The sequence below is a fragment of the Mycobacterium sp. NPDC049093 genome (assembly GCF_040704635.1).
Lineage (GTDB): Bacteria > Actinomycetota > Actinomycetes > Mycobacteriales > Mycobacteriaceae > Mycobacterium.
Window position 1 is genome coordinate 686,844 of sequence record NZ_JBEZJS010000003.1, and the last position, 54,882, is coordinate 741,725.

The following is a 54,882-nucleotide window of genomic DNA, read 5'->3' on the forward strand; positions in this document are numbered from 1 at the left end:
CCCGCTCACTGGGCCTGAGTTTCGGTCAGAACCTGCGAATAATCCTGCTGCCACAGGCTTTTCGGTCGGTGATCATCCCGCTGGGTTCGGTACTGATCGCTCTGGCGAAGAACACCACCATCGCCTCCGCGATCGGCGTGGCCGAGGCCGCCTTGTTGATGAAGGAGATGATCGAGAACACCGCTGCACTGATGACGGTCGGCGTGATCTTCGCGACCGGCTTCGTGATACTGACCCTGCCACTCGGGTTGATGTTCGGATGGCTGGGCAAGAGACTGGCGGTGGCACGGTAATGAGCGCTTCTGTCCTCTTCGACGCGCCCGGCCCGCGGGCGCGGGCCCGTAACTGGGTTTTCACCGTGCTGACCGCGGTCGTCGCCGCGGTGCTGCTGGGTTTCGTGATCTGGCGGATGTGGACCAAGGATCAGCTCACCGGTGCGAAGTGGGAGCCGTTCCTGACGCCGGACCTGTGGCGAACATACGTCCTGCCCGGCGTGCAGGGCACGCTGACCGCCGCTGCGGTCAGCATCGTGTTCGCGTTGATCCTCGGCGTGCTGCTCGGGGTGGGCCGATTGGCACCGATTGCACCGATCCGGTGGATCTGCGGTGTGATCGTGGAGTTCTTCCGCGCCGTCCCGGTGCTGATCATGATGATCTTCGCGTACTTCCTCTATGCCGTATACGACACGTTCCCGTCCAAGCATCTGGCGCTGGCCGGCGTGATCACGGGGCTGACCCTTTACAACGGTGCCGTGATCGCCGAGATCGTGCGTGCCGGTATCAATACGCTGCCGCGCGGGCAGCGTGAGGCGGCGGCCTCACTCGGCCTGTCGTGGGGACAGACCATGCGATTGATCCTGCTGCCACAGGCGGTCACCGCGATGCTGCCGGTGCTGGTGTCCCAGCTGGTGGTGGTGCTCAAGGACACTGCGATCGGCTACCAGATCACCTTTGTGGAGATGGTGCGCCAGGGCACGGTCATCGGGTCGGCCTACGGCAACTATCTCCCAGCGCTGATCGTGATCGCCATCTTGATGATCACGGTGAACTTCGCGCTGTCCTCATTCGCCACCTGGCTGGAACGACGAATGCGCCGTTCCAGCCGTGGACCCGCGCCGCTGGAACCCGAGGCCGTCGAACAGGAGGGCGCACCGGGCGCGCAGGTGCTGCACACCCAACGGGATTGAGTTCGGGTAGAGCGACACAATGCGGCCGCTATACCCGGCGCCGCTCCCGTTCGCCGGCCAGTTCGACGCTGACGACGTCGAAGGCCATCGACTGGTTGTAACCGCGACGGGCCAGCATGCCGACGAGCCGACGCGTCACCTTCACGTCGCCGTCGTCGTCATCGAGCCGCTCGCGACGCAACTTGTCCCGAACCAGCTGCTCGGCCCGTTGCCGCTCGGCAGCCGGATCCAGGTCGGCCAGCGCGGCCTCGATGACTTCTTTGTCCACGCCCTTCTTGCGGAGCTCGACGGCCAAGGCGCGCTTACCTTTTCCTGAGTTGGCGTGCCGGGACCGCACCCACTGTTCGGCGAAGTCCTCGTCATCGATCAGCCCGACCTCGGTCAACCTGTTCAGCACCTTGGCGCTGAGGTCTTCCTCGTAACCCCGTTTGGTGAGCTGTTCGATCAACTCGGAGCGGGTGCGGGCCCGCACGGTGAGCAGGCGCAGGCAGACGTTCTTTGCCTGCTCCTCACGTTTGCGAGGATCCTGCGTCTGCTCTCCGTCGGGCGTACCCGACGGCTCAGAAGTCAACCGGGGCGGGAAGGACGTCATCAGCCTTTGCCTCGGCGGTCACGACAGCACCGATACCGAGCTTCTCCTTGATCTTCTTCTCGATCTCGTTGGCGACATCGACGTTCTCCAACATGAACTTGCGGGCATTCTCCTTGCCCTGCCCCAGCTGCTCACCCTCGTAGGTGAACCAGGAACCGGACTTGCGGATGAAGCCGTGCTCGACACCCATGTCGATGAGTGAGCCCTCGCGGCTGATGCCGTGGCCGTACAGGATGTCGAACTCGGCCTGCTTGAACGGCGGCGAGACCTTGTTCTTGACGACCTTGACGCGGGTCCGGTTGCCGACCGCGTCGGTGCCGTCCTTGAGCGTCTCGATGCGCCGGACGTCGAGACGGACCGAGGCGTAGAACTTCAGAGCCTTACCGCCCGTGGTGGTTTCGGGCGAGCCGAACATCACGCCGATCTTCTCGCGGAGCTGGTTGATGAAGATCGCGGTGGTGCCCGAGTTGTTCAGCGCACCGGTCATCTTGCGTAGCGCCTGGCTCATCAGACGGGCCTGCAGACCGACATGGCTGTCCCCCATCTCACCCTCGATCTCGGCGCGGGGCACCAGAGCGGCCACCGAGTCGATCACGAGGATGTCCAGAGCGCCCGAGCGCACCAGCATGTCGGCGATCTCCAGCGCCTGCTCACCGGTGTCGGGCTGGCTCACCAGCAGTGAATCGGTGTCGACACCGAGCTTCTTGGCGTACTCGGGATCCAGGGCGTGCTCGGCGTCGATGAACGCCGCGATGCCGCCGGCGGCCTGGGCATTGGCCACCGCGTGCAGCGCAACGGTGGTCTTACCCGAGGATTCCGGGCCGTAGATCTCGACCACGCGGCCGCGCGGCAGGCCGCCGATGCCGAGGGCCACGTCCAGGGAGATCGAACCGGTGGGGATCACCGAGATGGGCTGGCGCACCTCCTCGCCGAGGCGCATCACCGAGCCTTTACCGAAGTTCTTGTCGATCTGGGCCATCGCCAGTTCGAGCGCTTTTTCGCGATCAGGGGCTTGCTGCGCCATGATGATGCCTCTCCAAGTAGTCGTGTTGACCGGTGTTCCGATCGGTTGGCCGTGACGCTAGGCCAGGGCACCGACAAGTCCGGATCTCCGCTCGAACACCGCCACAGTAAAGCGAACATCTGTTCGACTCAAGGAGACACGCCGTGTGCGCGGCGAAACGGGCCTATCGTGGGAGCATCCAGCCCGGAGACGGGGTAGCGATGCACGAGATGGCGATCACCCAGAGCGTTGTCGACGCGGTGTGCGAGCACGCCGCAGGCCGGCGTGTGCACAGCGTGAAGCTCGAGGTCGGCGCCCTGTGCGCGGTCGTCCCAGACTCCATGCTCTTCTGCTTCGACCTGGTCACCCAGGGCACGGTGGCCGATGGCGCCCGCCTCGACCTCGACATCCAGCCGGGTGCGGCACAGTGCCGCAGCTGCGGCACGCAGTTCGACCTGCCCGATCTGATCCTGTTGTGCCCGTGCGGAAGCGCCGATGTCAAGGTCACCGCCGGCCGGGAACTGCGGATTCTCTCGATGGAAGTGAGCTGACATGTGCGCAACCTGCGGCTGCGGTCAGGACGGGGCCGTCATCACCCTCGCCGGTCATGACCACCCCCATGATCACGACCATCCCCACGACCACCCCCACCAGCATTCTCACGGCGACAACCAGCACACCGAGACTGTCTCGCTGGAACAGAAGGTGCTGGCCAAGAACGACCTCATCGCCGAGCAGAACCGGCAGTGGCTGGCCGAACGCGGCATCCTGGCGCTCAACATCACCAGTTCACCGGGAGCGGGCAAGACGACACTGCTCGAACGGACCATCCGTGAGCTCGACGCCGACCGCCCGGTCGCGGTGATCGAAGGCGACCAGGAGACGTTGCTCGACGCCGACCGGATCCGGGCCGCGGGGGCACGTGCGGTTCAGGTCAACACGGGCGCCGGATGCCACCTCGATGCGGCCATGGCCGGGCGCGCCCTGGAGACCCTCGATCCCGAGCCCGGGACTCTGCTGTTCATCGAGAACGTCGGCAACCTGGTCTGCCCGGCATTGTTCGATCTCGGCGAACACAGCAAGGTCGTAGTCGTATCGGTCACCGAAGGCACCGACAAACCATTGAAGTATCCGCACATGTTCGCCGCGGCGGGCCTGGTGATCCTCAACAAGATCGACTTGCTCCCCTACGTCGACTTCGACGTCGAAACCTGTTGCCGCCATGCACGATCCGTCAATCCCGACGTCACGATCCTGCCGACGTCGGCGACCCGCGGCGACGGGCTCGACGCTTGGTACGCCTGGGTTGACGCACACGTAAACACCACGCCGGCGCACTAGCCTGTTGACAAGACAACCACCCAGGAAACTATCCCGGAGTTTGAGGTCTCAAGCAGGCTGCGCGCGGCTAAGCTCGAGCCATTGGGGCCGTCAGCCCTGGCCCCGGAAAGCTGTGACCTATGCCAACCGAGGCAGCAGTCAAAGCAGAAGAGGCACTGATCCACGTGCTGTGGATCAACGCCGGTCTGAGTTGTGATGGCGATTCGGTGGCGTTGACTGCCGCCACCCAGCCGAGCATCGAGGAGATCGCCCTCGGGGCGCTTCCCGGTCTTCCCAAGATCGCCGTCCATTGGCCCCTGATCGACTTCGAGTGCGGACCGAGCGGGGGCGCCGACGATTTCCTGTCGTGGTTCTTCAAGGCCGAACGAGGCGAACTGGAGCCCTTCGTCCTGGTCGTCGAGGGATCGATCCCCAACGAGCAGGTCAAGGAAGAGGGTTATTGGTGCGGTTTCGGCAACAATCCCGCGACCAACCAGCCGATGACCACCAGCGAATGGCTGGACCGGCTCACGCCCAAGGCCACCGCCGTTGTCGCCGTCGGCACCTGCGCCACCTACGGCGGCATCCATGCGATGGCCGGTAACCCGACCGGCGCGATGGGTGTGCCCGACTATCTCGGCTGGGACTGGAAGAGCAAGGCCGGCATTCCGATCGTCTGTGTTCCCGGTTGCCCTGCGCATCCAGACAACATGGCCGAGACCTTGACGTATCTGCTGTACATGGCCACCGACCAGGCTCCGATGATCCCGCTGGACGAGGAGCTGCGCCCCACGTGGCTGTTCGGCAAGACCGTCCACGAAGGATGCGACCGGGCGGGCTATTACGAGCAGGGCGACTTCGCGACCGAGTACGGATCGCCGAAATGCATTGTGAAACTGGGCTGCTGGGGACCTGTGGTCAAGTGCAACGTCCCAAAGCGCGGCTGGATCAACGGCATCGGCGGTTGCCCGAATGTCGGCGGCATCTGCATCGGGTGCACGATGCCGGGATTCCCGGACAAGTTCATGCCGTTCATGGACGAGCCGCCGGGCGGCAAGGTGTCAACCGCGGCGTCAGGCCTCTACGGCTCGGTCATCCGCAGCCTGCGGCACGTCACGGGCCACACCGTCGACAAAGAGCCCAAGTGGCGGCATCGCGGTACGAAGCTCGACACCGGGGCCACCCGCACCTGGTAGACCGGGCGGACCACCGGTTCGTCAGCACCCGACCGCGACGCCATCGCGTACGTCGGAGCCCGTTGCCTTACAGACGTTTACACGAAAGTGAAGTTCGATGACCGGAACAATAATTCCCGAGCCGTCCCAAGTGAAGCGCGAGCCCGGTCAACTGGTGGAGATGGCCTGGGATCCCATCACGCGCATCGTCGGCAGCCTCGGAATCTACACCAAGATCGACTTCGAGAACCGCGAGGTGGTCGAGTGCCACAGCACTTCGTCGATCTTCCGCGGCTATTCGATCTTCATGAAGGGCAAGGACCCTCGCGACGCTCACTTCATCACCAGCCGCATCTGCGGTATCTGCGGGGACAATCACGCGACCTGCTCGTGCTACTGCCAGAACATGGCCTACGGGGTCAAACCCCCGCATCTGGGCGAATGGCTGGTCAACCTCGGCGAGGCCGCGGAATACATGTTCGACCACAACATCTTCCAGGAGAACCTGGTCGGTGTGGACTACTGCGAGAAGATGGTGTCCGAGACCAACCCGAGCGTGCTGGCCAAGGCGGAGAACACCGCGGCACCACACGCCGACGCGCACGGCCACCGCACGATCGCCGACATCATGCGCGCGCTCAACCCGTTCACCGGTGAGTTCTACCGAGAGGCGCTGCAGGTCAGTCGGTGGACCCGGGAGATGTTCTGCCTGATGGAGGGTCGCCATGTGCACCCGTCGACGCTGTATCCGGGCGGCATCGGGACGACCGCGACCATCCAGCTGATGACCGACTACATGACACGGCTGATGCGCTACGTCGAATTCATGAAGAAGGTCGTGCCGATGCACGACGATCTCTTCGACTTCTTCTACGAAGCCCTGCCCGGCTACGACAAGGTCGGCCTCCGCCGCACCCTGCTGGGATGCTGGGGATCCTTCCAGGATCCCGAGGTCTGCAACTTCGCCTACAAAGACATGGAGCGCTGGGGCGACGCCATGTTCGTCACCCCCGGCGTGGTGGTGGACGGCAAACTGCTGACGCATTCGTTGGTCGATATCAACCTCGGGATACGAATTCTGTTGGGCCACAGTTACTACGAAGACTGGACCGACCAGGAGATGTTCGTCAAGACCGATCCTCTCGGCAACCCGATCGACCGGCGTCACCCGTGGAACCAGCACACCAACCCCAAGCCGCAGAAGCGGGACTTCGACGAGAGCTACAGCTGGGTGATGTCGCCACGCTGGTACGACGGCAAGGACCACCTCGCCCTCGACACCGGCGGTGGCCCGCTCGCGCGGCTGTGGTCCACCGCGCTCGCGGGGATGGTCGACATCGGCTACGTCAAGGCCACCGGCAGCAGTGTCCAGATCAACCTCCCCAAGACCGCGCTCAAGGGCCCGGTCGAGTTGGAGTGGAAGATCCCGGCCAAGGGCAGCAACACCATCGAGCGCAATCGGGCCCGCACCTACTTCCAGGCGTACGCTGCCGCCTGCGCGCTGCACTTCTGTGAGAAGGCACTCGTCGAGATCCGGGCCGGCCGCACCAAGACCTGGGAGCCCTTCGAGGTTCCCGACGAGGCCATCGGGTGCGGTTTCACCGAAGCGGTGCGCGGGGTGCTGAGCCATCACATGGTCATCCGCGACGGCAAGATCGCGAACTACCACCCGTATCCGCCGACACCATGGAACGCCAATCCGCGTGACAGCTACGGCACCCCCGGCCCGTACGAGGACGCGGTGCAGGGCCAGCCGATTTTCGAGGAGAACGATCGGGAGCATTTCAAGGGCATCGACGTCATGCGGACGGTGCGCAGTTTCGATCCGTGTCTGCCCTGCGGGGTGCACATGTACCTGGGCAACGGAAAGTCGTTGGAGCTGATGCACTCCCCCACTCAATCCGCCACCGGGGAATGACATATGACGCCCGCCGCTGATGCAGTCCCGGACCTCCCCGAGCAAGACGCACGATGGCGCACGGCGGGCGATCGCATCGAGAACCTGCTGCAGGGCTGCGCCGCAGGCGGTTCGGTGGCCCTGGATCGCGCCGAACAACTCGTCCGGGAGGTGACCGATCTCTACGGCGCCGCCCTGGCCCGGATGCTGCAGATCGCCGCATCCACCGATCCCGCAGTGGCGGATGCCGTCGCCGCTGACGATCTGGTGGCCAGTCTGCTGCTGGTGCACGGTCTGCATCCCCATCCGGTCGAGCGGCGCATCGCCGATGCGCTCGACGGTGTACGCCCGTACCTCGGATCACACGGGGGCGATGTCCATCTCCTGGAAGTCGCACCGCCGGTGGTCCGGCTGCGGTTCGCCGGAAGCTGTAAGAGCTGCCCGTCCTCGGTGATCACCCTCGAATTGACCATCGAGGACGCGATCATGGCGGCCGCGCCCGAGATCTCGACGATCGACGTCGTCACCGAGGATTCGGCGGCGCAGGTGATACCCGCCGAATCGTTGTTGGCCCGGCTGCACGGCGACGGGCACCGCCACGCCACGTGGCAGCCCGTCCCGGCACTCGCCGAACTCGTTCCCGGCGAGGTCGGCGGGTTCTCGGTGGCCGACGTCGCGGTGCTGGCCTGCCGGATCGGCGATGAGTTCTTCGCGTACCGGGACGGCTGCCCCCACTGCGGCAGCAGATTTGCCGGGGCCGCCCTGAGTGGCTCCGAATTGCGCTGTCCGCAGTGCGGTACCGGTTTCGACGTCGTCCATGCGGGGACGGCGGTCCACGACGCCACCGGCCTGCATCTGGAGCCGATCCCGGTTCTGCTGCGCGACGAAGTGCTGTCGATGGCGCTGGCCACGGAGATCGCATCGTGACCGGCCCACTGGACGTACTGGCCCGTATCCGGGCCGGCCGACCTGCGCCGGCGCAGGTCGCTGAGCAGTGCGAGATGTGCAGCGAACCGATCGGCGACGAGCATCGGCACGTGGTCAATGTCGAAGGCCGCCAACTGATGTGCGTATGCAGTGGCTGTTATCTGCTGTTCACCGACACCAGCGCCGCATTGCGCTATCGGGCCATCCCCGATCGTTACCTGGCATTCGACGACTTCGGCGTCGGCAGGCGTGAATGGGAGTCACTGCAGATTCCCGTCGGACTGGCGTTCTTCTTCCGGAACTCGGCGCTGGGACGGGTGGTGGCGTTCTACCCGGGTCCGGCCGGGGCCACCGAATCCGAACTCGACCTGGACACCTGGAATTCCGTGCGCCGCGCCGATCCTCGGATCGACCTGCTGGCCGAGGACACCGAAGCGCTGCTGCTGCGGGTCCCGGCCAACGAGAGTCAAGCGTTGTCCTGCCATCTGGTGCCGATCGACGCCTGCTACGAGTTCGTCGGCCGGCTGCGGATGCTGTGGCGCGGCTTCGACGGCGGCCAGGACGTGCGCCGCTACGTCGACGAGTTCTTCGACACGCTCGCCGACCGCAGCAAGGTGGTGGCCCGATGACCGAGCCCTCGGTGCCGAGCACCTCGGTGACGTTCTCCGTGCTGGACATCACGCCGGAACCGTATGCGGTGACGCCGATCCTGTCTGCGCGGGTGGGCGTGGCCGCCGTGGGTGAGGATCCGGTGCACGCCATCGCCCTGCGCTGCCAGGTACGTATCGAACCGCTGCGGCGCAGCTACAACGATGCCGAAGCGGCGGGCATGCTGGACCTGTTCGGCCCGCGGGAGCGTTGGGGCAACACGCAACGCAGTTTCCTATGGCAGCACAGCGGCGCCATGATTCCCGGATTCACCGGAGCCACCCAGGTCGATATGCCGTTGGAGTGCACCTACGACTTGGAGGTGGTGGGATCGAAGTACCTGCACGCACTCGACGACGGCATGGTGCCACTGCAGTTCCTGTTCAGCGGAACGGTTTTCACCCGCGGAGCCCGCGGCTTCGCCGTGCAGCAGGTGCCTTGGGACCGTGAAGACCATTTCGATATGCCGGCTTCCGTGTGGCATCAGCTGATGGCACAGCATTTTCCGAACACGGGCTGGCTGCGGCTGCGGCACGACACCCTCGACGAGCTGGCCAACTACAAGTCTCGTTGGGGCATGCTGTCGTTCGAGGCTGCGATCGACAACCTGCTGACCAGACAGGACATCCAATGAGCGGCAATCTGGATCAGGCCCTCGCAGTCGCCGACGCGGTCCTCTACGAGGGTTACCTGCTCTACCCGTACCGCGCCGACTCGCGGAAGAACCAGTCCCGCTGGCAGTTCGGTGTGCTCGGTCCGACCGATGCCGAACACGCGGGTCTCGGCGAGGACAGCGTGCTGTCCACCCAACTCCTGGTCCGTCCCGGGGACCGCGCGGCACTCTCGATGGTCGTTCGCTTTCTGCAGTTGCAGCACCGGGGTGTCGAGCGCAGCCGCGACGACGGAGCCTACGAGCCCGTCGACGAGCTGACCGTGGAGTCTCAGTCGTGGCTGAGTTGGGACGAAGCGGTAGAGCGCGCGGTCGATTTCGGTCCGTTTGCGATGGCCGACCTGGACGTCCCGAAGACACATCCCTTCGTCGTGGCTGGGGGCACCGAAACCGAAGACGTCCGGGGCGGCCGGTTGGTGCGCTCCCGGCGTGAGCTGCGGGGCGAGTTGACCATCGGCGCCGAACCCGACGGTGATCTGCTGCGGGTGAACCTGACCGTCCACAACACGGCGCCGCCCGTCGCCGACAAGCACGACGCCATCGCGGTGTCGCTGATCGGCACGCATCTGATCGCCGAAGTCACCGACGGCGAATTCGTCTCCTTACTGGAACCGGACGCACCTGCCGTCGCGGCGGTGTCGCGGTGTCGTCACCATCGGTGCTTCCCGGTGCTCGCCGGGAAACCGGGCGCGCACGACCTGATGCTCGTGTCGCCGATCATCCTCTACGACCACCCGGAGATCGCCGAACAGAGCCAGGGCGATCTCTTCGACTCGTGCGAGATCGACGAGATCCTCACGTTGCGGGTCATGACGATGACTGACGAGGAGAAAGCCGGCGCCCGGGCCACCGATCCCCGGGCAGCCGCGATCATCGACCGCTGTGACTCGATGTCCCCGGAGGCGATGCTCGACCTGCACGGTGTCCTGCGTGATCCGCGTGCCTCCGATCCAGCACTGATTCCGGAGATTCCCGACGGCGTCGATTGGTGGGATCCCCTGGCCGACAACGCCGTGGATCCCACCCTCGACGCGGTCCTGATCAACGGGGTGCGCGTCTGCCGCGGCAGCCGCGTGCGGTTACACCCGTCCCGCCGTGCCGACGCGCAGGACATCTTCTTCGCCGGCCGCATCGCACAGGTGGCCTCGGTCCACGAGGACGTCGAGGGCGAGCGGCACATCGGCGTCGTGCTCGACGACGACCCGGCCGCGGATCTGCACGCGTGGTACGGCCGCTATCTGTACTTCGCCGCCGACGAAGTAGAGCCATTGGCGCAGTGAGAGGAGTTCGAGATGGAAGTTGTGGGTTGGATCGCTGTCATCGCCGTCGCGGCAGTCGCGTTGGCGGGCGTCGTGGTCGGGGTCCGGTCTATCCCCGATGCTCGGCGATACCTCAAGATGCGTCGCATGTAGGAGGTGCGATCACGTCTTCAGTTCTGGTAGCCGGCATCGGCAACATCTTTCTCGGCGACGACGGATTCGGTCCCGAGGTGATGCGGCATGTGCCGCCGAGCCTCGCAGGTCCGGGTATTCGGCTGTGCGACTACGGGATCCGAGGCGTGCACCTGGCCTATGACCTGCTCGACGGATGGGATTCCCTCGTCCTTGTCGACGCGCTGCCCGGCCGGGGCCACCCCGGTGCGTTGCACGTGTTCGAGGCTGATCATGAAAGCAGTTCGAGCGCTACGGGTCTCGATGCGCACGCGATGGATCCGGCGGCGGTGTTCGCCAGCCTGCGGGCGCTGGGTGGTAGCCCACCGTTCACCGTCGTCATCGGCTGCGAAGTGGAGACGGTGGCCGACCGTATCGGGCTTTCGGAACCGGTTGCCGCGGCGGTCCCGGATGCCGTGAGGGCGGTACACGCCGCCGTGGCGCGCCTGTCGAACACGGTTGGGAAGGGTTGAGTCATGTGCCTTGGAATCCCCGGCCGGGTGGTCCGGATGCTGCCCGGATACGGAGGCCAGCTCGCCCTCGTCGATGTCGCGGGCGAGCACCGAAAGGTCAATGTCGGCATGCTGTCCGACGAGACCTTTGCCCCCGGTGACTGGGTGATCATCCACATGGGCTTCGCGGTCGAGAAGACGGACCACGCCGGCGCCGAGGCCGCGATGCAGGGCCTGGAGCTGCTGGGGCGCGGTCGCAACACCGAGGTGCCACCGTGACGGCGCGGCGACGGCTGCTCGTCGCAGTACACGGAGTCGTTCAGGGCGTGGGCTTCCGGCCGTTCGTCTACACCACGGCGGCCGTGCTAGGACTGGCCGGCTGCGTCCGCAACGACAGTTCCGGAGCCGTCATCGAAATTGAGGGAGCGCCCGACGATCTGGATGCCTTCCTCCGCCGGCTGCGCGACGACCCGCCCCCGTTGGCGGTGATCGAATCCGTCGACACCCGCTCGATCCCGCCCACCGGCGGCACCGGATTCACGATCGCCGACACGACCAGGGCCGGCGGCGGCCGCACCCTGGCCTCCCCCGACGTGGCGATGTGTCCGGAATGCACTGCTGAACAACGCGATCCATCGAACCGCCGGTACCGTCACGCCTTCATCAACTGCACCAACTGCGGGCCCAGGTTCACCATCATCGCCGCACTGCCCTACGACCGTGCGGCCACCACGATGGCGACTTTCGCGATGTGCGGCGAATGCGCGCGTGAATACGGCGACCCGGCCGACCGGCGCTTCCACGCGCAGCCCGTGTGCTGCCCCGGCTGCGGCCCGACTCTGCGATGGCAGGACGACTACGGTCCGCTCGTCGGAGAGGCCGCGCTGCGGCGCGCCAGGCGCCTGCTGGCCGACGGGGCGATCCTGGCGGTCAAAGGCATCGGCGGCTACCACCTCGCGTGCGACGCCGGCAACACCGCAGCGGTCACCGAGCTTCGCCGGCGTAAACGTCGCGGCGACAAGCCGTTCGCGGTGATGGTTCCGGACCTGGCCACCGCGCGCGAGATCGCCGAGGTCGACGACACCGCGGCCCGGGTGCTGTGCGGACCGCAGCGGCCCATCGTTCTCCTGCCCCGCGCGGCCGGTGCACCGGTCGCCGAAGCGGTGGCGCCGCGCAACCCCGACCTGGGCGTCCTGCTCGCCTACACGCCGCTGCACACCCTGCTGTTCGGATTCCCCGGTGATCCGCCCAGCCCGAGGGTTCTGGTGATGACCTCGGCCAATCTCAGTGGCGAACCGATCTGTTTCTCCGATGACGAGGCGCTTCGGCGGCTGTCACACATCGCTGACGGATGGCTCATGCACGACCGCGAGATCCTGGTGCCCTGCGACGATTCGGTGGTCCGGGTCGCCGACGGCGACGAGCTGGCCATCCGCAGATCCCGGGGGTACGCGCCCCTGCCGGTCGCCCTGCCGGTAGCGGTGCCGCCGACCCTGGCGGTCGGCGCCGACCTCAAGAACACCATCGCGGTGGCCGACCACCGGTACGCCTGGCTGAGCGCCTACATCGGCGATATGGACAGCCTGGCCACGTTGTCGGCGTTCGAGCGCGCAGTCGACCACCTGGAGGCTCTGACCGGCGTCGAACCTGAAACCTTGGTCTGCGACGCGCATCCGGGATACCGGTCCAGCAACTGGGCGCATCGCAATGCCGGGTCCCACCCGGTGAGGACGGTCCAGCATCACCACGCCCATATCGCCTCGGTGATGGCCGAACACGGCCTGGACGGCACGCAGCAGGTGCTCGGGTTCGCATTCGACGGGACCGGATACGGTCCCGACGGCACGGTGTGGGGCGGTGAGGTACTGGTCGCCGACTACAAAGGCTTTCGGCGGGTTGCCCATCTCGCGCAGGTACCGATGGTCGGCGGTGACATCAGCGTGCTGCGCCCCTACCGGATGGCGCTCTCGCACCTGTGGGCTGCCGGGCTGCCGTGGGACGCCGATCTGCCGCCGGTCCGCGCGTGTCCCGACGACGAATACCGGACCCTGGCGCATCAATTGGCGACCGGGTCCGGCGGCGTCGCGACCTCGAGCATGGGCCGGTTGTTCGATGCGGTGTCGGCGTTGATCGGGGTGCGACAGACGGCCGTCTACGACGCCCAGGCCGCCATCGAGCTGGAAGGGATCTCACGGGGCACCGCGGTGGGCACACGCCGGTATGCGTTCGAGGTGAATTCCGGTGCGTCACCGGCCACCATCGACCCGGGGCCCGTGCTCGCGGCGATCATCAACGATCTGCGCGCGGGCGTGACACCCGCGGTGATCGGTGCCCGGTTCCACCACGCCGTCGCCGGGCTCATCGTAGAACTGGCACTCGACCTGGTGGATGCGAATGGTTGCTCGGAGCAGCCGGTGGCGTTGTCCGGCGGGGTTTTCCAGAACCTGCTGTTGCTGCGCCTGACCTTGACCGGATTGCGTCAACACGGTCTGCGGGTCATCACCCACCGCCGGGTACCGCCGAACGACGGCGGTATCGCCCTGGGCCAGCTCCTGGTCGGGAATGCGGGGTGACGCCATGACCGCACTGCCGACACAGCCACTGCCCGCCGGATACCGACTGTTCGCCCGGTATGCGTTCCCGCCGAACGAACTCGGATACTGCGGTCCCGCGGGCCCGGCAGTCACGCCCGGCGAAGATACGTCCGAGTTCGCCTCACACGCACGGGAATTCGACGGTGCATGGCCCTACCTGCAGGCCATCGCCGAGGCAGTCGGCGCCGGCCCGCTGGACGCGGAGGTGGTTCGAGGCTATTGGGTCGGCGGACCGCTCCTGGGCCGGGTAGATCCGAGCATCCTGCTGGACCAGCTACGGGCGGCATTCCAGGGGCAAGTGACCGGAGGGCTCGACACGGTGTCCGCTGCGGGGACATCCGCCGGCACGGTACTGGCCCACCACAGCTTCCACGTGTTCGTTGTATACCCGTGGGTCCGATTCCTGGACCGGGATCCGGACACCGCGTTGAGGGTTCTCCAGAACTGCCGGATCCGTTGGGGCACAGTCACCACGGTCGAGGACGAGCATGTCGTCGTCGAGTCCTGCCCGTTGGTGCTGGACGGCAGTCGCCTCACGCTCGGTGAGCCCGTCGCCGAGCGGACCCGGTGGAGCCGGGACGGGAAATCTCTGACGAACCCGCCCACTCCGGGTGACACCGTGTCCGCTCACTGGGACTGGGTATGCGACACACTGACCGCCGATGAGACCTCGGCGCTGGCCTACGCCACCCGCGCCACCCTCGACCTGGTGAATACAGGAGGTCGACCATGAGTACGACGACACCGACCGTCACCCCACCCACCGGCGCCGGGCCGCCGGGCACATCCTTCGTGGACACCGATCTGGCCGCCGATCTGGCCACAGCCGCGTTGGATGTAGCCCGGAAATTCCACGACGGTGCCACGCTCTGGGTGATTGCGCCCCAATGGGAACCGCACGCCCATCACGTGGCCGTCGAGTTCGTCCACCCGGTCATCGTCGGCAAACGCGCCCTGCCCTCGGTGGCGCTGGTCGAGCCCGATCCGGTGGCCCAGGCCAGGGTCGCCAGCCAGCCCGGAGATCTGCTTCTGGCGGTGGCGTCGGCCGACCAGCCGGCGGCCGTCGACACCATGCGGCGGGCCGCGGCGTGGGGTGTCACGACATTGTGGATCGGCTGCGGCCCGCGCCCTCCGGCCGGTGCCGCCCACCACATCCTGTGGATCGACTCCGACGACCCGATGGTCCCGGCCACCGGCCGGTTCGTCCTGATCTACCACCTGCTCTGGGAGCTCACCCACGTGTGCTTCGAACATCCCGGCCTGTTGACGCCCGCGCCCGCAGACACCGGGCCGGCCTGCGTCACGTGCGGCGACGAAGGTCGGGCGGCCGAAGTCGTGATCGCACCTGCCGAACCAGGTGGGCGGGCGCTGGTCCGCAGTGCCGCCGGAGAGGAATGGGTGGAAACCGCGATGGTCGGTCAGATGAGGGTCAACGACCTGATCCTGGTGCACGCGGGTACCGCGATCGCGCAGATGACGGAAGTCAGGTGACATCATGACCGACACTGAGAGCACCGGATTCCTCTACCCGTTCATCGAGTCCGAAGAGACCGATGTGCGGGCGCTGCTCGACGACCTGGCCGCATCGGCACGCGGAAAGGCCACCGAAAGCGCCCGGCTGCAACAGGAATCACTACAGGAGTACGACTCGGGCCTGACCGCGGCGGGGACCGCGATGGCCGATCGCTTCCTGCGCGGTGGGCGCCTGTACACCCTGGGCAACGGTGGCAGCTCCACCGATGCAGCCACCCTGGCCTCCCTGTTCAGCCGGCCCGCGAGGGGAAGGCCGGTGGCGGCCTGGTCGCTTGCTGCCGACGAGGCGGTGGTCACGGCGCTGGGCAACGACGTGGGTTTCGACCTGATCTTCAAACGCCAGATCATCGCGCACGCCCGCGATCGCGACATCGCCATCGCACTGTCCACGTCGGGTAACTCCGAAGACCTCATGACGGCCATCGCCGAGGCCAAGATGCGCGGCGTGCTCACCATCGGATTCTCCGGGCACGACGGCGGACGAATGGAGATCGTAGCCGGGGAGTCCGGGGATCTGGATTTCTGTTTCACGGTGCACAGCCAGAGCATTCATCGCATCCAGGAGAGCCACGCGATGCTCGGTTACCGGCTGTGGGCAGTGGTGCAGGACCAGATGTCGCAGGCGTACGCATCATGAGCACCGTCGCCACCTCGACCGCAGCCCAACGCGAGGACCGCGTGCTGGAGCGGATCGAGAAATTCCGGCAGCGGCGCCCACGACTGATCGACGAGGTCGTGACCCTGGCCCACGGCGCCGGCGGAAAGTCCTCGGCCGCACTGGTCGACGCGGTCTTCGTCGAGGCGTTCCGCAACCCCGAACTCGAACAGCTCGGGGACGCCGCGGTCCTGCGGACCCCGTCGGGTGACACGCTGGCGTTCTCTACCGATTCGTATGTGGTTGCCCCACACCGCTTCCCGGGCGGGTCGATCGGGCATGTCGCGGTGCACGGAACCATCAACGACCTGGCGGTCTCGGGCGCCCACCCCCAATGGCTGTCGGCGGGCTTCGTCATCGAAGAGGGATTCCCGATCGCCGAGCTGCGCGAGATCGTCGCCGACATGAGCGAGGCCGCCGCACGGGCCGGGGTCCAGATCGTCACGGGCGACACGAAAGTCGTCGGTAAGGGTGCCGCCGACGGTATGTACATCTGCACAGCCGGAGTCGGAGTCGTGCCGGCGGGCAGACATCTCTCGCGCGAGAGTGTGCGTGCCGGGGACCGGGTACTGCTGTCCGGCACGATCGGTGACCACGGAATGGCGGTCATGCTGGCGCGCGGTGACCTGGCCATCGACGCCGACATCGCCTCTGACACCGCACCTTTGCACGAACTCGTCGAGATCCTGCTGGCCGCCGCCCCGTCCACGCGGTGGATGCGCGACGCCACCCGCGGAGGCGTCGGCACGGTGTGCAACGAGCTGGCCAAGGACTCACCGTTCGCGGTGATCCTCGACGAGGACCGCATTCCCATCGAGCCACAGGTCGCGGGTGCCTGCGACCTGCTGGGCATCGACCCCCTCTACGTCGCGAACGAAGGGAAATTCCTCGCGATCGTCCCGGCCGACGAGGCCGACGCTGCGGTGACCGCGTTGCACGCACATGCGCAGGGCGCCCGGGCCACGGTGGTCGGCGAGATCGTCGCCGAGCCGCCCGGAATCGTCGCGCTACGTACCGCCTTCGGCGGCAGCCGGATCGTCGACATGCTCGTGGGCGATCCGCTCCCCCGGATCTGCTAGGTGAAAGGAGCAGTCCCATGTGTCTGGGCATTCCCGGCCAGGTCGTCGACATCGTCGACGCCGAGGCCCACCTCGCCAAGGTCGATGTCAACGGGGTACGCCGGGTCATCAGCGTGCGCCTGCTCGCCGACGACAACCTGCAGGTCGGCGACTGGGTACTGGTGCACGTCGGGTTCGCGATGGCCAAAATCGACGAGCACGAGGCGAAGCTGACGCTCGACCAGGTACAGAAAATGGGCGCCGACTACACGACCGAGATCGACGCGTTCAATTCTTCCGAAATCGCCTGACGCAAAGAGGTGTCGCATGAAGTTCGTCGACGAATTCCGGGACCCGGCGGCCGCCCGCGTCCTGGTGAAAGCGATCACCGAGCTCGCCGCCGGTGACGAGTTCAAGTTCATGGAAGTCTGCGGCGGCCACACCCACACCATCTACCGGCACGGGATCGAGCATCTGCTGCCGGAGTCGATCGAACTGGTCCACGGGCCCGGATGCCCGGTGTGCGTGATCCCCATGGGCCGGGTCGACGACGCGATGTGGTTGGCCGAACAGCCCGGCGTCATCTTCACCACCTTCGGCGACATGATGCGGGTGCCCGGGTCCAACGGCAACCTCATCGAGGCCAAGGCCCGCGGCGCCGACGTCCGCTTCGTCTACTCACCGCTCGATGCACTGAAGATCGCCCGCGACAATCCCGACCGCCATGTGGTGTTCTTCGCGGTCGGATTCGAGACCACGGCGCCGTCCACCGCCGTCACCCTGGTGCGCGCCCGCGCACTCGGCGTCGGCAACTTCAGCGTGTTCTGCAATCACGTCACCATCGTCCCGCCGATCAAAGCCATCCTGGAGTCACCCGACCTGCGACTATCGGGGTTCCTGGGGCCCGGCCACGTCTCGACTGTGGTCGGTCTGCGCCCCTACCGCTTCGTGCCTGCCGTCTACCACAAGCCGATCGTGGTGGCGGGCTTCGAACCGCTCGACATCCTGGCTTCGGTGCACATGCTGCTGCGCCAGATCCGTGACGGCCGCTGCGAGGTGGAGAACCAGTACACCCGGGTGGTGCGGCCGGAAGGCAACACCGCGGCGCTGAAACTGATGGCGGAGACGTTCGAACTACGGCCGCACTTCGAATGGCGCGGGCTCGGCTTCATCTCGCAGAGCGCGCTCAAGATTCACCCCGACTATGCCGCCTACGATGCCGAGCTGATCTTCGAGATGCCCGGGGTACGGGTTGCCGACCCCAAGGCCTGCCAGTGCGGTGAGGTGCTCAAGGGCGTCATCAAGCCATGGGAATGCAAGGTCTTCGGAACGGCCTGCACACCGGAAACCCCGATCGGCACCTGCATGGTGTCCCCGGAGGGCGCCTGCGCGGCCTACTACAACTTCGGCAGATTGCACAGAGAAACTGCACAGCTGTTGCTGCGGCATTAGCGATGGGGGTTCAGCGACGCCAGTTCGGAAAGTTGTCGAGATCCCGCAGCGTCATCACGAACCCGAATGCGCCGACTCCGATGGCCAGGAAGTACCCGATGGCCGCCTGCCATCCGGACAGAGTTGACGCGACCAGCCAACACAGCAGCACCGCTGCGATCACCAGTAGGACACCGTAAAGAGGCGTCCGCATCGGGTGGTCACCAAGACCCATGACTCCGGTATACGCCGAATCTGCGGCGGGGAAAAGACCCGTCAGCTCACCGGTGACTGTTCACCACTGCTCGCGCGGGACGTCGAAGTCCGCACACAACGCCCGCCACACGCTACGCGGCTCCACCCCGTCCTCGATGGCCTGCGCGGCAGTGCGGCCGTCGAGGGCCGCGAGCACATGGTCGACGAGCAGCGATCGACCCCGCATCGCGCCGAACTGGCCGTCCACGAGCTCATTGAATTCCGTCAACCGCACGGGCCCAACCTACCCAGTGCCTGCCAGCGCGTCATGGCACACCCGTACCGGTTCAGCCACGTCGGCGATCGAGGCGCCGGCGCGCACAGCGGCCGCACGGTAGGACGACGCCCCGAGCACGGTGCCGACCGCCGCGGTGAGCGCCTCCCCGGAAAGGGGCCGCACCAGCTGTGCACTGCCTTGTCGCACAACGCGATTGGCGATCTCCCATTGATCACCGCCACCCGGCACCACTACCATCGGCACACCTGCCAGCAGCGCCTTGGACACCAGCCCGTGCCCGCCACCGCAGATCACCAGATCGGCGTGCGACAGCAGCTCGTCCTGACGGCCGAGCCCCACTGCCGCCCACGGCGGCACCTCCACGTCGGCCCCGCCGAGCCGCGACACCACCACACGGGCCCCCTCGGGCAGTGTCTGACCCGGTCGGAGCGACTCCAACACCAGTTCGGTCATCCCCTGCGTCCCGGTGGTCGCGGTAGACGGCGCCACCATCACCACCGGGCCCGAGCCCGGCGGCACGGTCAGCACCGCCTCGGTCGGTTCGAAGTGCAGCGGACCCACCACCACGGCCTCGGCCGGCCAATCCGGGCGCGGCACCTCCAGTGCGGGCAGGGTGGCGATCAAGCGCCGCAACGGGCCGGGGTCGGCCGCGGGCAGGCCGATCGCGGCGCGCACTCCGGCCCGCTCGGCCAGACCCGCCCGCACAGACCGCGCGGTCAGTGCCCGCATGACGGTGTCGCGGAGTCGTCCCCGGATACCGACGCCCGGGGCCAGCCCGCTGCCGAGCGGCGGCAACCCCTTCGACGGCAGGTACAGCGGATGTGGGTTGAGCTCCACCCACGGCAACCCGAGCAGCTCGGCAGCCAGCCCGCCGCAGGCGGTGATCACGTCGGAAACCACGAGATCCGGTTGCAGCTCCTCCAGCACGGGCACGTTGAGCTGCGCCATCCGCCCGGCGCGCTGATGGATCTTGGCCCCAGCGTCGGCGTCGTCGTCCCCATCGGTCGCATCGAGACCGACGAGTTCTCGTGCGTCGACGCCGGCAGCCCGCGCGGTGTCGAGCCACTCCACCCCGGTCAGCAGCGTCGGGGTATCCCCCGCGGCGAGGAACTTCAGGCACAACGCAAGGGCCGGGAAGGCATGTCCGGGATCGGGCCCGGCGACCACCGCTACGCGCACCGGCCTACCTTGCCACAGGCATCCCCCACTAGGCTTCGGGCATGTCTGACCAATCCACCACCGCAGCGGCGACCCAGACCGGCACGGTCGAAACGTTCCTCAACGCGCTGCAGGAGCAGGACTTCGACACCGCCGAGAACGCACTGGCACAGAACCTCGTCTACCAGAACGTCGGGCTCCCGACCATCTACGGGCGCCAACGTGCGATGAAGCTGTTCCGCTCGATGCAGGGCAAGGCCGGCTTCGAGGTGAAGATCCACCGGATCGCCGCCGACGGCGCCGCGGTCCTGACCGAGCGCACCGACGCCCTGGTCTTCGGGCCGCTGCGCCTGCAGTTCTGGGTCTGCGGCGTGTTCGAGGTGCACGAAGGCCGAATCACGCTGTGGCGGGACTACTTCGACTTCCTTGACATGTTCAAGGCGACGCTGCGCGGCCTCGTCGGTGTGGTCGTGCCGTCGCTGCGCACGTCGCTGTAACAGCGCGTCAGGCGCGGCGCAGCTGACCGAGTTCGTCGAACGCCTGCGCCCACCCGACCAGACGATCGGTGGCGCCGGTCAACTCGTTGCGGTAGCGCTGCTGCGACAACGGCGACGCCGCACTCTGACCGCCGTTCACCGTCGATACGAGTTGCGCTGCGGCAGTGACCATCTCGTTGTACTGCCGCACGCCTTGGCCGAGCTGCGCGGTGAACGCGTTGATGGTGGGCACCAGATGCTGGCGCGACTGCGGGGCATTGCTGATGGCCCGCTCCATCGACACCACCTCGGTGGCGGTAGCTGCCATGGTCCGCGCAGTGTGGTTGGCCACCGCGGTCAGTTCCCGCAATTCGTCGGCCGGAAGTATCCGACCGCGTTCAAGTACACCGAGTAGCGAGAACATGCCGCGCTCGGAGGCCACCAGCGCCGCCATGGGTTGACGGGCCGCGGAACCCCACGGCGGCAACCGACGTCCGGAGACCGGCCGCTGCGCCGGCAGCGGTTCCGCGCGCAGCCAGCGGTAACGCAGCCAGAACAGCGTCGCGGGGAATGCCGCACCGGCCGCGATGGCGCCGGTGATGATCAGGCCCCAGACCGGTGTGCTCCACGATGCCAGCAGCGCCGTGGCGAGCACCCAGAACCCGGTGGCCAGGGTGAAGAACACCCCGAAGCGCAGCGCCCACCGCCGCTTGCGCAACAGCTTTGCGCGCGGATCGGCGGCGGCGCTGAGCTTCTCCGTCAGGGCCCCGGACAGGTCTGCCGCGGTGTCGATACCCCGTTGCACCAACGATTTCCAGGCGTCGGGTCGACCGGTCTTGGTAGCCATGATCTAGAACACTCGAATCTCTACTGGCCGAGCGGATTCTCGGGGGTGGCAGGAGTCTGGTTGGCTGCCGGAGTGGCCGGGGTGGACGGGGTGGCTCCGCCGCTGGGCAGTGCGTCGCCGCGCATCGACGCCCGGATCTGCTCGAGCCGGGAATGGCCGGCCATCTGGACGCTGGCCTGCTGCACCTCCATCATGCGGCCCTGCACCGAGTTCTGCGCCAGCTCGGCCTGGCCGATGGCGTTGGCGTAGCGGCGCTCGATCTTGTCGCGAACCTCGTCGAGGCTCGGGGTGTTGCCCGGTGCGGCGACCTCGCTCATGGAGCGGAGCGAGGCACTGACCTGCTCCTGCATCTTTGCCTGCTCGAGCTGGGACAGCAGCTTGGTGCGCTCGGCGATCTTCTGCTGCAGCATCATCGCGTTCTGCTCGACGGCCTTCTTGGCCTGCGCGGCGGCCTGCAAGGCCTGATCGTGCAGACCCTTGAGGTCCTCGACGCTCTGCTCTCCGGTGACGAGCTGGGCGGCGAACGCCTCGGCGGCGTTGTTGTACTCGGTGGCCTTGGCCGCGTCACCGGCCGCGGTGGCCTGATCGGCCAGCGTCAGCGCCTGGCGGACGTTGACCTGCAGCTTCTCGATGTCGGCGAGCTGCCGGCTGAGCCGCATCTCGAGCTGGCGCTGGTTGCCGATGACCTGGGCGGCCTGCTGGGTCAGGGCCTGGTGTTGCCGCTGCGCGTCCTCGATGGCCTGCTGGATCTGCACCTTCGGGTCGGCATATTCGTCGACCTTGGAGCTGAACAGCGCCATCAGGTACTTCCATGCCTTGACGAACGGATTGGCCATGGGTTCGTTCCGCCTTATCTGTCGGGCTTGTCTGTCAGGCTTGCCCAGCAAGCCGATGCTCGGGTCCTACTGCTCTTCAGGTTGCCGCAATTCCTCTGATGCCAACTTATCGGTTCTGGACAGGCAGCCACAGTCCCGTCGACTGTTCGCATGGGTGTTTTGCGAAAATTCGTACCCGCACACGAACAGCGCGATCAATCCGGCATCGGCGGTGGCGTCAGGCCCTGGTCACGCGACGGCCATCGACACGACCTGCGGGATGACCACCTTGGTCGACGCATCGATGTGGGCGACGTTGGCAGCGACATCGGGACGGGCGGCTGTGGAGGCGTGTTCACGCTCGGCCATGCTCTCGCCGGCATCGGTGAGCACCCGCGACAGCGGGACGTCCAGCGCGTCGCAGATGGCGCTGAGCAGTTCGCTGGAGGCCTCCTTGCGGCCCCGCTCGACTTCGGAGAGGTACCCGAGGCTGACCCGGGCCGTGTCGGACACTTGACGCAACGTCCGACCCTGTTCGGTGCGGGCGTTACGCAGCACGTCGCCAATCACCTCACGCAGCAATGCCGTCATCGTGCCCTCCTTCGCCTGGCGGTCGCAGGTCCGCTGACTGACCAACGCCGCGGACCACCGCATGGTTCCCGCAGTCCGGTGCAGATCTGGGTTACTGGTTCTCGACCAGGAAACGCAGCCGGGCGATCGCCTCGTCGACGGCGGCGCGGCGGATGTCCCAGCGCGAGCCGGACAGGGCCAACTCGACGACGTCGGTGTCGACCGGGCCGGCGAGGCCGATGAACACGGTGCCCACCGGGTGTCCGCCGTGCGGTTCCGGCCCGGCCACGCCGGTGAGGCCGACACCCCAGGTGGCCGCGCACCGCTGCCGGGCGCCGACCGCCAGTGCCCGCGCGGTGGGTGCAGCGACGGGGCCGACCGCGTCGAGCACCTGGGGGGCCACGCCGGCCAACCAGATCTTGGTGTCCTCGTTGTAGGTGATCAGTCCGCCCTGTAGCACCGCACTAGCCCCTGTCACGCCTGCGAGCGTCGCGGCCAGCAGGCCGCCGGTCAGCGACTCGGCGGTGGCCACGCTCTGTGAGCGCACCGTCAGGTCGGCGACCAGTGCCCTGGCGTCGTCAGTGAGCAGCGGATCGTCCACGTGAATCCCTGATCGCAGAGAGGACGTAATCGGCGCCGGTGAGCACGGTCAGCACCACGGCGGCCCACATGATCACCCAGGCCACATCGAGCCAGATGTCGGGCCACGAATGCAGCGGAAGCACGAACAACCCGATGGCCACGGCCTGCACCAGTGTCTTGAGCTTGCCGCCACGGCTGGCCGGGATGACTCCGTGACGCAGCACGGCGAACCGCAGCACCGTGATTCCGATCTCACGGGTCAGTACCACCACGGTGATCCACCAGGGCAGGTCGTGCAGCATCGAGAGTCCGATCAGCGCCGCGCCGATCAGCGCCTTGTCGGCGATCGGATCGGCCAGGGTGCCGAACTCGGTGATCATGCCGTAGCTGCGGGCCAACGCACCATCGAGATGGTCGGTGATCACCGCGACCGCGAACACCGCGAAAGCGGCGATCCGCCAGCCGGATTCATGACCGTCGCCGACGAACAGAAATACGAGGAAGACCGGAACCAGCACCATTCGTACACCGGTGAGCACGTTGGCGAGGTTGGCCACGCGCGCACGCGGGACCACCGGATCGGTAGAAGGTTGGCCCGGCACCGCAACAGAATATCGGTTGCCGTAACGGATACTCTTGCGCCTGTGAACCCAGGCAGTGTCGAGCCGCGCAAACACCCTGTGGTGCGCCGCGCCCGCACGTCCGATGTCCCGGCGATCAAGGGCCTCGTCGACGTCTATGCGGGCAAGATCCTGCTGGAGAAGAACCTGGTCACGCTGTACGAGGCGGTCCAGGAATTCTGGGTCGCCGAACTCGACGATGAGGTGGTGGGATGCGGCGCGCTCCACGTGTTGTGGGCCGATCTCGGTGAGGTGCGCACCGTGGCGGTGCATCCGAAAGTCCGCGGCACCGGCGTGGGACATGTTCTCGTCGAGCAGTTGCTCGACGTCGCCCGCGAGTTGCGCCTGAGCCGTATCTTCGTGCTGACCTTCGAAGTCGACTTCTTCGGCAAGCACGGTTTCGAGGAAATCGACGGCACCCCGGTGACCGCCGAGGTGTACGAGGAGATGTGCCGCTCGTACGACACCGGTGTGGCGGAGTTCCTCGACCTGTCCTACGTCAAGCCCAATACCCTGGGCAATACCCGTATGTTGTTGACGTTGTAAACCTGCATCAGTTCAGGGGGGATTGTGCGGAAATCGACAACGGCGGCCCTGGCCGTCGCCGGTCTGGCCGTCGCGACCAGTACCGCCGGTTGCGGCCTGATCAACGACCTCACCGGCGGGCACAAATCCGGCGCAGAGGCGATCGTGCGCCAACTGCAGTCCATGCCAGGCATATCCACCGTCGACCTCGACTACACCCACAACATCACCGTCGGCGAACTCATTTACTTCAAAGCCGAAGTGGGTTCCTCCGCAACACCGGAGCAAGCCGGTGCGGCAGCCAAGACATTCATGGAGCAGGGCCTGGTTGAGGACCTGGACCGGGCCAACTCCGCCGAGTTGACGCTGACCTACCCGCTGGGCGGATCCCGTCCCAACTACTCCCTGCGAAATGACTCCTCCGCGTGGCTCCGCGTGGAGCCCGGGTGGGACCTGACGTTGGTCGCCGACACCGTGGCCACCTGGCTGAGCGCCGCGCGCTCACCCATCGTCGAATCCGTGCTGACTGCCGCCACCTCGGGCGACACCAATTCCTTCGACACCACGGTCACGGTGCGCCCGGAGGCGACCTCCGCGCAGGTCCAGGCGCTGAAAGAGCAGGTGCCGGGCCTACGTGACGCGGCCTGGAAGCAGGCCTAGTTCGACCACCCCGTCAACGTGGTCGACACCCGAATGTTGTTGACGCTCTCAGCGGTTCAGAACTCGTCGGGATCGTCGTCCGCGTCGGCACCGTTGGCGTCGGACCCGCCGCGGATCAGCATCAGCGTGCCGGCCAGCTCGTCGGGCTTCACGAGCACCTCGCGGGCCTTGGAGCCCTCGGACGGCCCGACTATCTGTCGGGTCTCCATCAGGTCCATGAGCCGGCCCGCCTTGGCGAAACCGACACGCAGCTTGCGCTGCAGCATCGAGGTGGAGCCGAACTGAGAAGACACCACGAGCTCAACGGCCTGCAGGAAGACATCCATGTCGTCGCCGATGTCCGGGTCGACGTCCTTGCGCTCGCCGGCCTTGACCGCGGTGACACCCTCGACGAACTCCGGCTCGGCCTGGGTCTTGGTGGCCTCGACGACGGCGTGGATCTCCTCGTCGGTGATGAACGCGCCCTGCATGCGCAGCGGCTTGTTGGCGCCCATCGGCAGGAACAGGCCGTCGCCCATGCCGATCAGCTTCTCGGCGCCTGGCTGGTCCAGGATGACGCGGCTGTCGGTGAGTGACGAGGTCGCGAACGCGAGCCGGGACGGCACGTTGGTCTTGATCAGACCGGTGACGACGTCCACCGACGGCCGCTGGGTGGCGAGCACCAGGTGGATACCGGCGGCACGGGCTTTCTGCGTGATGCGGACGATGGCGTCCTCGACGTCACGCGGTGCGGTCATCATCAGGTCTGCGAGCTCGTCGACGATGGCCAGGATGTAGGGGTAGGGCTTGTAGACCCGCTCGCTACCCAGCGGGGTGCTGATCTCGCCCGAACGCACCTTCTCGTTGAACACGTCGATGTGGCGGACCCGGGACGCCTTCATGTCCTGGTAGCGCTGTTCCATCTCCTCGACCAGCCAGGCCAGTGCCGCGGCGGCCTTCTTCGGTTCCGTGATGATCGGCGTGATGAGGTGCGGAATGCCTTCGTACGGCGTGAGTTCCACCATCTTCGGGTCGATCAGGATCATCCTGACCTCTTCCGGGGTGGCTCGCGCCAGCAGTGAGACCAGCATCGAGTTGACGAAGCTGGACTTACCGGAGCCGGTCGAGCCGGCCACCAGAAGGTGGGGCATCTTGGCCAGGTTGGCCGAGACGAAGTCGCCTTCGATGTCCTTGCCGAGGCCGATCACCAGCGGGTGGTGGTCGCGACGGGTCGACGGCGCAGTGAGAACGTCGGAGAGCCGGACCATTTCACGGTCGGAGTTGGGCACCTCGATGCCCACGGCGGACTTGCCGGGGATCGGGGCCAGCATGCGCACGCTCTCGGTGGCGACGGCGTAGGCGATGTTGCGGTGCAGCGCGGTGATCTTCTCGACCTTGACGCCGGGTCCGAGTTCGACCTCGTAGCGGGTGACGGTCGGCCCGCGGGTGCAACCGGTCACGGCGGCGTCGACCTTGAACTGTTCCAGCACCGAGGTGATGGCGTCGGTCATCTGGTCGTTGGCCGCGGTGCGCAGCTTCGGCGGGTCGCCCGCGATCAGCAGATCCAGCGCAGGCAGGGTGTACGGACCCTCGACGACCCGGTCCATGACCAGGGTGTCGTCGGTCTTGGGCTTGCTCTCGGCCTTCTTCCTGGGGCGCGGCTTGACCGCGGGCTCGGGGACCGTCGGCGCATCGGTGTCCTCGGGCAGCGGGTAGTTGTCCATCGGCGTGCCGGCCGGCGCCTTGGGGGCTTCGATGGCGACTGTCGGCCAGGTCTGGGCGTCGCCGCGCGACGCGCCGTCGTCGTAGTAGCCGTCGGACAGATCGTCGTAGCCGTCGTCCTCGTACTCATCGACGTAGTCGTCGTCGTACTCGTCATCGTCGTACTCGTCGTGGAACGCCCGGGTGCTGAACATGGTCCGCAGGGTCGAGGGCACCTCGCGGATCGTCGTCCCGGTGACCAACAACAGACCGAACAGCACACCCATGAACAACAGCGGCGCGGCGATCCACTCGGTCAGGCCGTCCGACAGGGGCCCACCGATGGCGAAGCCGACGAATCCGGCGGCGTGCTGGCGTGCGACGGGATCCTGCGGCGATCCCGACCACAGGTGCCACAGGCCGAGCAACGGCAGCGCGATCATGGCCGATCCCAGGATCAGCCGGGGGCGCGACTCCGGGTCCGGCTCGGTGCGCATCAGGACGACGGCGATGGCGCCGAGAATGACGGGCACCAGCACCACCGGTCCACCGATCAGGGTGCGTACGGCGGTGTCGATCCACTGACCCACCGGGCCGGCCGCATGGAACCACGAACTGGCGGCCACCACGACGGCGATACCCAGCAGCGCGAGCGCCAGCCCGTCGCGGCGGTGTCCGGGTTCGATATCGCGGGCCCGGCCCACCGAGCGGGCGGTCGATCCGGCTCCCTTGGCCAGCATCAGCCACCCGGCGCGGGCACCTTGGCCGAGCTTCTGGCCCGCGGCAGCGACAGGTGAGGCCTGGGGCCGGCGTGCGGGCTTACGCCGCGGCGCAGCCGGGCGTCCCTTGCGGGCCGGCGCCGGACGCCGCGAACCGCCCCGCGAGCTGGCATTCGACCTGCTCGAACGCGCTCCGGATCGGCCGGCGGTCTTGTTAGCCATGTCCGCAAGCCTAGTCGCACATGCCCCACAATCACCATGTGCCACACGGGTCACAAGACGGTCTCAAATGACACTTAGCCATACGAACCATTTTCGTCGGGTTATCGCCTAGGGTGGACAGTCGTCCAGTTTCGGTTCTCATGAGGAGTTCTGCACCTATGCCAGTTGTTGTCGTCGCCACCATGAAGGCCAAGCCCGAGTCCGTCGACGCCGTGCGCGAGGCCTGCACCAACGCCGTCGCGGCCGTGCACGACGAGCCGGGCTGCCAGCTGTATTCACTGCATGAGTCCGACGGCACGTTCGTCTTCGTCGAGCAGTGGGCCGACGCCGACGCACTCAAGACCCACAGCACCGCTCCGGCCATCGGCACCCTGTTCGGCTCGATCGGCGAGCTGCTCGACGGCGCTCCCGATATCAAAATGTTGCAGCCCGTGGTGGCGGGTGACCCCGCCAAGGGACAGCTGCGGGCCGGCTGATGAGCGCTTGCGCGAAGAAGAAACAACACTGATGAGCGCTTGCGCGAAGAAGAGAATGCACTGATGTCCACCGCCGCTCCCCTGGCCGGGAAGGTCGCGTTCATCACCGGCGCCGCGCGCGGCCAGGGGCGGGCGGAAGCCCTCCGACTGGCCGCCGACGGGGCCGACATCATCGCGATCGATCTGTGCGATCAGATCGAATCGGTTCCCTATCCCCTGGCCACGCCCGACGATCTGGCCGCGACAGTCAAGCTCGTGGAAGACGCGGGTGGCCGGATCGTGGCCGTACAGGCCGATGTCCGTGACGAGCAGGCGCTGCGGGCGGCACTGCAGACCGGAGTGGACCGGTTCGGCCGGCTCGACATCGTCGTCGCCAACGCCGGGATCGCCCCGATGCAATCGGGCCCCGACGGCTGGCGCGATGTCGTCGACGTGAACCTGACCGGCGCGCACCACACTGTCGAGGCGGCGATTCCGATCATGGTCGCCCAGGGTGACGGCGGGTCGATCGTGCTGATCAGCTCGGCGGCGGGACTGATCGGGGTGGGCGGCGGCGACCGCGGCTCGCTGGGCTACACCGCGGCCAAGCACGGTGTGGTCGGACTGATGCGGGCCTACGCCAACTTCCTCGCCCCGCACAGCATTCGGGTCAACACGATTCACCCCACCGGGGTGGACACCCCGATGATCAACAACGAGTTCACCCGCGGATGGCTGAAACACATCGCCGAGGAGTTGAACGCACCGACCGATTTCAGCAATGCGCTACCGGTGCAGGTGATCCAGTCGGAAGACGTCGCGAACGCGGTCGCGTGGCTGGTGTCCGATCAGGCGCGCTACATCACCGGGGTGACACTTCCGGTCGATGCGGGCATCGTCAACAAACGATGAGCACTCCCGTCGCTGCTACGGCCGTCGGCCCGATGGTCCTGGCCGCCGTCGAACAGTACGAGCCGGTGCAGCGACGGTTGGTCGACGACGACATGGCGCTGTCATTCCTGCCGGCCGGCGTGCGCGCCTTCACCCGGACCGCGCGCTGGTCGGTTGCTCGCAGACTTCTGATCCAGGCCACCGAACGGTCGGGCCCGGGACTGTGGGCGAATCTGACCTGCCGCAAGCGTTACCTCGGCGACAAGCTCACCGAGGCGTTGCCTGATATCGACGCCGTGGTGATTCTCGGCGCAGGCCTCGACACCAAGGCCTACCGCCTCGCACGACACAGTGCGGTGCCGGTGTTCGAAGTGGATCTGCCGGTCAACATCGAGCGCAAACGCTCGGTGGTGCGCAGCGCGCTGGGGGCCGCTCCCCCGTCGGTTCACCTGGTGCCGGTGGATTTCGAAAACGACGACCTGGCCGCTGAACTCGCCCGACATGGCCACCGCGGCGACCACCGCACCTTCTTCATCTGGGAAGGCGTGACTCAGTATCTGAGCGCCGACGGTGTCGCGTCGACCTTCGAGTTCCTCCGTTCGGCAGCGCCGGCGAGCAGAATCGGATTCACCTATGTCCGTGGCGATTTCATCGACGGCACCAATCGCTACGGTGCCGAATCGCTGTATCGCCGGTTCCGGGTTCGCAGTCAACTGTGGCAGTTCGGGCTCGAACCAGACCGGGTGGCGGCCTTCATCGAGCCCTACGGCTGGCAGCTGACCGAGCAGGCCGGGCCCGATTACCTCACCGAGCATTACATTTCGCCGGCTGGGCGGAAGCTGACCGCCTCTCAGGTGGAATGGACCGCGTACGCCGAAAAGCGTTAGCAGGCAACCAGAGCGTCGAGTTCGGCGGCGTCCGCCCCGGCCAGTCTGCGGTGCATGGCTTTGGCGATGCGCCCGGCCTGGAGCTTGGCTCGCTCGGCATGCGGGCCCTCGAAGAGCTCGTCGACAGTGTCGGTCCACAGGGTCAGCCAGCGCACGAAATGCCGCGCCGCCAACGGATGACGGGCGTGCAGTTCACGGTGCACGGTCAGCGCACTGCCCCGGTAGCGCCCGGCACGGAACAGCACGGTCTCCCAGAAGTCGCCCATGACCGGGATGTGGGACCGCAGTCCCTTGACGCGCAGCTCGGTGAACGGCTCGGCAAGCACGGGATCGGACAGCGCCTTGCTGTAGAACCGCCACAGGAGCAGCTCCACATCGTCACGCCCCGCCAGGTCTTCAGCCATCGGACAGATCCCTTTCCAGGCCGGTCGCACGCCCACCCCTAGTTTCTACAACATGTTCTTGTATAAACTCTAGCCATGATCACCTCGCCGATCCACCTCAGGTTGGTGTGGGGGGCTTTGGCAAGCTGGCAGGCGCCTGTTGGCCGGAAGATCGGCGGCAAGATTGGCCGAGCAGTCGGCCCGTTGGGAGGTATGTGATGAATGCCGGTCCGGCTGTCGCGGTAGCGGTCGCCTTCTGCTGGCTGGGGATGGTGCTGGCGATCTCGTTCATCGAGGCACCGCTGAAGTTCCAGGCCCCGGGGGTGACGCTGCAGATCGGACTCGGCATCGGGCGCAGGGTTTTCCGCGCACTCAACGCCGTGGAAACCGCATTCGCCGTCGTCATCATCGTGGTCTTCGCCATGCAGCGCCCGTCGCCCGGCGTGATCGTGGCCTTCGCGATTGCCATCGCGGCATTGGCGGTGCAGTTGATCGCCGTGCGGCCCAAGCTCATTCAGCGTTCCAACGCTGTCCTTGCCGTCGCCCCGGGCGAAGAAGCGCAGTCACGCTCGCAGGCGCATTACTACTACGTCGGGTTCGAGCTCATCAAGGTGATCGCGTTGTTGGCCGGCGGGGCCCTGCTACTGGCCGGCTGACTCCGGACTGGGCGTATTAACCTTCACCACAAGGCCTTTCGTATACGGACGCTGCGGGTCGCGCGGGTTTTCCTCCGGGAGGATGAGTCGCCACCCGTGGCCCAGATTCTTGTCACTGGCCACCAGAAACCCGCCCCGGGCGGCAGGGCCGGCGAGTTCGTCGGCGACGCGAATCGGGCCGTCGGCGAACAGATCGCCGGCCTGAGCCTGCACCGTCGGGTCTGAAGCCAATCGTCCGAGCCAGGTGGTCATCACGTCATGGACGTACGCCGCCTGTGCATCGGACAATCTGGCGTCGATCAGGATCGCCAAATTGGCATCGGGACAACCGGCCGGGAACACGTCGCACAGCACGCCTCCGCGCGTGGCCCGGTCGTAGAACCGACGCATCAGCAACGGAATCCCGAATTTGGTGGCACCAAAGTAGAACGCGCAGAACACCACCACAAATCCCGCAACGACAACCATGTTCTGGTGCCCTTGGGTGGCGAAGGCATATGCCGTCACGCTGAAGAAGATGACAGCCGCGATGACCATCAATCCCACCATCACACGGATCGTGTGCGGATACTCCACTACTCGCTTGATGTCGTCCGCCGAATCGAACGGTGGAAGCGGGCGGCGTCGTTCCAATGGCACCTGTGGTGCGGGGTGGCTCACTGACCCAATCTAACCGGCCCGGCCAGGCGGTCCGGGCACCAAATTCGGCTAGATCTCGATGACGGTCGGGACGATCATCGGCTGGCGACGGTAGGTCTCGCCCACCCACTTGCCCACGGTCCGCCGGACCGCCTGGGCGATGCGGGTCGGGTCGGTGACGTTATCGGCGGCAAGGCTTTCCAGCTCGCGCTCGACGTTGCGGGCGACCGCCTCCAGCGCCTTCGGATCCTCCGAGAACCCGCGGGAATGCAGATGCGCGGGTGCGGCGGGCTTTCCGGTCTCGCGGTGGATCACCACGGTCACCGCCACGAAGCCCGAGGACAGGATGAGGCGTTCACCGAGTGTGGCGTCACCGACGTCCCCGGTGATCAGCCCGTCGACGAACATCTTGCCGACGGTCACCGCGCCGGAGATCGAGGCCTTACCGGCGACGAGGTCCACACTCACGCCGTTCTCGGCCAGCACGATGTTCTCCTGCGGCACCCCGGTGCTCGCGGCCAGCGCCGCATTGGCGCGCATGTGCCGCCAGGTGCCGTGCACGGGCATGACATTGCGGGGCCGCACCCCGTTGTAGAGGAACAGTAGCTCACCCGCATAGGCGTGGCCGGAAACATGTACGCGCGCTTGGGCGTTGGTGACTACGCGGGCCCCGATCTTGGCCAGTGCGTCGATGACGCCGTAGACCGCTTCCTCGTTGCCCGGGATCAGCGATGAGGACAGGATGATCAGATCGCCCGCGGTCAGCGTGATGCTGCGATGCTCACCACGCGACATCCGCGACAGCGCGGCCATCGGCTCGCCCTGCGTGCCGGTGGTGATCAGCACGACCTTGTCGGCCGGCATCATCTCGGCCGCTCCGATGTCGAGGATGTCGGAATCGGCCACCCGCAGATAGCCGAGTTCGCGAGCGATGCCCATGTTTCGCACCATCGAGCGCCCGACGAACGAGACCCGCCGGCCCAGTGCCACGGCGGCGTCGACGATCTGTTGCACGCGATCGACGTTCGACGCGAAGCAGGCCACGATCACCCGGCCCTCGGCGCCGCGGATCAGCCGGTGCAGCGTCGGGCCGACCTCGCTCTCCGACGGGCTGACACCCGGGTGTTCGGAGTTGGTCGAGTCACACAGGAACAGGTCGACGCCGGCATCGCCGAGCCGCGACATGCCCGGCAGGTCGGTCGGACGGCCGTCGAGCGGTTGCTGGTCGAGCTTGATGTCGCCGGTGTGCAGCACGGTGCCGGCGCCGGTGTGGATCGCGACGGCCAGACATCCCGGGATCGAGTGGTTGACCGCGAAGTATTCGCATTCGAAGACGCCGTGCTGGCTGCTCTGCCGCTCGCCGACCTCGACGAACACCGGCTTGATCCGGTGTTCACGGCACTTCTCGCGAATCAGTGCGATGGTGAACTTCGAGCCGACCACCGGGATGTCCGGACGCAGCTTGAGCAGGTAGGGAATCGCGCCGATGTGGTCCTCGTGCGCATGGGTGACGACGAGGGCTTCGACGTCTTCGAGGCGGTCCTCGACGTGGCGCAGGTCCGGCAGGATGAGGTCGACGCCGGGTTCGTCGTGCCCGGGGAACAGCACCCCGCAGTCCACGATGAGCAGCCTGCCCAGGTGCTCGAAGACCGTCATGTTGCGGCCGATCTCGCTGATTCCGCCCAGCGCGGTAACTCGCAGACCGCCGGGGGCCAGGGGCTTGGGGGGCGCGAGTTCGGTGCTCACTATCGCAACACCGCTGCCGCGCGCATGTCGGCGGCCAGCGCCTCGATCTCAGCGGGGGTGGCGGGGATCTGTGGCAGCCGTGGCAGGCCCGCATCGAATCCCTGCAACCGCAAACCTTCCTTGGACATGGTCACGCCGCCGAGGTGGGCCTGGGCGCGGGCCAGCGGGGCCAACGACAGGTTGATCTTGCGCGCCGTCGCGATATCGCCAGAGTTGAACGCGGTCAGCATGTCTCGCAACTGTCCGGCGGCCAGGTGGCCCCAGACGCTGACGAAGCCGACCGCCCCCATCGCCAACCAGGGCAGGTTCAAGGTGTCGTCGCCCGAGTAGTACGCCAACCCGGTCTCGGCGAGCATCTCGCCGCCGCCGTGCAGATCGCCCTTGGCATCCTTGACACCCACGATGTTCGGGTGAACAGCCAGGGCACGGATGGTCTCCCAAGCGATCGGGATCGACGAACGCGGAGGGATGTCGTAGAGCAGGTTCGGCAGGTCGGTGGCATCGGCCACGGCCGTGAAGTGCGCAAGCAGGCCCGCCTGCGGGGGCCGCGAGTAGTACGGCGTCACCACGAGCAGGCCGTGTGCCCCCTCGGTGGCGCAGGCCTTGGCCATGTGCACGCTGTGCGCGGTGTCGTAGCTGCCCGCCCCGGCGATGATGCGGGCCCGGTCCCCCACGGCCTCCAGCACCGTGCGCAGGAGCGCGAGCTTCTCGTCATCGGTGGTGGTCGGGGACTCACCGGTGGTGCCCGAGAGCACCAGGCCGTCGCAGCCGGCGTCGATCAGGTGATTGGCCAGGCGGGCGGCAGCATCGAGATCGAGCGAGCCGTCGGGCTTGAACGGCGTCACCATTGCGGTCAACACCGTGCCCAACTGCGCCGTTACATCGATTCCGCTCGTACTCACGCGCCAAGATTACCCTGGGTCGATCGGACCTCCGTCGCCGTACCAACCGCGACTCCGTCAAGCCTCCGTCGCCGTACCTACCGGCGACTCCGTCAAGCCTCCGTCGCCAAAGGCGAGGTAGCTACCTCACTACCATCTGCCAGCGTCGAAATCTCGAAATCGGAGAACACCGCCGGCGCCGCCTCCACGAGCTCACGCAGACAGGCGATCGCCAGCCTGCGGATCTCCACGTCGGCGTGTTCACTGGCCCGCATCGCGATGAAATGGCGCCAGGCGCGGTAGTTGCCGGTGACCACGATGCGGGTCTCGGTGGCATTGGGCAGCACCGCCCGGGCGGCCTGTCTGGCCTGCTTGCGACGCAGAACCGCGTTGGGTTGGTCGGCGAACTTCGCCTCCAGCCGCTCCAGCAGCTCGGTGTAGGTGGCGCGGCTGGCGTCAGCCGCCGCGGTGAAGATCTCCACCAACTCCGGGTCGTCCTCGAAGCCAGGCGGAACCACCACCTCGGCGTCGTTCTCGGGGACGTAGCGCTGCGAGAGCTGCGAGTAGGAGAAGTGCCGGTGCCGGATCAGCTCGTGGGTGGCCGATCGGGAGATGCCGCTGATGTAGAAGGACACCGACGCGTGTTCGAGCACCGAGAAGTGGCCGACGTCGATGATGTGGCGGATGTAGCTCGCGTTGGTCGCCGTGCGGGGATTGGGCTTCGACCAACTCTGGTAACAGGCCCGGCCGGCGAACTCGGTGAGCGCAGGCCCGCCCACGGCATCGGTGCTCCACGGCACGTCAGGCGGTGCCTGGAATTCTGTCTTGGCGATCAGCTGCACGCGCAGCGGCGCGATCTCGGCCACTCGCCCACCCTACTGTCGAGCTGTCGGCTGGCCGCACCAATGTGCTCATCGGTAGATGGTGGCGACCCACGGTTGGGCACAGACGTGCTGCGCACGATTTTCTCCGCCAAGATGAATGGCGAGCTTCTAGCTTCATCCAGCGTGGGGGGACGCAATGTCGCAGTCGGTGCGGATCGGGTTGTTCTCGGCAGTGGTGATGCTGGTTGCAAGTTGCTCGACGACAACCTCGACGCCGGAGACTCCCTCGTCGCCGCCTCCGACTTCCGGGCCGACACCGCGGCCGCTGTCACGGGCGGAGACCATCACGTGGGCGCGCGGGATCGATCCGTGCGCCTTGATCGAGCCCAGCCATCTCGAGGCGCTCGGCACCGTCAAGGCGTTCGGCACGTCGGCGAACTCGACCTCGTGTGAAGCCGTCGTGGATGACGGCACCTCTCGCGGGATCGACGTCAGTTGGTCAATCGCCTTCGTGCCGTTCGATTTCCTGACCTCGTCGCTGGGCGCCCTCGAGGAGATCGACGGTGTCAAGGCGCGCCGTATCGATGCCGCCTCAACTCTCACACCCGAGGTGCGCGATCAGCTCGTCGAAAGCGCATGCAGCTACGACGTGGCTTTCGAGAACGACATCGCAGTGCGGATGCGGGTGTCGATGGAGCGCGATCGGGATGCCTGCGGGACCACCAAACCGTTGGCCCGCGCGGTGATCTCGACATGGCCGGAGCACCCGACGCAGGGCAGTTCCCCGCGTACGTCGGTGACGGCCCTCACCGCCGCGGCCCCGTGCGCGGTCGTGCCGACGTTGCAAGAGTCGCGAAAGGTCTCGTTCGACTGGAAGGACCAGTCCCTCACGTCGTGTTTCTTCGCCGTCGATGGGACGGAGTTGCTGGTGACATTCGACTACCGACCGCCCGAACAACTAGCTTTCGAGGCCGAGCCGACGAAGTTCGGCGCTCACGAGGGCTACCGAAAGATCCACGAGGGCACAACCTTCGCGGCCGCCGTCGTCGGTGACGACTTCGACGGCGTCGACGCCGGCCACCCAAGCCGACTTGTCCCCGTCGTCGCGGTCGACGGGGACGACGCCACCGTGGTAGCCGATGTCACGACGGCCGTGGTGAATCAGCTCCCGCGCTGACGTGCAGGCCCCCAATTCGCCCGAAGCGGAGGGCAAGCGCTCCTAGACTCTGCTGATGATCCGCGTTGCCCCGATGGCACCTGCGCCCTCCGACGGTCCGCAATGCTGATCGGCGTGGCCGCGGCGCTACTGGCGTGTGTCGGTTACGGCACGGCCTCGGTGCTGCAGTCGTATGCCGCGGGACGTTCGGTGACGTCGGGCGCCGACAACGGCCCCACCCTGCGGTCGACGATCGGCGCGATGCTGGCACCGATCTTCATCGTAGGCATGGCGCTCGACCTTCTCGGCTTCGTGGGCAGCCTGGTCTCGGCGCGGTTGATTCCACTGTTCCTGTCGCAAACGATCATCAGCGCCAACCTCGTGGTGACCGCGGTGCTGAGCATCTTCGTTCTCCACGTGCGACTGCACCGACGCGACTGGACCGCCATCGCCATAGTTCTTGTGGCGCTGTGCATCCTGGGCGCCACCGCCGGACGTCTGGGTGACAGCGATCCCGGCGCAGTGATGCATTGGGGTGTCCTCGTGGTGTCGGCGGTCATCCTGGGCCTGGGCGCCGCACTGGTCCGACTGCTCGGGAAGAGCGCGGCCGTGCCCGCGGGTCTGATCGCCGGCGTGCTCTACGGGGCGATGGCGGTGGCGATTCGGCTAGTGGACGGTCTCGATCCACTGAACCTCCGTGTACTGATCGCTGACCCGGCGACGTGGGCCGTGGTACTCGCCGGTCTCGGTGGCTTCTACCTGTTCACCGTCGCTCTGCAGGTCGGATCGGTGAACGGGGTGGCTGCGGCATTGGTGGTGGGCGAAACGGTGGTACCCGGCATCGTCGGTGTAATCCTGCTGGGCGATGTTTCGCGACCGGGGTACGGCGCTCTCGTGGTCATCGCCTTCATCGCGGCCGTCGGCGGCGCCGTCGCACTCGCCGTATCCAGCGCCGCCGAGTACGAGCGGGCGCAGAGTTCCCCACAACCCGGGCCGGCGAGACCGGAAGAAGCCATCTAGGCCGGTGTTCTCACCCTCGAACCTGGCGGTCGCCTGACCGAACTTGTCAGACCCTTCCTCTTTACTGTCCTGTTCCCCGGACACCGGGCGGCGGATTCACAGCTTGGACCCTGTCCCGCCACCCGGCCCACCCACCTGAATTGGAAGGTCTCTCGATGCTACGCACGATCATTCGCGCAACCCTGGCCGCGACGCTCCTCGCCGCGGCGCTCGCGGGCTGTGTTTCACCGGACCGGGTCTCGGCGAATCCCAGCGGCGCACCGAAGTGGGACGCCGGGGAGTCGTCGACACCGGCCCCGGTCGCGTCGCCACCCACCGCAGCTGATTTTGTCATCGGGGTGGTCGTCACCGAGCAGAAGTGCTTCGGATCGGCGGGCTGTATCTACCGGTACACGATCAATCCGCAGCACGTGAGCTCAAAGCCATTGCCGGACAAGACCACCGTGGTCTTCCGGGTCACGGGTGGTGATCAGACGCAGATCGGCAACTTCACCATCGACGGTGACGGTATCGCCACGTTCGACCGCGAAACCACACTCGACGGCCCAGAAGGCGCTGACCTGCAAGCCACCGTCACCCAGGTCCTGCCCGGGCGCTGAGGCGTCTCGGAGACCGACGAATTGGTCGCTGATCGAGGGGCAGCGACCAATTCGTCCGTCCGTGTCCCCCGATCGGCGGACGCAGCGCCGTCCCGGCCGTGGTCCGATCAGCCGACAGACACCAGGCACGACGTGCAGGACGCTCGACACAACCGTCGGCGCCCCTGCCGCGCAACGTATCTCCCCTAGACCAAGCAAGGAAAAGTGATCATGAGAGGAACAGCCGTGCACTACGAGATGCTGGACCTGGTCCGCGAACGCGCCAACGAGAAAGACTGGGACCTGATCTTCGACAGCGGCCCCAATGCGGAGTACCGCACGATGGTGTGGGAACACCCTCTGCTCAGCGCCACCGGCGTGGTCACGGAGCTGGAAATCGGGTTCAGCCCCGACGGCCGCATCATCTTCTCCGAGAGGCGGTACGGCGGCGTCGCCCACAAACGCGTCAAGCCGAACAACGCCTTCGGGTCCACCGATGTCTGCCTCGCCGCACTGCAGATGATCTGATCGGGAACCGGCCCCCAAAACCGATCGATCCGCCTTCGCGACGGGAAGTTTGCTGGCATCCTTCTCATCTATGGGCGACTTCGGGTTGTTCGGAACCTGGCTCCTGCTTGCGGTGGTTGTCGTCGGCGCCGTGGCGCTGGCGGTCGGCAGCGTGTTGCTGGCCAGCCGCGTCATCGCGCGCGACACCCGCCCGGAGCACAACTCGGTGTTGTCACCGTTCCTCACCGTCGTCGGCCTCGTCTACGGTGCATTGCTGGGGTTCACCGTTGTCGTCGGATGGCAGCAATATCTCTCCGCGCAGACGAACGTGTCCAACGAAGCCTCGACGTTGGTCACCATGTACCGCCAGACGGTGGCCATGCCGCAGCCGGAACAGACCCAGGTGCGTGAACAGCTGCGCGCCTACACCGCAGCGGTACAGGGTCCCGGATGGGGCAAGGAAGAGTTCGGCGCCATCAGCAACAACGGCCGACACGCACTCACTGAGATGTATCGCATCGTCGGCACTGCCAAGTCGGACTCGACCGCCAGCCCGATCAACAGTCAGTTCCTCAGCCAACTGGCTGTCCTGACCTCGGACCGCAGTGCGCGCATCCTCAACTCCAGTCCACGCATACCCGTCTTGTTGTGGTGCGCCCTGATCTTCGGCAGCCTGGTACTGATCACGCTGGCCAGCTTCATGCGCCTCGAGAGCAGCCGCGCCCACATGATCCTGGTCAGCACCGTCACTGTGCTGCTGGCCCTGCTGCTCTTCCTCGTCTTCATGCTCGACCATCCTTATGGCCCGGTGGGCGTTACCCCACAACGGTTTTCACATGCCGTGATGGTGTTCGACCTGATTGACCGCGGGACCTGACCGCTCTCCTGGCGGATCTCCGCGTCAGTTTCGACGGCAGGGCTGCTGTTCGACGACAACCACGACCCCGGTGTCGATAGCGGCGCGCATCCAGACCAATTTGCCTCTTGACCTAATTACGTGACGCATCGTAACTTAATTGTGTGTCCTCGCTCACAGGCCCGGGACGGCCACGTGATCCACAAACTCAGCGCGACATCATGCGCGCCACCCGCGACCTGCTCGCACGTGACGGCTACGACCAACTGTCGATCGAGGCCATCGCCCGCGAGGCCGGCGTCAGCCGGCCCACCATCTATCGGCGGTGGCCGTCGAAGGCCCACCTCGTCTTCGATGCCGCCTTCGGCCAGCCACCTGGTGGTGAACTGCTGTCGCTCTCAGGAGATTTCGACGCCGACCTGCGCGGCTTCACCTCGGCGGTACTCACCTTCTGGCGCGATCCCGTGGTGGAGGCCGCCGCACTCGGCATCCTGACCGAACGTCGCCGCGACCCGGAACTACACATCAAGACCCAGCAACTGCTCGATGAGCAGACCAAGGGCGCCTTCCGCTCCCTGGTCGCCTCAGGCGTGGAGCAGAGCCGGGTCCGTCCCGATGTCGACGTCGACATGGTCTACCAAGCGTTGATCGGCACCGCGTTCTACGCCGCGCACATGGAACCGGACATCGATGTCGACGACACCGCAGATCGATTGTGCTCCTTGCTGACCGAAGGAGCAGGACGTAAACAACCACGAAAGAAGGACCGACCATGACCGACAAGGCCGAATTGTCAGAGGCGTTCAACGCGCTGCTCGACGAGCTGCGCGGCATCGAGCAGAAATTGCTGACCGCCGAGCCCGCGCTGAGCGAACCCGATCTGCTCGACGGGTACCGCCTCACGTTCAGCCTGCTGCGGGTCAGCGTCGACGCCTACGTGTGGGGTGACCGGGACAAGCCCATCCTCGTCGACGTCATCAGCCCGTACCTCAAGTGGGGCGGCGACAATTCGGATGCGTTCTATCAGCTCGCACCGCTGAACCCGGCGCGCACCTATCGAGTCACCGGCAACCGCGGTGATGCGGTGTACCTGTCCATGACCGTCTACGGCGGGCCTGGTGAAGGCCGCTACAGCGACCGCATCGTCGGCACGATCAACAACCGCGACCTGGAGTTCGACGAGGACGGCAACTTCGAGTTCATCATGAGCCCCGATTCCCACCCGGGCGCCTGGCTCAAGCTGGACGCCGACACCGAATTCGCCTTGACCCGTGATTATCTGAACGATCCCACCACCGACCGCCGCCCGACGTGGCGAATCGAGGCGCTCGACCCGCCCACCCGGCGGTCCGACAGCGCCGCAGATCTGGCCCGCCGCTTCCGGTACGCCAAGGCCTGGCTGCACGAGCAGGTTTCCTTCCTGCCCACCAGGGTTGAGCCCGCCAACCAGCTGCACCCACCGTTCCCGGTCCCCCAGAACGCCTACGGGTGGTCAGCCGCCGACGCGGCGTACGCCATGGGCGCTTACGACCTTGAACCGGATCAGGCCCTGATCATCGAGGGCACCTCGCCCGAGTGTGTGTTCTGGAACCTCTGCCTGTGGAATCCGTTCCTGCACACCTTCGACTACACGCACGAACGCGTCACGATCAACGGCGCCCATGTCACCTACGAACCGGACGGGTCGTGGCGGATCGTCATCAGCGACAAGGACCCGGGCCACCCGAACTGGGTCTCGACAGCCGGCCGGCCCAAGGGCCTGATCTGGCTGCGCTGGTTCCTGCCCGACGAGACCCCTGCACACCCGCAGTGTCGGGTGGTCGACGTGGCCGAAGTCGCGGCCCTGTGACCGCCGACCTCCAGCGTCCCGCCCCCATCCGGTTCGACGACCTGGCCAACCCTGTCTATCCTGCGGCGGCCCAACCGATCCGCGACGGACTGGCCGCCTACGGTGCGAATCTGGAGCTGGACCCCGAGGCGCTGCTGGCGGCCGCCACCGAGCGGTCCGGGCTGGATGATTTCGGTGATCCGGCGTTCCGGGAACGTCTCGACGTGCTGTGTACCGCGCTGCGTGAGGAAGCCGGCCTGTGCGAATCCGGCACGGCAATGGCCTTCGAGCAGCTGGTGGGCAGCCTGGTCAATCGGCTGCGGCTGGAGGCACTGATCGCCGACCATCCCGAGATCGAGGACATCGCGATCGCACGGCCGATCATCATCTGCGGCCTCCCCCGCACCGGCACCACCCACCTGCACAACCTGCTCGCCGCCGACCCCGCCCTTCGCTACCTGCCGTACTGGGAGAGCCTCGAACCGCTGCCCGGCCCCGGTGAGGACTCGCCGGGACCCCGTCAGGATCGCTGCACCGCGGGCCTGGAAATGGTGAACACCTCGATGCCGGAGTTCAAGCGGATGCACGACATGACCGTCGAGCACGCCCATGAGGAGATCCAGCTACTGGCAAACGACATCTCGGGCATGCTGTTCGAAACCACCTATTACGTACCGAGTTTCGCCGCGCACTACAAGGCACATGACCAGGCGCCGTCCTATGCGTACGTCAAGCGCAGCCTGCAGGCGATGCAATGGCTGCGCGGCGGAACGCGCTGGGTGCTCAAGTCGCCCCAGCACCTCGAACAATTCCCGACGCTGGCTGCCACCTTTCCCGATGCGACTTTCGTTGTCACCCATCGCGATCCGGTCGAGGTAACCCTGTCGATGATGACCATGATCTGCTATGCGACGCGGATGGCCGTGACGCAGCCCGACGTGGCGAAACTGACCGGACACTGGCTAAGCCGCATCGACGATCTGCTCGCCGGCTGCATCCGCGATCGCGACGTGCTGCCCGCCGGGCAGTCCATCGACGTCCGGTTCGACGACTTCATGGCCGATGAGCGGGCCACGCTCGCCGACATCTACCGACTCGCCGACCAGCCTTTCGGCGACGACGTCCGCGCGGCCATGAGCGACTTCCTCACCGAGCACCCCCGCGGACGCTATGGGGGCGTGATCTACGACCCTGCCGATCTACAGCTCGATCCGGCCGCCCTGGCCGAGCGATTCCGCGCCTACCGCGAGCGCTTTCTCACCCCTACGGAGGACAAATGAACCAGCCCGCACCACAGCCCATCACAGCGGAGGCCTGGGTGGCCACCGCGCTCGGCGAGCCCACCGAGGTACTGGAACGCCAAACCGTCGAGGTGCGTGCACCCGGCCCCAACGAAGTCCGCGTCGCGGTCCGCGCGTTCTGCCTGAACTTCAACGACATCGACATCATCAAGGGGCGGTACACCACGCTGCCGCTGCAGCCGCCGTTCGTGCCGGGCATGGAAGCGGTCGGAGTGGTCGAGAGTGCGGGCCTGGGTGCCGAACACCTGGTCGGCCGCCGCGTGGTCGGGATCCCGGTGATGGCCTTCGGCGGGTATGCGTCGTACGCCATCGTCGACGCGGCGACAGTGCTCGATCTGCCGGAGTGGGTCAGCGACGTCGACGGTGCCGCCCTGCACTACCCGTTCCATCTGGGCTGGTTCGCCTTACGCGAACGTGGCCGGTTGCAACCCGGTGAGACGCTGCTGGTGCACGCGGCCGCCGGCGGTACGGGGTCGGGCGCGCTGGTCCTCGGAAAGGCGCTGGGCGCCAAGGTGATCGCCACCGCCGGCAGCGAGGAGAAGCTGGAGCTCTGCCGGAAGCTGGGCGCAGACCATGCCGTCAACTACCGCGACGACGACTGGGTCGAGCAGGTCATGGACCTCACCTACGGCCGCGGCGTCGACGTCGCGTTCGACGCGGTGGGCGGAAGCGTGACGACGAATACGTTCCGCTGCATGGGATTCAACGGACGTCACCTGATGGCGGGGTTCGCCGAGGACATCGCCCTCGAAGACGGTGACTACATCTCGCCGCGTCCGATCGCCTACGGCAACTTCGATGTGTGCGGGGTCTGTCTGGTCTACGTGACCGATCCCCTGGCCGTGCGCCGCACGCTCGGGTTCAACTGGCCGGCCCGCTCCGAGGGTCTCGATGCCCACGTGCAGATTCTCGAACTGATGCGTACCGGCCGGCTGCAGACCGTGGTGGGCGACAACGTGGAGTGGGATCAACTGCCGCAGGCGTTGGCGCGGATGGCCGCCCGCGAGACCACCGGACGACTGGTGGTGAGCACGGGGGCGCACGACTGAAATAGGCCTCCACCAAACGGTACAACTGGGATGACACCCGGGCGGATCCCTCGACTCCTGGACGAACGTCCAAGTCGGCCGGGTCCGCCCGGTCAACCATGCCGGCTGTCCAGTCGGGCGGCAGCGAGATTAGTATGCTTGTCTAGGTAATCTTGTCTGATGGTGGCCGGGGGGTCCCGTTGAGTTTTGGATGGTATGTCTTCATGCACCGCCCTGACGGCGGCGTGATGCCGATCGCTGGGTTCTGGCGCAAACGCACCGCTGTGCGGTGGGCCCAGCAGCATGAAGAGCCAGACTGCCACCTTGAGGTTCAACGCTACGACTGGTGGTTGACAGGCGCGTGGCAGCGACGCAGCGACAGCTTTCGCGGCGACGCCGGCACCCCCGCACTCGCTTTCAATCAGCGATGATCGCCCTGCACTACAGATGAGTAGCGGACCGGGGCGCCGCTCTGGCCGCCGGTCGCCTTGGTGCCGGCTGGTCCGTCGGTGACCCAGTTACGTTGCGTAGCCGACAATGTCGACGTCGCACTCACCGCAATGCCGTCCGCAGCGCGTCGGCGAGATCACCGCGCGGCCCGACGGTCACGTCGTCGACGCCGAGCCATGACGCCATCGAGCACAACTCCGCCGCCAACGCGTCCGCGACCCGTGAACGGTCGCGACCGTCTTCGGTGAAAGCACCCAGCACCTGCAGCGCCGCATCGGTACGTTTGAGGTCGACTCGTGCCACCAGCTCACCGTCGAGCAGAAACGGCCATACGTAGTAACCGAATTGGCGTTTGGGTGCGGGGACGTAGATTTCGATGCGGTAGTGAAAATCGAACCACCGCTCCACCCGGGGCCGGAAGAAGATCAACGGGTCGAACGGGCACAGCAGTGCCGTCCCGCGGTCGCGCCGCGGCACCGTCTGGCCTGCACGCAGGTAGGCCGGGGTGCCGTCGACGTCGACGGCCTCGAGCTCTCCGTCGGCCACCAGCTTGGCGATCGCCGGCTTGACCTGCCGCGCGCCCATCCGGAAGTAGTCGCGGATATCGGCCTCGGTGCCGACCCCCAGCGCGGTCGCGGCGCGCAGGGTCAGTTCCCGCACCGCCTCGTCGTCGTCGACTTGCCGAGCCAGCACGTCCGCCGGCAGCACCCGCTCGGTGAGGTCGTAGTGGCGGGCGAACCCGACGCGCGTCGCCGTTGTCAGGACACCCGAGGACCACAGCGCCTCGGCGACCCACTTGGTCTCGCTGCGGTCCCACCACGGACCTTTGCGGCCGCGCGGTTCGGACTCGAGATGGGCCTCGATCTGGCCCGCGGTCGACGGCCCGAGCTCGGCGACCGCCGCCACGATGTCGTCGGCCAGTTTGGGATTCTTCCGGACGATTTCGGTGCCCCATCGGCCGTGCGTGTACTCCCGCATCCGCCACCGCAGCAGCGGCCAGTCCTCCACCGCCATCAACGCGGCCTCGTGCGCCCAGTACTCGGTCAGAAGCCGTGGTGAACGTGTGCTGTGTGACCAGGCGGCCCGGTCCAGCGCATCGCGGTCGTATGGCCCCAGCCGGCTGAACACCGGCGCGTAATGGGCCCGTACCGCCACCGACACCGAATCCAGCTGCAGCACCTGAATACGGGAGATCAACCTGCGCAGATGCGCACGGGTGACCGGTCCGCGGGGTTTGGATTCGTGAAATCCCTGGGCCGCGACGGCGATGCGGCGGGCCTGTGCGCTGGTGAGGGTGGCCACGTTGCCATCGTCCCCTACGGCACCGACAAGTAGCGGAGCGGATTGGAGCGAGAGCACCCGCAAGTAGCGGAGCGGATTGGAGCGATACTGGTCCGCGTGGCGTTGGACTGGGATGCGTTCGAGACCGAGTTGACTCTGGCTGCCGTGGATGCGGTCCGCGCGCTGGTCGCGACAGCCGCCTCGGAGACGCCGTATGCCGTGGCATTCGGCGAGTTCTATGCCGAGACCACCGGGGTGATCTACCTTCCCAATCTGGCGCTGGCCACCGAGGAGTCGGTCGAGGAGCCGGATTGCCGGTTCAGCCCGCCGGATTGGGAGCATCAGGACTACGAGTGGGGTGAAACCGATTCGCAGTGGAGTGATCGGCTCAGCGCAGCGGTCACAGGCCTTCCCCGCGCACAGTGGGAGCAGGCGTGGGATCGGTTCGCCGAGGCGATGCTGACCATCGCGGCCGGGGTGCGAACCGCCCTCGTCGCCGACGGCACCCTGCCCGACGATGTGGTCGTCTACCTCGACGACGAAGACGCCGATCTCCTGGTCCGCTCGTTGACCGCCGAGGAGCTGCGGCGTCACTTCCCCGAGTACGTGGCTTCTGCCGAGGCGGAACGTGAACTGCTGGCCCTGCCCGTCGAGCAGCGGGTGGCGGCGCTCGCCGCGGCGGCCGGTCTCGTCCGCGGACCCGGCTGCGAACTCGGCCGGGAACGTGCAACCGAACTCCTGCTCGACACGGGTGCTGCCGCCGTACCGGTCGCAGTTGCGGCGCTCGGCCATCCCGAGACCGCCTGGACGGGGGCCAAATTCCTGGCCGACCTCAACATCGCCACGCCGGAGGTGATGGACGCGCTGTGGGCGGCCCTGCCGCTGCGCGGTAATGCGCACGACTGGGTGGCCGTGGCTCTCGGCCGCCTGGGTGCCGGGCTGGAGGTGTTGGCGCGCAACGGTCTTCCGGCCGGTAGCCGGTCGGCCGCGGTCGCTGCGCCGTACCGTTCGTTTCGTGATCAGGGGCGCTCCCACCTGCCGCTGGATTACACGCTGCTGGCCGCCGGGCTTGCCGATCCGGCGGTCGCGGGGGCGGTCGCAGAGGCTCTGAAACCGGGAACCGGGTATTGCACTTTGGACGGGGCCGACCTACCGGGCGCCCGGGTCGGACTCGACCATTCCGAGCCGGTGATCCGCCGCCACGCCGTCATCGTTCTCAGCGATCTGATCGGACCGATGGGTCCGGGAAACCTCGACAGCGAGGTGGTGAAGAACCTGGAGCGACGGATCGACCAGTTGGCCGCCGGCGACCCCGACAGTGAGGTCCGCAGACTGGCCGGTTACCGCGTGCGCACGTAACTGCAGAACCGGTAACGCAAACCTGAGCTGCTGGTCAGCCACTCCCCGGTGGTCTTCGTCCACGTGTCGTCGAGCCCTGGCGCCATCGCGTCGCCCGCTGCTGGTGGCAGGTCGATGTCGATCTCGGTCACCTCGCAGCGGACCGCGAACGGAAGGGCCTGGGCGTAGATCTGCGATCCGCCGATCACCCAGCCGCGGAAGACGTCGTCGAGGCCGGTCAGTACCTCGGCACCGTCGGCCACGTATCCGGGATCGCGGGTGATCACGACGTTGCGCCGGCCCGGCAGCGGGCGGACCTTGGCCGGCAGCGACTCCCAGGTGAGCCGGCCCATCACCACCGTCTGCCCGAGCGTGAGCTGCTTGAACCGGGCCTGGTCCTCCCGCAGATGCCACGGAATGCCGTTGTCACGGCCGATGACACCCGAGGTGGACTGCGCCCAGATCATCGCCAGCTGTCGAAGATCGTCGGTCATACAGCGACGGGCGCCTTGATTGCCGGATGCGGGTCGTAGTTCAGAATCGCAATATCCTCAAAGGTGTAGTCGAAAATCGAGTCACGTTGCGCCAGAACGAGTTCTGGGTACGGCCTGGGGTCCCTACTGAGCTGCAGGGCCACCTGGTCGACGTGGTTGTCGTAGATGTGGCAGTCGCCGCCGGTCCAGACGAACTCACCGACGCCGAGCCCGGCCTGCGCGGCCATCATGTGGGTCAGCAGGGCGTAGCTGGCAATGTTGAACGGCACGCCGAGGAAGAGGTCGGCGCTGCGCTGGTACAACTGGCAGGACAATTTGCCGTCGGCGACATAGAACTGGAAGAAGGCGTGGCACGGCGGCAGCGCCATCTGGGGGATCTCGCCGACGTTCCATGCCGAGACGATGTTGCGCCGCGAGTCGGGGTCACGCTTGAGCAGATCCAGCGCGTTCGAGATCTGGTCGATGTGCTCGCCCGACGGTGTCGGCCACGACCGCCACTGCACGCCGTACACGGGACCCAGATCGCCTGTCTCACTGGCCCATTCGTCCCAGATCGTCACGCCGTGGTCCTGCAGCCACCGCACGTTCGAATCGCCACGCAGAAACCACAGCAATTCGTAGATCACCGATTTGGTGTGCACCTTCTTGGTGGTGAGCAACGGAAAGCCGGCGGCCAGGTCGTAGCGCATCTGGTGCCCGAACAGGCTGCGGGTACCGGTGCCGGTGCGATCGGATTTCGGCACGCCCTGCTCGGTCACCTTCCGCAACAGGTCCTCGTAGGGCGTCTGGATCGGCACACGGCCAGCTTACGTGGCGCCACGAGGAGTAGAACGGAAGCCATGCCGACCACCAAGGACACCATCACCACAGCCGACGGCACCTGCCGCGTCACCGTCGCGACCCCGGACGGCGAGGGCCCCTGGCCGGGGGTCGTGCTGTTTCCCGACGCCGGCGGCCTACGTCCCACGATGGAAGAGATGGCGGCCAAGCTGGCGGGATTCGGTTATGTCGTTCTGGTACCCGACGTCTACTACCGCAACCCGGGCTGGGGCCCCTTCGACCTCAACACCGTGTTCAGCGACCAGGAGCAGCGCAAGCAGCTCTTCGGGCTGATGAGCACGCTCACCCCGGAGATCTTCGCCGCGGACGCCGAGGCGTTCTTCGACTATCTGGCCGCCCGGCCCGACGTCACCGGCGAGAAGTTCGGTACCACCGGCTACTGCATGGGCGGCCGTGCCTCGTTGATCGTCGCCACCCGGGTGCCGGAGCGGGTCGCGGCTGCGCTGTCCTTCCACGGCGGCCGGCTGGCGGTCGAAGACGATCCGGACAGCCCCCACCTGCTGGCCGACAAGATCCAGGCCACGGTTTATGTGGCCGCGGCCGAGAACGACGCCTCGTTCACCGAGGACGACGGCAAGCGGTTGGAGGATGCGCTGTCCGGCGCAGCCGTCGACCACACCATCGAGTTCTACCCCGCGGCCCACGGCTTCGCGGTGCCGGATCACGCGGCGGTGTACGACGAGGCAGCTGCACAGCGGCACTGGGAGAACACCGAGCGGGTGTTCGGGGCCGCGTTAACCCCGGCGTAGTCGGTAGGCGACGATTGACGGCGTGTATGACCAGCCCTTCTCCGACGAGTCCCACCCCACCGAGCCCGGATTTCGGATCGACCCGGTATTAGCCCGGAGCTGGCTGCTGGTCAACGGCGCACAGTACGAGCGATTCGCCCCGGCGGCCCGCTCCCGCGCCGACATCGTCGTCCTCGACATCGAGGATGCGGTGGCTCCCAAGGACAAGGTCGCCGCTCGCGAGAAGGTGACCCGCTGGCTGGCCGAGGGCAACAGTGACTGGGTCCGGATCAACGGCTTCGGCACCCCGTGGTGGGCGGATGACCTGGAGATGTTGGCCGGCAGCGCGGTGGGCGGCGTCATGCTGGCCATGGTCGAGTCTGTCGACCATGTCACCGAGACTGCCCGACGCCTGCCGGACGTGCCCATCGTCGCGCTGGTGGAGACCGCCCGGGGCCTGGAGCGGATCACCGAGATCGCCGCGGCCAAGGGCGCCTTCCGGCTCGCCTTCGGTATCGGCGATTTCCGGCGCGACACCGGTTTCGGCGACAACCCGGCAACGCTGGCGTACGCGCGCTCGCGTTTCACCATCGCCGCCAAGGCCGCCGGACTGCCCGGCGCCATCGACGGACCCACTGTGGGCTCCAGCGCGCTGCGACTGTCGGAGGCCACGGCGGTCTCGGCCGAGTTCGGAATGACCGGCAAGATCTGTCTGACGCCCGATCAGTGCCCGACGGTCAACGAGGGCCTGGCCCCCTCTCAGGACGAGATCAGTTGGGCGAAGGAGTTTTTCGCCGAATATCAGCGCGACGGCGGTGAGATCCGCAACGGGTCAGACCTGCCCCGGATCGCCCGGGCCAACAAGATCCTGGATCTGGCCAGGGCGTACGGCATCCACGAACCCGAGTACAGCGACGATCCGGACCACGTGCCGGCCCCGTCCGACACGTATCACTACTGAGGTTCGCTCAGGCCCGCGGTGTGTCGTCGTTGCGGTGCATGAAGTTGTTGATCGCGCGGACGATGCCGCGGCCGGCGTAAATGCCCGCCGCGACGGACACGATGATCATCGCGATGAACATCACCAGCCAGTTGGACCGGCTGTGACTGACGTTCCACCAGATGAACGTGAACAGCAGCGCGCAGATGAAAACGACGATGTCCCGCCAGTTCCCGCGGTAGGACATCGCGGCCTCACGGATTTCGCGGCTGCGGTCACTCGCATCGATCAAGCCGTCGATTCGTTCGTCGATACTGGCCTTGAGCCGCGCTTTCCGTTCGACGTCTTCGGCGGGCAACCGGTCCAACAGATCGAGGTCCTTGGTGATCATGCCACGGATGTCCGGCGGTTTGAGGTTGCCTGCGATCACCCCGAGCATCGCACCACCGGCGATGGGCGCGGCTCCGAGTGCAAGTTCGGCGATCCCCGGCATAGCTGTCCTCTCGTCAGTCCATCAGAGTGGCAGCCAACGTGCCGCCCAACTCGTAGGCGCGCTCACGGACGGCTCCGTCCACCACTCCCGTAACTTCAAGCACGTCAGCCGCTTTGACCAACGCCAGCCCGGTCACAATCTTGTCGACCGCGCCCGCCGCACCGACCGTGTCATTGTTGCCGTGTACCCACAGCCCGTACGGGCGCCCGGCCACGTGGTCGAGGCTCGGGTAGTACACCGTATCGAAGAAGTGCTTCAATGCACCGCTCATGTAGCCGAAATTGGCTGTGGTGCCGAACAAATAGCCGTCAGCGGCCAGCATGTCACTGACGGTCGCAGCTAACGCCGGCTTGGCCAGCACCTCGACCCCGGAGATGTCCGGATCGTGCGTGCCGGCGAGTACCGCCTCGAGAAGCTCCCGCGTTGCCGGAGACGGCGTGTGATGCACCACCAGCAGCGTCTTGGTCATGACGACTGGTGTTCCTGCATCCGCACCGCCGTGCGCATGGTCTCGCGCGCGCGGCCCCGGTCACCGGCGAAGTCATAGGCGCGGGCCAGCCGGTACCAGCGAACCCAATTGTCCGGGTCGGCCTCCAGCTCGGCCTTCACCGTTCCGAACAGGTCGTCGGCCGCGTCGCGTTCGATACGACCCGACGGCCGGGTCGGCAGCTCGCTGACGTCGAGTTCCATGCCCTGTTCCCGGGCGAGCCGGGCCAATCGTTGATGCGCCAGACCGGCCCGCAGCGTGGTCACGAGCACCCAGATACCGATCAGCGGGAACACCAGCAGTGCCACGCCCAGCCCGATCGCGGCCGGCTCACCCGAGGTGATGAAGATCAGCGCGGTGCGTCCCAGCATCAGGAAGTAGACGATCAGCGCCAGGCACATGAAGCCGATCACCAGTTGGATGCGCAGCGACCGCGCGCCGTCGCTCACGACAGATCGAGCAGCGGTTCAATGCCGATGGTCAGGCCGGGCCGCTCGCCGACCTTCCGCACGGCCAGCAGCACGCCCGGCACGAACGAGGACCGGTCCAGGCTGTCGTGCCGGATCGTCAGCGTCTCCCCCTGCGTTCCGAACAGCACCTCCTGGTGGGCCACTAAGCCGGCCAGACGCACCGAGTGCACCGGCACCCCGTCCACATCGGCGCCGCGGGCCCCTTCCAGACCGGTGCTGGTGGCGTCCGGGTTGGGCGGCATACCTTTTCGCGCCTCGGCGATGAGCTTGGCGGTACGTGCGGCCGTGCCGGACGGAGCGTCAGCCTTGTGCGGGTGGTGCAGTTCGATGATCTCGACCGATTCGAAATAACGTGCCGCCTGCTGGGCGAAGTGCATCGACAGCACGGCCCCGATGGCGAAGTTCGGCGCGATGAGCACCGCGGACTCGGGCTTCTCCTTGAGCCAGGCCTCCACCTGTTCGATGCGCTCCCAGGTGAATCCGGTGGTTCCGACGACCGCGTGAATACCGTTGTCGATGAGGAATTTCAGGTTGTCCATCACCACATCGGGATGGGTGAAGTCGATCACCACGTCGGTCTTGGTGTCGGTGAGCAAGCTCAGCGGGTCACCGACGTCGACCCCGGTCGAAAAAGTCAGATCCGCCGCAGTTTCGACCGCGTGCACCATGGTCGCGCCGACTTTGCCCTTAGCCCCGAGAACACCAACTCGCATGGTTGGGAGCCTACTGCCTCACGGCATCGAACTTTCGTTCGAGACGTGATCCGCCTGCGCGTGCAGTTGTGTGATCGCTAGTTGATCGGTCCGGCAAGCGCTGCCATGCGCCAAGCAGCCGCCAGGACGCCACCTTGCGCGAGAATGCCGATCAGCACCCACCAAAACGCTATTCGTTGGCGTCCCAGCTGGATGACGCCCACACAAAAGAACAGTCCGGCCGGCGCCAACGACGCGATCGCCGTCCACATGGCGTACTTGATCCACTTCTCATCGCCGCATGCCTCGTAGGCGCAGTTGTCGATGCTCATCGGCAACGCCATGAAGCTCAACAACGCGAGCAAACCCAAACCGGCCTGCGCGAGGAACAGCACCACACATACGGTGACGTCGGCGATCCGGACTCCGCGGGGCAACCGGTGCACGGGTCCGCCCCTCGCAGGCTGCCCGGGCGCTGCCGTGTGGTCCACGACGTCACAGTAGCCGGGCTGCGCCGTCGTGGGCGTGACAGTAGATCAGGATTTCCGGCAATCGGGGTGCCGCAACCGCAGGGCGGCTCCGACTTCGCCGTCTACGGTGGAACGATGCGTCCTATCCAGGTGGTGCCGTTCGCTGTTGCCGTTCTTGCGTTCATGGGATGTTCGGAGAACGCGGCCGCCGACGCCGCAGACCTCAACGGCCGCACCTTCATCTCGCAACAGGTGGAGGGTGAGCAGATCCCGGGCGGCGGACCGCTCACGGTCGGTTTCGAAGGGAAGCAGATCAGCACCTTCGCGGGCTGCAACCACGGTTCCGGCTCCGCCGATCTTGCCGATGGCCGGATCACGACCCAGCTGGCGATGACCATGATGGCCTGCCCGCCACCGGTCGGCGATTCGGATGCCTGGGTTTCAAAGTTGTTCGGCGCCAAGCCAACCTGGTCGTTGTCGGGCGACACCCTCACATTGCACACCGACGCTGCGACCGTCACGCTGCGGGACAAGAAAGTGGCCGACCCCGATCGACCGCTCACCGGCACCACCTGGCAGGTCACCAGCCTGGTGTCCGCGCAGGCGGTCAGCACCTCGGTCGCACTCGAGCAGTCCAAGCCCACACTGACCATCGGAGACGACGGGGCCGTCAGCGGTTCGACGGGCTGCAACCGAATCACCGGCCGCGCAACCGTTTCCGGTTCGCCGGCGGTCATCGAGTTCGGTCCGCTGGCCACCACCAGGATGGCCTGCCCACCGGAGGTCAATGAGGTCGAGCAGGCCGTGTTGCGGGTACTCAAGGGCACAGTCCAGACTTCCATCGACGCCGACGAACTGAAGCTCTCCGGCACCGACGGCAACGGTCTGGTGCTGCGCGCCCAGTGACCTCAGAGCGGTGACGCCCCGCGCAGATGCTCGAAGATCAACGAGGTCTGCGTGCCGGCAACGTCGGCGTCGGCGTTGAGGTTCTCCACCACGAATGCCCGCAGGTCATCGGTGTCACGTGCGGCCACGTGCAGGATGAAATCGTCTCCCCCGGCCAGGAAGTACACGTCCATCACCTGCGGCCGGGTGCGGATATGGGCAATGAAGTTGCGGATCTTGCCCCGCGCGTTCGATTGCAGGCTCACCGAGATCATCGCCTGCAGGCTGAGTCCCACGGCCGCCGGATCGATGTCGGTGTAGAAGCCACGGATCACCCCGATCTCCTGGAGCCTGCGCACCCGGCCGTGGCAGGTCGACGCGGCAATACCGACCGCCTCTGCCAGTGCACTGTTGGACATGCGGGCATCGGCGTGCAACGCCAACAGGATGCGCCGGTCCACCTCGTCGAGATCAGGCCGAACATCCTTCGGCGAACGGGCCGCGCGCCCGGGCAAGTTTGATGAATCTTCCATTGTCCGACGATTCTAACGAATCTTCATCGGAGATATTGCTCACTTATCGAAGCTTCTTCACAATTATTTTCAGCACCCCAACTTTGAAGGAGCGATCATGCTCGTCGGTATCCCGACCGAGATCAAGAACAACGAGTACCGCGTGGCCATCACCCCGGCGGGCGTCGCGGAGCTGACCCGACGCGGCCACGATGTGATCATCCAGGCCGGCGCGGGCGAGGGCTCGGCCATCACCGACAACGACTTCAAGGCCGCAGGTGCCGAGATCGTTACCACTGCCGATCAGGTCTGGGCCGAGGCCGAGCTGCTCCTCAAGGTCAAGGAGCCCATCGCGGCGGAGTACTCGCGGATGCGTAAGGGCCAGACGCTGTTCACCTATCTGCATCTGGCGGCGTCCAAGGAGTGCACCGACGCGCTGCTCGCCTCGGGCACCACTTCGATCGCGTACGAGACAGTGCAGACGGCTGACGGTGCCCTCCCCCTGTTGGCCCCGATGAGCGAGGTCGCGGGCCGACTGTCCGCGCAGGTCGGCTCATATCACCTGATGCGCACGCAGGGTGGCCGCGGCGTGCTGATGGGTGGCGTCCCCGGTGTCGCACCGGCCGAGGTCGTCGTCATCGGCGGTGGCGTGGCCGGCTACAACGCGGCCCGCATCGCCAAGGGCATGGGCGCTCACGTCACCGTGTTCGACCTGAACATCAACACACTGCGCAAGATCGACAACGAGACCAACGCAGGCATCGAGACCCGTTACTCGTCGAGCTTGGAGCTCGAAGAGGCAGTCAAGAAGGCGGACCTGGTGATCGGCGCGGTGTTGATCCCGGGCGCCAAGGCCCCCAAGTTGGTCACCAATTCGACCGTGGCCCACATGAAGCCGGGCGCGGTGCTCGTCGACATCGCCATCGACCAGGGCGGCTGCTTCGAGGACTCCCGGCCCACCACTCATGACGACCCGACGTTCGCCGTGCACGACACGGTGTTCTACTGCGTGGCCAACATGCCCGGCTCCGTGCCGCGCACGTCGACCTTCGCACTGACCAACGCCACCATGCCGTATGTGCTCAAGTTGGCCGACCGGGGCTGGAAGGCCGCCTGCGAGGCCGATGCGGCGCTGGCCAAGGGACTGTCGACGCACGAGGGTGCGCTGCTGTCCGAGCAGGTCGCCGCCGATCTCGACATGCCGTTCACCGATCCGGCCGCAGTCCTG

At 66.5% G+C, this 54,882-nt stretch carries 65 protein-coding genes and 1 pseudogene (2 of these 66 running past the window's edge); 41 read left to right on the forward strand and 25 right to left on the reverse strand.

Features of this window, described 5'->3' with window-relative positions:
* A protein-coding gene (locus AB0876_RS13740; RefSeq protein ID WP_491839340.1) for an amino acid ABC transporter permease crosses the window boundary here: on the forward strand, positions 1-293 show its final stretch. The gene continues 388 nt to the left of window position 1, outside the view; only the last 293 of its 681 coding nucleotides appear in the window; its start codon lies beyond the left edge, outside the window; its stop codon occupies positions 291-293.
* On the forward strand, positions 293-1,186 hold the full coding sequence (locus AB0876_RS13745; protein ID WP_491838824.1) for an amino acid ABC transporter permease: 894 nt from the start codon (positions 293-295) through the stop codon (positions 1,184-1,186). The genes AB0876_RS13740 and AB0876_RS13745 overlap by 1 nt, the downstream gene beginning before the upstream one ends.
* A 28-nt stretch (positions 1,187-1,214) precedes the next feature.
* On the opposite strand, the gene recX is transcribed toward AB0876_RS13745, so the two are convergent.
* Both recX and recA read right to left on the reverse strand, forming a co-directional pair.
* Positions 1,215-1,778: a recombination regulator RecX gene (recX, locus tag AB0876_RS13750; protein WP_491838823.1), complete on the reverse strand. Its 564-nt coding sequence runs from the start codon at positions 1,776-1,778 to the stop codon at positions 1,215-1,217.
* Positions 1,762-2,802, reverse strand: a pseudogene (gene recA / locus AB0876_RS13755) (recombinase RecA); the annotation flags it as partial. The gene recX and the pseudogene recA, both read right to left, overlap by 17 nt.
* A gap of 200 nt (positions 2,803-3,002) precedes the next feature.
* On the opposite strand from recA, the gene AB0876_RS13760 reads away from it, so the two are divergent.
* From AB0876_RS13760 to hypD, 18 genes are all read left to right on the forward strand, one after another.
* A complete protein-coding gene (locus tag AB0876_RS13760; protein ID WP_491839339.1) occupies positions 3,003-3,332 on the forward strand; it encodes a hydrogenase maturation nickel metallochaperone HypA/HybF in 330 nt (109 codons plus the stop codon).
* A 1-nt stretch (position 3,333) separates the two neighbouring features.
* Positions 3,334-4,122: a hydrogenase nickel incorporation protein HypB gene (gene hypB, locus AB0876_RS13765; protein WP_491838822.1), complete on the forward strand. Its 789-nt coding sequence runs from the start codon at positions 3,334-3,336 to the stop codon at positions 4,120-4,122.
* A gap of 119 nt (positions 4,123-4,241) precedes the next feature.
* Positions 4,242-5,297: an NADH-quinone oxidoreductase subunit B family protein gene (locus AB0876_RS13770; protein WP_044517805.1), complete on the forward strand. Its 1,056-nt coding sequence runs from the start codon at positions 4,242-4,244 to the stop codon at positions 5,295-5,297.
* Between the two features lie 97 nt (positions 5,298-5,394).
* Complete coding sequence (locus AB0876_RS13775; RefSeq protein WP_491838821.1) at positions 5,395-7,194, forward strand: nickel-dependent hydrogenase large subunit; 1,800 nt, start codon at positions 5,395-5,397, stop codon at positions 7,192-7,194.
* A gap of 3 nt (positions 7,195-7,197) precedes the next feature.
* Complete coding sequence (locus tag AB0876_RS13780; RefSeq protein WP_491838820.1) at positions 7,198-8,100, forward strand: NifU-related iron-sulfur-binding protein; 903 nt, start codon at positions 7,198-7,200, stop codon at positions 8,098-8,100.
* Positions 8,097-8,729 carry a DUF5947 family protein gene (locus AB0876_RS13785; protein ID WP_491838819.1) on the forward strand — a complete coding sequence of 211 codons (633 nt, stop codon included), beginning with the start codon at positions 8,097-8,099 and terminating at the stop codon, positions 8,727-8,729. The genes AB0876_RS13780 and AB0876_RS13785 overlap by 4 nt, the downstream gene beginning before the upstream one ends.
* Positions 8,726-9,382: a DUF6084 family protein gene (locus tag AB0876_RS13790; RefSeq protein ID WP_491838818.1), complete on the forward strand. Its 657-nt coding sequence runs from the start codon at positions 8,726-8,728 to the stop codon at positions 9,380-9,382. Before AB0876_RS13785 ends, AB0876_RS13790 begins: the two co-directional genes overlap by 4 nt.
* Entirely contained in the window at positions 9,379-10,698 is a 1,320-nt protein-coding gene (locus AB0876_RS13795; RefSeq protein ID WP_491838817.1) for a hypothetical protein, read from the forward strand. Before AB0876_RS13790 ends, AB0876_RS13795 begins: the two co-directional genes overlap by 4 nt.
* A gap of 12 nt (positions 10,699-10,710) precedes the next feature.
* Positions 10,711-10,830, forward strand: a complete 120-nt coding sequence (locus AB0876_RS13800; protein ID WP_110917949.1) for a DUF6893 family small protein — start codon at positions 10,711-10,713, stop codon at positions 10,828-10,830.
* Between the two features lie 8 nt (positions 10,831-10,838).
* Entirely contained in the window at positions 10,839-11,321 is a 483-nt protein-coding gene (locus AB0876_RS13805; RefSeq protein ID WP_491839338.1) for a hydrogenase maturation protease, read from the forward strand.
* Positions 11,322-11,324: 3 nt separating this feature from the next.
* Positions 11,325-11,579: a HypC/HybG/HupF family hydrogenase formation chaperone gene (locus AB0876_RS13810; RefSeq protein ID WP_491838816.1), complete on the forward strand. Its 255-nt coding sequence runs from the start codon at positions 11,325-11,327 to the stop codon at positions 11,577-11,579.
* On the forward strand, positions 11,576-13,873 hold the full coding sequence (gene hypF / locus AB0876_RS13815) for a carbamoyltransferase HypF (RefSeq protein ID WP_491838815.1): 2,298 nt from the start codon (positions 11,576-11,578) through the stop codon (positions 13,871-13,873). The genes AB0876_RS13810 and hypF overlap by 4 nt, the downstream gene beginning before the upstream one ends.
* A gap of 4 nt (positions 13,874-13,877) precedes the next feature.
* Positions 13,878-14,627: a DUF6390 family protein gene (locus AB0876_RS13820; protein ID WP_491838814.1), complete on the forward strand. Its 750-nt coding sequence runs from the start codon at positions 13,878-13,880 to the stop codon at positions 14,625-14,627.
* The gene (locus tag AB0876_RS13825) at positions 14,624-15,385 is read left to right on the forward strand and encodes a phosphoheptose isomerase family protein (protein WP_491838813.1); all 762 of its coding nucleotides are present in this window, start codon (positions 14,624-14,626) and stop codon (positions 15,383-15,385) included. The genes AB0876_RS13820 and AB0876_RS13825 overlap by 4 nt, the downstream gene beginning before the upstream one ends.
* Before the next feature lie 4 nt (positions 15,386-15,389).
* The gene (locus AB0876_RS13830; RefSeq protein ID WP_491838812.1) at positions 15,390-16,064 is read left to right on the forward strand and encodes a D-sedoheptulose-7-phosphate isomerase; all 675 of its coding nucleotides are present in this window, start codon (positions 15,390-15,392) and stop codon (positions 16,062-16,064) included.
* On the forward strand, positions 16,061-17,161 hold the full coding sequence (gene hypE, locus AB0876_RS13835) for a hydrogenase expression/formation protein HypE (protein WP_491838811.1): 1,101 nt from the start codon (positions 16,061-16,063) through the stop codon (positions 17,159-17,161). Before AB0876_RS13830 ends, hypE begins: the two co-directional genes overlap by 4 nt.
* Before the next feature lie 17 nt (positions 17,162-17,178).
* On the forward strand, positions 17,179-17,451 hold the full coding sequence (locus AB0876_RS13840; RefSeq protein WP_491838810.1) for a HypC/HybG/HupF family hydrogenase formation chaperone: 273 nt from the start codon (positions 17,179-17,181) through the stop codon (positions 17,449-17,451).
* A gap of 16 nt (positions 17,452-17,467) precedes the next feature.
* Positions 17,468-18,592 carry a hydrogenase formation protein HypD gene (gene hypD, locus AB0876_RS13845; protein WP_491838809.1) on the forward strand — a complete coding sequence of 375 codons (1,125 nt, stop codon included), beginning with the start codon at positions 17,468-17,470 and terminating at the stop codon, positions 18,590-18,592.
* A gap of 10 nt (positions 18,593-18,602) precedes the next feature.
* Here the strand turns inward: hypD and AB0876_RS13850 are convergent, their stop codons facing one another.
* The 3 genes from AB0876_RS13850 to AB0876_RS13860 all read right to left on the reverse strand — a co-directional run bounded on the left by AB0876_RS13850 (position 18,603) and on the right by AB0876_RS13860 (position 20,243).
* Positions 18,603-18,785, reverse strand: coding sequence for a hypothetical protein (locus AB0876_RS13850; protein WP_526042205.1), 183 nt, complete (start codon positions 18,783-18,785; stop codon positions 18,603-18,605).
* Positions 18,786-18,866: 81 nt separating this feature from the next.
* Positions 18,867-19,061, reverse strand: coding sequence for a DUF3046 domain-containing protein (locus AB0876_RS13855; protein ID WP_491838808.1), 195 nt, complete (start codon positions 19,059-19,061; stop codon positions 18,867-18,869).
* A gap of 9 nt (positions 19,062-19,070) precedes the next feature.
* A complete protein-coding gene (locus AB0876_RS13860; protein WP_526042206.1) occupies positions 19,071-20,243 on the reverse strand; it encodes a glycosyltransferase in 1,173 nt (390 codons plus the stop codon).
* 41 nt (positions 20,244-20,284) lie between these two features.
* Between AB0876_RS13860 and AB0876_RS13865 the strand changes: the two genes are divergently transcribed.
* Positions 20,285-20,719 (forward strand): limonene-1,2-epoxide hydrolase, encoded by a 435-nt coding sequence (locus AB0876_RS13865; protein WP_064960201.1) that lies wholly within the window; start codon positions 20,285-20,287, stop codon positions 20,717-20,719.
* 7 nt (positions 20,720-20,726) lie between these two features.
* Here the strand turns inward: AB0876_RS13865 and pspM are convergent, their stop codons facing one another.
* From pspM to pgsA, 5 genes are all read right to left on the reverse strand, one after another.
* Complete coding sequence (pspM, locus tag AB0876_RS13870) at positions 20,727-21,545, reverse strand: phage shock envelope stress response protein PspM (protein ID WP_448448549.1); 819 nt, start codon at positions 21,543-21,545, stop codon at positions 20,727-20,729.
* A 20-nt stretch (positions 21,546-21,565) separates the two neighbouring features.
* On the reverse strand, positions 21,566-22,381 hold the full coding sequence (pspA, locus tag AB0876_RS13875; RefSeq protein WP_064960199.1) for a phage shock protein PspA: 816 nt from the start codon (positions 22,379-22,381) through the stop codon (positions 21,566-21,568).
* Between the two features lie 228 nt (positions 22,382-22,609).
* On the reverse strand, positions 22,610-22,951 hold the full coding sequence (clgR, locus tag AB0876_RS13880; RefSeq protein WP_448448550.1) for a transcriptional regulator ClgR: 342 nt from the start codon (positions 22,949-22,951) through the stop codon (positions 22,610-22,612).
* Positions 22,952-23,042: 91 nt separating this feature from the next.
* Positions 23,043-23,531, reverse strand: coding sequence for a CinA family protein (locus tag AB0876_RS13885; RefSeq protein WP_064884388.1), 489 nt, complete (start codon positions 23,529-23,531; stop codon positions 23,043-23,045).
* Positions 23,509-24,114, reverse strand: coding sequence for a CDP-diacylglycerol--glycerol-3-phosphate 3-phosphatidyltransferase (pgsA, locus tag AB0876_RS13890; protein ID WP_110916992.1), 606 nt, complete (start codon positions 24,112-24,114; stop codon positions 23,509-23,511). The genes AB0876_RS13885 and pgsA overlap by 23 nt, the downstream gene beginning before the upstream one ends.
* Before the next feature lie 42 nt (positions 24,115-24,156).
* Between pgsA and AB0876_RS13895 the strand changes: the two genes are divergently transcribed.
* Positions 24,157-24,678 (forward strand): amino-acid N-acetyltransferase, encoded by a 522-nt coding sequence (locus tag AB0876_RS13895; protein ID WP_269085847.1) that lies wholly within the window; start codon positions 24,157-24,159, stop codon positions 24,676-24,678.
* Positions 24,679-24,702: 24 nt separating this feature from the next.
* Positions 24,703-25,317, forward strand: a complete 615-nt coding sequence (locus tag AB0876_RS13900) for a hypothetical protein (protein ID WP_064960196.1) — start codon at positions 24,703-24,705, stop codon at positions 25,315-25,317.
* A gap of 56 nt (positions 25,318-25,373) precedes the next feature.
* Here the strand turns inward: AB0876_RS13900 and AB0876_RS13905 are convergent, their stop codons facing one another.
* Positions 25,374-27,938: a DNA translocase FtsK gene (locus tag AB0876_RS13905; RefSeq protein WP_526042207.1), complete on the reverse strand. Its 2,565-nt coding sequence runs from the start codon at positions 27,936-27,938 to the stop codon at positions 25,374-25,376.
* 158 nt (positions 27,939-28,096) lie between these two features.
* Here AB0876_RS13905 and AB0876_RS13910 point away from each other — a divergent pair, with 158 nt between their 5' ends.
* From AB0876_RS13910 to AB0876_RS13920, 3 genes are all read left to right on the forward strand, one after another.
* A complete protein-coding gene (locus AB0876_RS13910) occupies positions 28,097-28,414 on the forward strand; it encodes a putative quinol monooxygenase (protein WP_064884380.1) in 318 nt (105 codons plus the stop codon).
* A gap of 63 nt (positions 28,415-28,477) precedes the next feature.
* Positions 28,478-29,305: a mycofactocin-coupled SDR family oxidoreductase gene (locus tag AB0876_RS13915; protein WP_064960194.1), complete on the forward strand. Its 828-nt coding sequence runs from the start codon at positions 28,478-28,480 to the stop codon at positions 29,303-29,305.
* Complete coding sequence (locus tag AB0876_RS13920) at positions 29,302-30,171, forward strand: SAM-dependent methyltransferase (protein ID WP_463792101.1); 870 nt, start codon at positions 29,302-29,304, stop codon at positions 30,169-30,171. The genes AB0876_RS13915 and AB0876_RS13920 overlap by 4 nt, the downstream gene beginning before the upstream one ends.
* Here the strand turns inward: AB0876_RS13920 and AB0876_RS13925 are convergent.
* Positions 30,168-30,575: a group III truncated hemoglobin gene (locus tag AB0876_RS13925; protein WP_064884374.1), complete on the reverse strand. Its 408-nt coding sequence runs from the start codon at positions 30,573-30,575 to the stop codon at positions 30,168-30,170. The two genes, AB0876_RS13920 and AB0876_RS13925, sit on opposite strands and share 4 nt — an antisense overlap.
* 197 nt (positions 30,576-30,772) lie before the next feature.
* Here AB0876_RS13925 and AB0876_RS13930 point away from each other — a divergent pair, with 197 nt between their 5' ends.
* Entirely contained in the window at positions 30,773-31,210 is a 438-nt protein-coding gene (locus AB0876_RS13930) for a hypothetical protein (protein ID WP_064884372.1), read from the forward strand.
* Here AB0876_RS13930 and AB0876_RS13935 read toward each other — a convergent pair.
* The 4 genes from AB0876_RS13935 to thyX form a co-directional block, all read right to left on the reverse strand.
* Positions 31,196-31,870, reverse strand: coding sequence for a hypothetical protein (locus AB0876_RS13935; protein ID WP_448448556.1), 675 nt, complete (start codon positions 31,868-31,870; stop codon positions 31,196-31,198). The two genes, AB0876_RS13930 and AB0876_RS13935, sit on opposite strands and share 15 nt — an antisense overlap.
* A gap of 48 nt (positions 31,871-31,918) precedes the next feature.
* A complete protein-coding gene (locus AB0876_RS13940; RefSeq protein ID WP_055113186.1) occupies positions 31,919-33,595 on the reverse strand; it encodes a ribonuclease J in 1,677 nt (558 codons plus the stop codon).
* Complete coding sequence (gene dapA / locus AB0876_RS13945; RefSeq protein ID WP_064884368.1) at positions 33,595-34,497, reverse strand: 4-hydroxy-tetrahydrodipicolinate synthase; 903 nt, start codon at positions 34,495-34,497, stop codon at positions 33,595-33,597. The genes AB0876_RS13940 and dapA overlap by 1 nt, the downstream gene beginning before the upstream one ends.
* 92 nt (positions 34,498-34,589) lie before the next feature.
* A complete protein-coding gene (thyX, locus tag AB0876_RS13950) occupies positions 34,590-35,342 on the reverse strand; it encodes an FAD-dependent thymidylate synthase (RefSeq protein WP_064884366.1) in 753 nt (250 codons plus the stop codon).
* 154 nt (positions 35,343-35,496) lie between these two features.
* Here thyX and AB0876_RS13955 point away from each other — a divergent pair, with 154 nt between their 5' ends.
* From AB0876_RS13955 to AB0876_RS13995, 9 genes are all read left to right on the forward strand, one after another.
* Positions 35,497-36,477: a DUF3558 family protein gene (locus AB0876_RS13955; protein ID WP_526042208.1), complete on the forward strand. Its 981-nt coding sequence runs from the start codon at positions 35,497-35,499 to the stop codon at positions 36,475-36,477.
* Positions 36,478-36,579: 102 nt separating this feature from the next.
* Positions 36,580-37,476 carry a DMT family transporter gene (locus AB0876_RS13960; RefSeq protein WP_498884456.1) on the forward strand — a complete coding sequence of 299 codons (897 nt, stop codon included), beginning with the start codon at positions 36,580-36,582 and terminating at the stop codon, positions 37,474-37,476.
* Positions 37,477-37,631: 155 nt separating this feature from the next.
* A complete protein-coding gene (locus AB0876_RS13965) occupies positions 37,632-38,075 on the forward strand; it encodes a hypothetical protein (protein WP_064884360.1) in 444 nt (147 codons plus the stop codon).
* A gap of 210 nt (positions 38,076-38,285) precedes the next feature.
* Positions 38,286-38,582, forward strand: coding sequence for a hypothetical protein (locus AB0876_RS13970; protein WP_526042209.1), 297 nt, complete (start codon positions 38,286-38,288; stop codon positions 38,580-38,582).
* Positions 38,583-38,652: 70 nt separating this feature from the next.
* Positions 38,653-39,438 carry a bestrophin-like domain gene (locus AB0876_RS13975; RefSeq protein ID WP_064884356.1) on the forward strand — a complete coding sequence of 262 codons (786 nt, stop codon included), beginning with the start codon at positions 38,653-38,655 and terminating at the stop codon, positions 39,436-39,438.
* A 143-nt stretch (positions 39,439-39,581) separates the two neighbouring features.
* Positions 39,582-40,193, forward strand: coding sequence for a TetR/AcrR family transcriptional regulator (locus AB0876_RS13980; RefSeq protein WP_064960186.1), 612 nt, complete (start codon positions 39,582-39,584; stop codon positions 40,191-40,193).
* Positions 40,190-41,266 (forward strand): DUF1214 domain-containing protein, encoded by a 1,077-nt coding sequence (locus AB0876_RS13985; RefSeq protein WP_526042210.1) that lies wholly within the window; start codon positions 40,190-40,192, stop codon positions 41,264-41,266. Before AB0876_RS13980 ends, AB0876_RS13985 begins: the two co-directional genes overlap by 4 nt.
* Positions 41,263-42,525, forward strand: coding sequence for a sulfotransferase (locus AB0876_RS13990; RefSeq protein WP_526042211.1), 1,263 nt, complete (start codon positions 41,263-41,265; stop codon positions 42,523-42,525). Before AB0876_RS13985 ends, AB0876_RS13990 begins: the two co-directional genes overlap by 4 nt.
* Positions 42,522-43,595: an NADPH:quinone oxidoreductase family protein gene (locus tag AB0876_RS13995; protein WP_491838788.1), complete on the forward strand. Its 1,074-nt coding sequence runs from the start codon at positions 42,522-42,524 to the stop codon at positions 43,593-43,595. The genes AB0876_RS13990 and AB0876_RS13995 overlap by 4 nt, the downstream gene beginning before the upstream one ends.
* A 531-nt stretch (positions 43,596-44,126) precedes the next feature.
* On the opposite strand, the gene AB0876_RS14000 is transcribed toward AB0876_RS13995, so the two are convergent.
* Complete coding sequence (locus AB0876_RS14000) at positions 44,127-45,326, reverse strand: winged helix-turn-helix domain-containing protein (RefSeq protein ID WP_491838787.1); 1,200 nt, start codon at positions 45,324-45,326, stop codon at positions 44,127-44,129.
* A gap of 96 nt (positions 45,327-45,422) precedes the next feature.
* Between AB0876_RS14000 and AB0876_RS14005 the strand changes: the two genes are divergently transcribed.
* On the forward strand, positions 45,423-46,664 hold the full coding sequence (locus tag AB0876_RS14005) for a hypothetical protein (RefSeq protein WP_526042212.1): 1,242 nt from the start codon (positions 45,423-45,425) through the stop codon (positions 46,662-46,664).
* On the opposite strand, the gene AB0876_RS14010 is transcribed toward AB0876_RS14005, so the two are convergent.
* Positions 46,646-47,137, reverse strand: a complete 492-nt coding sequence (locus AB0876_RS14010) for a dihydrofolate reductase (protein ID WP_491838785.1) — start codon at positions 47,135-47,137, stop codon at positions 46,646-46,648. The genes AB0876_RS14005 and AB0876_RS14010 overlap by 19 nt on opposite strands.
* The gene (locus tag AB0876_RS14015) at positions 47,134-47,934 is read right to left on the reverse strand and encodes a thymidylate synthase (RefSeq protein ID WP_526042213.1); all 801 of its coding nucleotides are present in this window, start codon (positions 47,932-47,934) and stop codon (positions 47,134-47,136) included. Before AB0876_RS14015 ends, AB0876_RS14010 begins: the two co-directional genes overlap by 4 nt.
* A 42-nt stretch (positions 47,935-47,976) precedes the next feature.
* On the opposite strand from AB0876_RS14015, the gene AB0876_RS14020 reads away from it, so the two are divergent.
* The gene (locus tag AB0876_RS14020) at positions 47,977-48,726 is read left to right on the forward strand and encodes a dienelactone hydrolase family protein (RefSeq protein ID WP_526042214.1); all 750 of its coding nucleotides are present in this window, start codon (positions 47,977-47,979) and stop codon (positions 48,724-48,726) included.
* A 22-nt stretch (positions 48,727-48,748) separates the two neighbouring features.
* Positions 48,749-49,666, forward strand: a complete 918-nt coding sequence (locus tag AB0876_RS14025; RefSeq protein WP_491838782.1) for an HpcH/HpaI aldolase/citrate lyase family protein — start codon at positions 48,749-48,751, stop codon at positions 49,664-49,666.
* A gap of 7 nt (positions 49,667-49,673) precedes the next feature.
* On the opposite strand, the gene AB0876_RS14030 is transcribed toward AB0876_RS14025, so the two are convergent.
* The 5 genes from AB0876_RS14030 to AB0876_RS14050 form a co-directional block, all read right to left on the reverse strand.
* A complete protein-coding gene (locus tag AB0876_RS14030; protein ID WP_491838781.1) occupies positions 49,674-50,138 on the reverse strand; it encodes a hypothetical protein in 465 nt (154 codons plus the stop codon).
* A 13-nt stretch (positions 50,139-50,151) separates the two neighbouring features.
* A complete protein-coding gene (locus tag AB0876_RS14035; protein ID WP_491838780.1) occupies positions 50,152-50,607 on the reverse strand; it encodes a flavodoxin family protein in 456 nt (151 codons plus the stop codon).
* Positions 50,604-51,074, reverse strand: coding sequence for a hypothetical protein (locus AB0876_RS14040; protein ID WP_491838779.1), 471 nt, complete (start codon positions 51,072-51,074; stop codon positions 50,604-50,606). Before AB0876_RS14040 ends, AB0876_RS14035 begins: the two co-directional genes overlap by 4 nt.
* Positions 51,071-51,808, reverse strand: a complete 738-nt coding sequence (gene dapB / locus AB0876_RS14045; RefSeq protein ID WP_491838778.1) for a 4-hydroxy-tetrahydrodipicolinate reductase — start codon at positions 51,806-51,808, stop codon at positions 51,071-51,073. Before dapB ends, AB0876_RS14040 begins: the two co-directional genes overlap by 4 nt.
* A 77-nt stretch (positions 51,809-51,885) precedes the next feature.
* Positions 51,886-52,278 carry a hypothetical protein gene (locus AB0876_RS14050; RefSeq protein WP_526042215.1) on the reverse strand — a complete coding sequence of 131 codons (393 nt, stop codon included), beginning with the start codon at positions 52,276-52,278 and terminating at the stop codon, positions 51,886-51,888.
* Positions 52,279-52,392: 114 nt separating this feature from the next.
* On the opposite strand from AB0876_RS14050, the gene AB0876_RS14055 reads away from it, so the two are divergent.
* The gene (locus tag AB0876_RS14055; protein WP_526042216.1) at positions 52,393-53,163 is read left to right on the forward strand and encodes an META domain-containing protein; all 771 of its coding nucleotides are present in this window, start codon (positions 52,393-52,395) and stop codon (positions 53,161-53,163) included.
* A 2-nt stretch (positions 53,164-53,165) separates the two neighbouring features.
* Here AB0876_RS14055 and aldR read toward each other — a convergent pair whose 3' ends face one another.
* Complete coding sequence (gene aldR / locus AB0876_RS14060) at positions 53,166-53,675, reverse strand: HTH-type transcriptional regulator AldR (protein ID WP_064935636.1); 510 nt, start codon at positions 53,673-53,675, stop codon at positions 53,166-53,168.
* 97 nt (positions 53,676-53,772) lie between these two features.
* On the opposite strand from aldR, the gene ald reads away from it, so the two are divergent.
* Positions 53,773-54,882: the 5' portion of an alanine dehydrogenase gene (ald, locus tag AB0876_RS14065; RefSeq protein WP_491838775.1), read on the forward strand. The gene runs 6 nt beyond the window's last position; the window shows 1,110 of its 1,116 coding nt (coding positions 1-1,110); it begins with the start codon at positions 53,773-53,775; its stop codon lies beyond the right edge, outside the window.

Coding starts and splice junctions, on each gene's coding strand:
- AB0876_RS13745 (WP_491838824.1), top strand. CDS start 293: ATGAGCGCTTCTGTCCTCTTCGACGCGCCCGGCCCGCGGGCGCGGGCC.
- recX (WP_491838823.1), bottom strand. CDS start 1,778: ATGACGTCCTTCCCGCCCCGGTTGACTTCTGAGCCGTCGGGTACGCCC.
- AB0876_RS13760 (WP_491839339.1), top strand. CDS start 3,003: ATGCACGAGATGGCGATCACCCAGAGCGTTGTCGACGCGGTGTGCGAG.
- hypB (WP_491838822.1), top strand. CDS start 3,334: ATGTGCGCAACCTGCGGCTGCGGTCAGGACGGGGCCGTCATCACCCTC.
- AB0876_RS13770 (WP_044517805.1), top strand. CDS start 4,242: ATGCCAACCGAGGCAGCAGTCAAAGCAGAAGAGGCACTGATCCACGTG.
- AB0876_RS13775 (WP_491838821.1), top strand. CDS start 5,395: ATGACCGGAACAATAATTCCCGAGCCGTCCCAAGTGAAGCGCGAGCCC.
- AB0876_RS13780 (WP_491838820.1), top strand. CDS start 7,198: ATGACGCCCGCCGCTGATGCAGTCCCGGACCTCCCCGAGCAAGACGCA.
- AB0876_RS13790 (WP_491838818.1), top strand. CDS start 8,726: ATGACCGAGCCCTCGGTGCCGAGCACCTCGGTGACGTTCTCCGTGCTG.
- AB0876_RS13795 (WP_491838817.1), top strand. CDS start 9,379: ATGAGCGGCAATCTGGATCAGGCCCTCGCAGTCGCCGACGCGGTCCTC.
- AB0876_RS13800 (WP_110917949.1), top strand. CDS start 10,711: ATGGAAGTTGTGGGTTGGATCGCTGTCATCGCCGTCGCGGCAGTCGCG.
- AB0876_RS13810 (WP_491838816.1), top strand. CDS start 11,325: ATGTGCCTTGGAATCCCCGGCCGGGTGGTCCGGATGCTGCCCGGATAC.
- AB0876_RS13820 (WP_491838814.1), top strand. CDS start 13,878: ATGACCGCACTGCCGACACAGCCACTGCCCGCCGGATACCGACTGTTC.
- AB0876_RS13825 (WP_491838813.1), top strand. CDS start 14,624: ATGAGTACGACGACACCGACCGTCACCCCACCCACCGGCGCCGGGCCG.
- AB0876_RS13830 (WP_491838812.1), top strand. CDS start 15,390: ATGACCGACACTGAGAGCACCGGATTCCTCTACCCGTTCATCGAGTCC.
- hypE (WP_491838811.1), top strand. CDS start 16,061: ATGAGCACCGTCGCCACCTCGACCGCAGCCCAACGCGAGGACCGCGTG.
- AB0876_RS13840 (WP_491838810.1), top strand. CDS start 17,179: ATGTGTCTGGGCATTCCCGGCCAGGTCGTCGACATCGTCGACGCCGAG.
- hypD (WP_491838809.1), top strand. CDS start 17,468: ATGAAGTTCGTCGACGAATTCCGGGACCCGGCGGCCGCCCGCGTCCTG.
- AB0876_RS13850 (WP_526042205.1), bottom strand. CDS start 18,785: ATGCGGACGCCTCTTTACGGTGTCCTACTGGTGATCGCAGCGGTGCTG.
- AB0876_RS13865 (WP_064960201.1), top strand. CDS start 20,285: ATGTCTGACCAATCCACCACCGCAGCGGCGACCCAGACCGGCACGGTC.
- pspM (WP_448448549.1), bottom strand. CDS start 21,545: ATGGCTACCAAGACCGGTCGACCCGACGCCTGGAAATCGTTGGTGCAA.
- pspA (WP_064960199.1), bottom strand. CDS start 22,381: ATGGCCAATCCGTTCGTCAAGGCATGGAAGTACCTGATGGCGCTGTTC.
- clgR (WP_448448550.1), bottom strand. CDS start 22,951: ATGACGGCATTGCTGCGTGAGGTGATTGGCGACGTGCTGCGTAACGCC.
- AB0876_RS13905 (WP_526042207.1), bottom strand. CDS start 27,938: ATGGCTAACAAGACCGCCGGCCGATCCGGAGCGCGTTCGAGCAGGTCG.
- AB0876_RS13910 (WP_064884380.1), top strand. CDS start 28,097: ATGCCAGTTGTTGTCGTCGCCACCATGAAGGCCAAGCCCGAGTCCGTC.
- AB0876_RS13915 (WP_064960194.1), top strand. CDS start 28,478: ATGTCCACCGCCGCTCCCCTGGCCGGGAAGGTCGCGTTCATCACCGGC.
- AB0876_RS13920 (WP_463792101.1), top strand. CDS start 29,302: ATGAGCACTCCCGTCGCTGCTACGGCCGTCGGCCCGATGGTCCTGGCC.
- AB0876_RS13925 (WP_064884374.1), bottom strand. CDS start 30,575: ATGGCTGAAGACCTGGCGGGGCGTGACGATGTGGAGCTGCTCCTGTGG.
- AB0876_RS13930 (WP_064884372.1), top strand. CDS start 30,773: ATGAATGCCGGTCCGGCTGTCGCGGTAGCGGTCGCCTTCTGCTGGCTG.
- AB0876_RS13955 (WP_526042208.1), top strand. CDS start 35,497: ATGTCGCAGTCGGTGCGGATCGGGTTGTTCTCGGCAGTGGTGATGCTG.
- AB0876_RS13960 (WP_498884456.1), top strand. CDS start 36,580: ATGCTGATCGGCGTGGCCGCGGCGCTACTGGCGTGTGTCGGTTACGGC.
- AB0876_RS13965 (WP_064884360.1), top strand. CDS start 37,632: ATGCTACGCACGATCATTCGCGCAACCCTGGCCGCGACGCTCCTCGCC.
- AB0876_RS13970 (WP_526042209.1), top strand. CDS start 38,286: ATGAGAGGAACAGCCGTGCACTACGAGATGCTGGACCTGGTCCGCGAA.
- AB0876_RS13975 (WP_064884356.1), top strand. CDS start 38,653: ATGGGCGACTTCGGGTTGTTCGGAACCTGGCTCCTGCTTGCGGTGGTT.
- AB0876_RS13985 (WP_526042210.1), top strand. CDS start 40,190: ATGACCGACAAGGCCGAATTGTCAGAGGCGTTCAACGCGCTGCTCGAC.
- AB0876_RS13995 (WP_491838788.1), top strand. CDS start 42,522: ATGAACCAGCCCGCACCACAGCCCATCACAGCGGAGGCCTGGGTGGCC.
- AB0876_RS14010 (WP_491838785.1), bottom strand. CDS start 47,137: ATGACCGACGATCTTCGACAGCTGGCGATGATCTGGGCGCAGTCCACC.
- AB0876_RS14020 (WP_526042214.1), top strand. CDS start 47,977: ATGCCGACCACCAAGGACACCATCACCACAGCCGACGGCACCTGCCGC.
- AB0876_RS14030 (WP_491838781.1), bottom strand. CDS start 50,138: ATGCCGGGGATCGCCGAACTTGCACTCGGAGCCGCGCCCATCGCCGGT.
- AB0876_RS14035 (WP_491838780.1), bottom strand. CDS start 50,607: ATGACCAAGACGCTGCTGGTGGTGCATCACACGCCGTCTCCGGCAACG.
- dapB (WP_491838778.1), bottom strand. CDS start 51,808: ATGCGAGTTGGTGTTCTCGGGGCTAAGGGCAAAGTCGGCGCGACCATG.
- AB0876_RS14055 (WP_526042216.1), top strand. CDS start 52,393: ATGCGTCCTATCCAGGTGGTGCCGTTCGCTGTTGCCGTTCTTGCGTTC.
- aldR (WP_064935636.1), bottom strand. CDS start 53,675: ATGGAAGATTCATCAAACTTGCCCGGGCGCGCGGCCCGTTCGCCGAAG.